This is a genomic window from Microbacterium sp. (genome assembly GCF_044340635.1).
Classification (GTDB): Bacteria; Actinomycetota; Actinomycetes; order Actinomycetales; family Microbacteriaceae; genus Microbacterium.
In genome coordinates, this window is record NZ_JBIITF010000008.1 from 57057 (window position 1) to 114587 (window position 57531).

A 57531-nucleotide genomic window follows, 5' to 3' on the forward strand; every position below is an offset into this window, starting at 1 on the left:
CATCGCGGCGCGGACCGGGCTGGCCCTGAGCGTGCGGGACTCCCCCACCGGGGACGCATCAGAACCCCGCCCACAGGCGATCCGACTGCGTCTCGACGCGGAAGCGGGGTACAGGTCAGAGGCGTACCGGCTGCGGACGGATGGCTCGGGTGCCGAGATCGTCGCCGCAACGAACGCGGGCCTCTTCTACGGGACGCAGACGCTCGCCCAGGCGCTCGAGACCACCACCGATGGCACGGGCGCCACCTGGCATCTTCCTCACCTGTCGATCGAGGATGCCCCGCGCTTCACCTATCGCGGCATGATGCTCGATGTCGCGCGGCACTTCTTCTCGGTCGAGGACGTGTGCGCCGTCATCGACCGGGCAGCGAGCCTGAAGCTCAACCACCTGCACCTGCACCTCAGCGACGACCAGGGATGGCGGCTGCAGATCGACGCCTGGCCCCGGCTGACCACGCCCGAACCCGACGCGTCCACGAGCTTCTACAGCAAGGCCGACTACCGGCGCATCGTCGAGCACGCCGCCACCCGACACATGACCGTCGTGCCCGAGATCGACATGCCCGGGCACACCCACGCGGTCGGCATCGCCTACCCCGAGCTGGTCGAGGCACCGGTGATCTCAGAGGAGCTGCGCGCGCAGGTCGCCGAACTGGGCCAGACGTTGCCCGAAGCGGGCGTGCCGTTCACGGGGTGGGCGGTGGGGTTCTCGTCCCTGCGGATCGGCGATCAGACGGTCGACCGGTTCGTGCGCGATGTGATCCGCGAGCTCGGCGAGCTGACCCCCGGGCCGTACCTGCACATCGGGGGCGATGAGGCACTCGGCACCGCGCCCGCCGACTTCGCCGCTTTCGTGAGCCTCGCGGCCCGGGTCGTCCGCGATGTCGGCAAGGTCCCGATCACGTGGCAGGAAGCCGGGGCCGTCGCCGGGCTGCCGGTGGGCACGATCGGGCAGTACTGGGGCTTCGTCGCCCCCCAGGAGGGCCACGACGACCTCGCGCGGGACTTCGTCCGAAACGGCGGCAGAGTCATCCTGTCCCCCGCGGACGCGACGTACCTCGACATGAAGCCCGACGCCGATAGCACCCTGGGGCTCACCTGGGCGAACGGGCCGACGAGCCTACGCCGCGCATACGAGTGGGAGCCGCTCGCGGTCGTCGAAGGGCTCACCGAGCACGACATCCTGGGTGTCGAAGCGGCGCTGTGGACCGAGACCGTCGAGACCCTTGCCGACATCGACGCGCTCGTCTTTCCGCGGATCGCGGCTGCCGCGGAAATCGCGTGGTCCAGCCCGCCCGCGATGTCCGCGGCGCGCACGTGGGAGTCTTTTCGCGAGCGGGTCGATGCTCTCGCGCCCCTCTGGCGGGCCGCCGGGATCGGTGGGGCGCGATGAGCTTCATCGTGCACTCGGCCCGGCTGGTGGCGCCCACCGCCGGGGCCGCCGCATCCGGCGGCGCGCCCACCCGCGGCGCATCGTCCGTCGTCCGAGATGAATCGGATGCCTGGCTGCGCGTCGACGGCGGGCTCATCGCCGCACAGGGAACAGGTGACACCTGGCGCGCTGCCGCGCAGGACGGCGACCGGATCGTGGATGCCGCGGCGACCGCGGGCGCGGGCGCGTTACTCACGCCGGGCCTCATCGACATCCACGTCCACGGCGGCGGAGGCGCGTCCTACGACGGCGTTCGCGCCAGCCCGCACAGAGCCTCCTACGGCGACGCTCGCAGCGGCGGTGGGGGCGAGGACGAACCGGATGCCGCGATCACCCACGCCCTCGCAACGCACGCCGCACACGGTACGACGCGCGCGGTGCTCTCGCTCGTCACCGCACCCGTGGCCGACCTCGAACGGCGCGTCCGCCGCATTGCGCGGCTCCGCGAGAGGCACCCCGGCATCCTCGGCTCGCACCTCGAGGGGCCCTTTCTCGACCACGACCGCCGCGGCGCGCACGACCCCTCCGATCTGCGGGCGCCGAACGCCACCGACCTCGAGCGACTGTTGGCCGCGGGCGAGGGGACGGTGCGCCAGGTGACGCTCGCGCCGGAGCATCCGGGCGCGATCGAGGCGATAAGGCGGATCGTCGCGGCCGGAGCGGCCGCCGCGATCGGACACACGGGCGCAGATCTGGCGACGGCCCGTGCCGCGTTCGACGCGGGCGCCACGATCCTGACCCACGCCTTCAACGCCATGCCGGGCCTGCACCATCGCGAACCGGGGCCCGTCGCCGCAGCCGCGCTCGACGAACGGGTCACCCTCGAGGCCATCGCCGACGGCGTTCACCTCGACCCCGACGTCGTGCGCCTGCTGTTCCGCATGGCGCCCGGACGCATCGCCCTCATCACCGATGCGATGGCGGCGGCGGGCGCCGACGACCGCGACGGGGACTGGGTGCTCGGGTCACGGTCGGTGGAGGTGCGGGATGGCACCGCACGACTGCAGGGCAGCGACACCATCGCCGGATCGACCCTGACGTCGGACCGCGCGCTGCGGGTCGCCATCCGATCCGGCGTGCCCGTGACGGAGGCGGTACGTGCGCTGACCGCGACGCCCGCGCGTGCCGTCGGACACCCCGAACTCGGGACATCGGATGACGGGGGCCCGGCGGATCTCGTCCTCTGGGATCGGGACTTCAGCGTGCGCGCCGTGTGGCGGGCGGGCGAACCCGTGCCGCGGGCCGGCGCTTCCTGACACCGTCTTCAGCATCCCCATGCCTCGGGTCGGGTTCGCGCCGGCTGCTTCCCCATGAGTCCCGCGGCGTCGAGATGAGGCGGAGCGTGGATCCGGATCGGCCTCCCCCCGGATGACCGTCCGAAAGCCACGCCCCGCGGCTGCGACGTCCAGCGCCGCAGCGACTTCACACCGTCCCCCGGAAGGAACGAAGCGCGTCTCTCACCCAAGAGATGCCGATCGGGGGAGTTCATTACGCAAGTTCGGGAAACTTTTCCGAACCGCTTATGAGGACACCCGCCCCTCGAGCCTCAGGACGGGGAGAATGGGGAGAACTGCGTCATGAAACGGTGGTCCCCGCGTCTCTCTCATTGAGGGGGGATACGGATGCCCGTCCCCTCGGACGGGAACGACTGATCCGACGGGGACTCCCCATCCGGGGGCGGGGCGTTCGAAACGGCCGACACGACGAGTACGGGGATTCTGCATGGAGAGCGACGAGGTCGACACGACGCCGACAGGCGACGGCGACGCCGACCTCGTTCTGCGCGCCCGCTCGGGCGACCGCGAGGCCTACGCCGAACTCTGGAGACGTCACTACCGGTCGGGCATCACGGTCGCGCGCTCGATCACGAGTTCGCTCGACGCCGATGACCTGGTGCAAGAGGCGTATGCGCGGATCTACCAGTCCATCCGCAAGGGCGGCGGGCCCACGGGATCGTTCCGCGCTTATCTCTTCACCAGCATCCGCAACACGGCGGCGGGGTGGGGTCGTGCCCGCCAAGAGACCGCGATCGACGAGCTCGAGGCGATCGAAGACCCCGCGTCAACGCCCCAGGCGACGGCGGACGCGCTCGATCGCGGATTGACCCATCGCGCCTTCCGCAGCCTTCCCACACGCTGGCAGGAGGTGCTCTGGTACTCCGAGATCGAGGGCATGAAGCCCGCCGAGATCGCGCCCCTGCTGGGGCTCAAACCGACGGCCGTCGCGCAGCTCGCGTTCCGCGCCCGCGAAGGGCTGCGAGAGGCCTGGATCCAAGCGCATCTGCAGAGCGTCGAGGACGGCTCGGACTGCCAGTGGACCATCGAACGACTGGGCGCCTACGCGCGTGGCAACCTGGGGCCGCGCGATACGCGTCGCGTCGAGGAGCACCTGCACGACTGCGCGCGGTGCGCCATCGTCGCGGCGGAGGCGAAGGATGTCTCGAACCGCCTCGCGCTCGTGCTGCTCCCGCTCACGATCGGCATCGCCGGCGCGTCGAGCTACCTCGCAACGTTGCAGGGCGGAGGCGCCCCGATCGTGGCCCTCGCGGCCATGCCCTCGACCCTGATGCCCGGGGCGGTCACCGTCGCGGGCGGGAGCGGTGCGGCCGCGAGCGGTGCGGGCTCTTTCGCGGGTGGGTTTGCGGGCGGTGCGGCGGGCGGCGCTGCTGCTTCGGGCGCCGGGGGCGCGGCGGCAGGAGCCGCTGCCGCGGGCACGGCGACGGCGGGTGCGGCAGGGATGTTCTCGGGCGCAGGGCTCGCGGCGGCGATCGCCGTCGGCGCTGTCGTGACCGGCGGAACCGTCCTCGGGGTCACTGTGGGACCGTCCATCTTCGCGCCCACGCCAGCCGAACCAGGTTCGACCGCGGGCGTGGCATCTCCCTCTCCGTCGTCCGCTCCCTCCCCGTCATCCGCTCCCTCACCGTCGGCTCTGCCGTCCGCGGAGACCACGGATGTGCCGATCGACGGCTCACGCCGTCCCGCCACAGAACCGGCCGTTCCCGTCTCGCCCCCGAGCCGTCAGACCCGCCCGCCGGCACCGGGACCGGCGCCGCGCGCCGACCCGGTACCCCCGGCGACATCCGTTGATCCGGTCGACCCCGTCGATCCCGCAGACCCGGTAGATCCCGTCAACCCGGATGAGCCCGTCGACCCCGCAGACCCGGTTGAGCCCGTCGACCCGATTGAGCCCGTCGACCCCGTTGAGCCGGTAGACCCGGTAGATCCCGTCGAGCCGGTAGACCCGGTAGATCCCGTCGAGCCGGTAGACCCGGTTGATCCCGCCGATCCCGACCAGCCGACGATCCCGCCGGGCGGTCTCGCCGAGTTCTCCGTCACGAGCTCACTCACGCTCGCCGGATCCACCCTGAACATCTCGGTCGTCGGAGAAGAGGGCGCCACCCTTTCCGTGGACGTCGACGGCGCCACACGTTCGACCGTCATGCTCGGCCCGGGTGGCGTCGGCGAGCTGTCGGTGCCGTTCTCTCCCGTCGAGTACACGCTCGCCCCCGTCACCGTCCGTTACGTCCCGACGAGCGGTGACCCCATCGAGGTCGCGGGTTCGTCCGCACTGGTCTGGGATCTGAGGTACTGACCCCCGCTCGTAGACTGGGACGATGACCGATTCGTCCGCGCTCGACGGCGCACCTCAGCCCGCAGCGACCCCCGCGGCTGGTGCGGGACGTACGCCCGGGATGGTCGAACGGCCCGGCGTGATCGATGTCGTACGGCTGCTGACCGAACTCGTCGCGTTCGGAACCCTCGCGCTCTGGGGCCTCCTCGCCTTCGCCTTCCCCTGGAACCTCGTCTTCGGCGTCGGCGCGCCCGTCTTCGCGATTCTTCTGTGGGCACTCTTCCTCTCGCCTCGGGCGGTCATCGCCGTGCATCCGTTCGTCGCCGCCTTCATCGAACTGTTGATCTTCGTCAGTGCGACGCTCGCCTGGTGGAGCATCGGCCAGCCCTGGATCGGCCTGGCGTTCGGCGTCGTCGCGGTCGCCACGGGCCTCGTGGTCGGCAGACGGCGTTTCGCGTGACATCCGATCTCGACGTCGTGGTCCATCCCGACACCGCACCCGAGGGCGACGTCGTCGCGCGTCTGTGCGCCGAGTTTTCGCACCGCGTCGACACCGTTGTCGACACAGTTGTCGACACAGTTGTCGACACCACGGATGCCTCGCTCGAGGCCGCCCGCGCCGACAAATCCGGACATCGCTCGTCGGGTCGACCCCTCGCCGTCGTCCATGCGGCGTCGGTCGAGGATGTCCAGCGGACGATGCGGATCGCGACCGCGACGCGGACCCCCGTCGTCACGCGCGGCGCCGGCACGGGTCTCGCGGGGGCCGCCATGGGCGGACCGGGCGAGATCGTCCTGTCGATGCGGGCGATGGATGCGATCCTCGAGGTGCGTCCCGATGACCTCCTCGCCGTGGTCCAGCCGGGCATCATCAACGCCGATCTGAACGCCGCCCTCGCCGAGCACGACCTGTGGTGGGCACCCGATCCCGCAAGCCGGGCGATCTCGACGGTCGGCGGCAACATCGCGACGGGCGCCGGCGGGCTGCTGTGCGCGAAGTACGGCGTCGTCCGCGACGCGGTGCTGGGCCTCGACGTGGTGCTGGCCGACGGGCGCCTGCTGCACCTCGGGCACCGCACCGTCAAGGGCGTGACCGGCTTGGATCTCACGTCGCTCATGATCGGCTCCGAGGGAACCCTCGGCGTCGTCGTGGGAGCGACCCTCAAGCTCCGCCGCCTCGTGCCCGGTGACGTGTGCACGATCGCCGCGACTTTTCTGGACGTGCGCTCCGCCGCGCAGGCGTCGGCGGCCGTGACCGCCTCGGGCGTGCAGCCCGCGATCATGGAGCTGATGGATGCGACGAGCCTCGCATCCGCACATTCCTATCTCGGCATACAGCCACCCACCCCCGGCGCCGCGCAACTGATCGTGCAGACAGACGGACCGGCTGCGGCGACCGAGGCGGAGGCCATTGGCGTCATCCTGTCCGCGAACGGCGGCAACGTCACGGTCACGCGTGATCGGGAAGAGGGCGAGCGGCTGCTCACGATCCGTCGATCGATGCATCCGGCTATGGAGGCACTCGGCAAGACGACCCTGATCGAGGATGTCTCGGTGCCCCGCAGCGCGCTCGCGACGATGTTCGACGAAATCGCGCGCATCGAGCGCGAGTACGACGTGACCATCCCGACGATCGCGCACGCGGGCGACGGCAACCTGCACCCGAACTTCGCGTTCGACGGCGAAGAGGTGCCCGACCACGTCTGGGCGGCGGCGGACGCGCTCTTCCGCGCCGCGCTCGCGCTCGGGGGCACACTGACCGGCGAGCACGGCATCGGCACGCTCAAGCGACGGTGGCTGGCCGACGAGCTCGGCGACGATCAGTGGGCCCTGCAGCGCGACATCGCGCGGGTGTTCGACCCGCTCGGCATCCTGAACCCGGGCAAGGTCTTCGCGCCCTGAGCGCCGGGTCGAGCGCCAAGCGGGGCGGGTTTCGTACAGTGGGGCAGGTTCCTACGTGCCCCACAGCACCGCGGGTGCCCCACATCGTGTCAGGCGGTGGCGTCAGGGGGCGGTGTCCGGGCTACAGCCCCTGCCAGGCCGGCTTGTGCGCCCACGCCTCGCGGTAGTACTCCGCGAAGCGCAGGGCGGATGCCGCGGCCTCGTCCACCACGACGGTCGCGTGCGGGTGCAGCTGAACCGCCGATCCGGGCAGCGACGCGGTCACCGGCCCCTCGACCGCACCCGCGACCGCCTCGGCCTTACCCGCGCCGAACGCGAGCAGCACCAGGTGCCGCGCGCGCAGGATCGTGCCGAGGCCCTGCGTGATGCAGTGCACCGGAACATCATCGACTGAGGCGAAGAACCGCGCGTTGTCGTGCCGGGTGCGCCGCGTCAGGGTCTTGACACGCGTACGCGACGCGAACGACGAGCCCGGCTCGTTGAACCCGATGTGCCCGTCCGTGCCGACGCCGAGCAGCTGCAGGTCGACCCCGCCGGATGCCTCGAGCTCGGCCTCGTACGCCTCCCCCGCCCCCTCGATGCCCGCGAGCGACCCGTCCGGCACGCGCACGCGCTCCGGATCGAGCCCGAGCGGTTTCACGACCTCTCGCTGGATCACGCTCCGGTAGCTCTGCGGGTCGTCGGGGTCGAGCCCGACGTACTCGTCGAGCGCGAACCCGCGCACGCGCGAGACATCCCTGCCCGCCAAGCGGTCCACCAGCGCCCGATAAACCGGTAGCGGGCTCGAGCCGGTCGCCAGTCCGAGCACGGCGTCGGGCGTGCGCGCGATGAGCCGCACGATCTCGTCGGCGACGAGCGCGCCCGCCGCCGCGGCGTCCGGAACGATGACGACCTCAGCCATGGATCAGAACCCCCTCCTCGGGCGCGCCCGCCAGGGCCGCGCCGAAAGCGGCCGCGGGCGAACCGGGCGCAAGCAGCTCGACACGCTCGGCGAGCGCGAGCGAACGCAGGAAGACGGATGCCTCGGCCACCGCCTCGAGTTCGCGCCGTACGTCGTCGTGCAATCTTGCGCCGAGCGCGGTCAGCCCGCCACCGAGAATGACCGTCTCGACATCCGTCGTGAGTACCAGTATTCGCACCGCCGCGGCAACACCGCGCGCGAGTTCGCCGCGGAGCGTCAGCGCAAGGGGATCGCCCGCCTCGGCCGCCTCGAAGATGTCCCCCACCGGGTGCGTGCCGGGTCGCCCCCACCGTTCGGCCAGCGCCGCTCCCCCGGCGAGGGCCTCGATGCACCCGCGCTGTCCGCACCGGCAGACCGGTCCCGCGGGATCGACGCTGATGTGACCGACCTCGCCGGCCGCCCCGCGAGCACCGCGCCAGACCGTACCGGGCTCCGCCTGGCGCCGGGCGCCATGGCCCGCTTCCGGCCCCGTCACGATCCCCGCCGCGATCCCGGTGCCGAGGTTCAGGTAGGCGATCGAGCCCGACCCCCCGCGCAGCACGGCCGCGCCGAGGGCCGCCGCGCGCACGTCGTTGTCGACGCGCACCTGCACCCCCAGCGCCGACGCGACGGTGTCGCCGAGGTCGAGCGACGCGGCGCCCGACGCATCGGCGCCCAGCTGAGCCCCGAGGTCGGCGACGACCCCCAGGATCGTCTCGACGACGGCATCCGGACCCCACCCCGTGTTGCGGCGCACCCGGGCGATTATCGAACCGTCCGACGCGACGGCGACGCCCTCGGTCTTGGAGCCACCCACGTCCAGCCCGACCCTCATCGCCTGACTCCCGAGCGGGCGCCAGCCTGCAGCAGGTGTTGCATCAGCCCTTGACCGCCCCCGACACGAGGCCGCTCGTCATCCGTCCCTGCACGATGAGGAAGAAGATCACGACCGGCACGGCGACCAGCGTCGACCCGGCCATCAGCTCGGCCCAGTTCGTGCCGCCGTTCGGATCGAGGAACGTCCGCAGCCACACGGGCAGCGTCATCGCCTCGGGGCGCGGGTTGAGCACGAGCGCGAACACGAACTCGTTCCAGGCCTGGATGAAGCCGAACACCCCTGTTGCGACCAGCCCGGGCGCGAGCAGCGGAAACGTGATGCGCCAGAACGCCTGCGAGCGGCTCAGCCCGTCGATCATCGCCGCCTCTTCCAGCTCGACGGGCACGCCGTTGACGAAGCCCCGCAGCGTCCAGATCGTGAAGGGCAGCACGGTCGCGATGTAGACCGCCGAGAGCCCGATGATCGTGTTGAGCAACTGCCACCCATCGATCAGTCGGAAGGTCGAGATGATCATCGCCTCGGCGGGGATCATCTGCACGATCAGGATCGTCGCGATGAACGAGCCCCGAGCCCGGAAGCGGAATCGCGTCACGGCGAGCGCCGCGAGGAACGCGAAGACGAGCGCGACGATCACGGTGATGAGCGCGATCTGCAGCGAATTCAGCAGGGCCGGCACGAACGGCGCGCGGCTCTGGCCGAGGATGATGCTCGCGTAATTCTCGAGCGTGCCGTTGTCGGGCCACAGGTGCAGTTCGCTCCCCCGCACCTGCCCGTTCGGCTGGAACGAGGTGTTGACCATCCAGTACACCGGGAAGACCGAGAAGAAGAACACCACGAGCGCCGCAGCACCGGCGAGCAGCGACCCCACGCGGCGGCGCGCGGAGATCCTGCGGCGGGGCGAACGAGCGGATGCCTCGGCATCCGTCCCCCGGATGTTGCGCCACGTCGACACGGCGCTCATGCGCTCTCCTCCCGCAGGCTCCGGCGGACGTAGAACAGCGAAACCGACACGAGCAGCAGCACGACGATGACCGAGATCGCGCCGCCCGCACCGAAGTCGCCCGAGCCGAGCGAGACGCGGTAGATGTACACCCCGAGCGTGTTGGTCTGGGACGCGAGGCCCCCGATCGACTGCAGCGCGTAGATCTGGGTGAACACGCGCAGGTCCCAGATCACCTGCAGGATCGTGACGATGATCAGGATCGAGCGGATGTACGGCACGACCACGAGCCGGAACCGCTGCACGGCTCCCGCCCCGTCGAGTTGCGCGGCCTCGAGCACCTCGTCGGGCACCTGCGTCAGCCCGGCGTAGACCGTGAAAGCAACGAACGGCACGGCACCCCAGACGATGATGATCGTCGCGACGAAGAAGAAGCTGAGCGGATCGATCAGCCACGAGTGCCCCTCGAACGGCAGACCGAGGGCGCTGAGGAACGCATTCAGCACCCCGTACTGCGTGTCGAAGATCCAGCCCCACACGATCGTCGCCGACAGCGGCGGCATGGCCCAGGCCAGCAGCAGGCCGACCGAGACGAGGGTGCGCAGGCCCGTGCCGAGCCGCCGCATGAGAAGCGCGACCAGGATGCCGAGCAGCATCGTCAGCACGACGCACACGGCCGCGAACAACACCGAACGCCCGAGCACCTGCCAGAACTCGGCGTCGGTGAGCACGGCGAGGTAGTTGGCGAAGCCGACGAACTCCGGCGGTGCGCCGAACACCTGCGCCCGCCCGAACTCCTGAAACGACATCACGAACAGCTGCACGAGCGGCCAGCCGGTGATGACGGCGAGGACGAGCAAACCGGGCACGAGGAGTGCGTAGGGCGTGAACCCGCCGGGCCGACGGGGCCGACGGCGACCGCCGGACGGTGATCCGGGCGCGGAAGGCTCGGGGGCGACGAGCCGCTCTCCCTCGACCGCGCTCACGGCCGGGGCGAGTCCGCTGGGCACGCTCGACATGGGATCTCCTGCTCGGGAAGCGAAGGGGAAGGCGGATGGGCGGGGCCGGAGGAGCACGCGGCTCCCCCGGCACGCCCGATCAGCCGTTGAGGATCGACTCGATCTGCGTGTCGACCTCGGTGGCGAGCGCCGCGACGTCGCCGCCGAGCGCGATCTGGACGAAGAAGTCCTCGAGGACGCGCGATGCCTCGACCTCGGCCCAGTTCGGCGATGCGGGCGTGAGCTTCGCGTTGCCGGCAGCCTCGGTGAAGGCCACCGCCTCGGGGGTGTCGCCGAGCGTCGACGCCAGGGACTTCTTCGCGGGGATGAGTCCGTTCTCGCCATAGATGGTCTGGAACTCATCGCTCAGGATGATCTCGAGTGCGCTCTTCGCCAGGTCGGGGTTGGCCGACTGGGCCGAGATGCCGATGTTCGAGCCGCCCGCGAAAACCTGTGCGGCCCCGCCGGCCATACCCGGGAGGGCGTACACGAACGGCGCTGCCGGCGGGGTCGCCGTCTCACACGCGCTCGCCAGGCCCAGCGCCCAGTTGGGCGCCGAGAACTGCACGGCCTGGTTCTCGCAGTACGGAGTCCACGGCTCGGCGTTGTCGCCGTCCTTCGGCGCGAGCGAGGCGTTCATCATGAGATCCTGCACCTGCAGCAGACCCGCGACCGAGGCATCCGACGACAACTGCGCGTCCCAGCTGTCGCCATCCGGAACGGCGATCTCGCCGCCGTTCTCCCAGATGAAGGGCAGCGCGTTGTACCAGTCCTGGCCGGCGAAGTAGATACCCGACTTGCCGGGGTTCGCTGCGGCGAGCGCCTTGGCCGTCGTGACGTACTCGTCCAGCGTGGCGGGGGCCGCGGTCACCAGTGCGGGGTCGGCGAAGACCACCCGGGCACCGGAGTAGAGCGGCGGTGCGTAGAACTTCCCGTCGTACGACCCCGCCTCGACGAACCCGGGCAGCAGGTCGTCGCCGCCGAGCGCCTCGTATTCGTCGGAGATGTCGAGCAGGGCGCCCACCGAGGTGAACGCGGGTGCCTGCGTGTTGCCGAATTCGACGATGTCGGGGCTGTCGGAGCTCGACAGGCTCGTCGTCAGCTTGTCGACGAGGCCGTCCCACGACTGCTCTTCGATGACGAGCGTCGAGCCGGGGTTGTCCGCTTCGAAAGTCTCGACCAGGTAGTCGCGGGCTTCCTGCGGCGTGTCCGTACCGACCAGCCAGACGCGGATCTCGGCGGATTCCGAGGATCCCGCGGTGCAGCCGGCCAGGACGAGGGCGGATGCCCCCAGCAGGGCTATCGCCCCGAGCGTCTTCTTCATGGTGTTCCTTCGTGTGTTGAGTGGTGTGTGCGTTGTGGGTCGTGCCGTGTCGATCAGGTGGGGCGGGTCACGAGACGCCGAGCTGCCCCGAGAGCACCATGACGGCGGCTCCCCGCAGGACGATGTCTTGGCCGTGCTGGGTCATCCGCACGCGCACGCCGTCGTGGAACTCGGCGAGCGTGCGGGCGCGCAGGGTGTCGGCGGTCTGCTGGAGCAGGGCCCCGTCGAGGAGTTCGGGCGGTCCCGACAGGACGATCTCGGACAGATCGAGCGCGCCGACGATGGGCGCGACCGCGATGCCGAGTCGCTCGCCCGCGTCTCGCAGGATGCCGTTCCGGTCGGTTTCTGCGGATGCCTCGGCCAGGCGGGCTTCCAATGCCGGCACCGACAGCCAGGCCTCGAGACACCCGACCTTGCCGCAGGCACAGCGCGGACCGCCATCCGTCCCGATCGTCACGTGTCCGATCTCGCCCGCGGCGAAGCGGCTGCCGCGGGTGGGCCGCCCCCCGGTGAGCAGGCCCGAACCGACGCCCGCGCCCACCTTGATGAGCATCATGTCGTCTTCCGCGCCGCCGAACGTGTACTCGGCGAGCGCGGCCGCATTGGCGTCGTTGGCGACCAGAACAGGGAGCTCGAGGGCTGAACGGAGGCGCGATTCGAGGTCGAAGGCCGTCCACCCGAGGTTCGGGGCGCTCAGGACGACACCACGGTCATCGACGATGCCGGGTGTGCCGACGCCCACGCCCAGCACGGGCGCGAAGGAGTCGGCGATCAGGTGACGGGCGAGCTCGATGACGGCCGCGGCGGCAGCCTCTCCCCCGCCGGGCCGCGGCACCTCGTGACGGGCGACGATCTCGCCATCGAGCGTGAGCACCGCGCCGAGAAAAGCGGTCGGTCCGGAGAGGTCGATGCCGACGATCCGGTGCGCAGCGCGATCGATATCGAGCAGGATCGCCGGCTTGCCGGGTCGCGAGCCCTCGCGCACGCCCTGTTCGATCACGAATCCGTCGGCGATCAGTTCGGCGACCAGGTCGCTGATCGTGACACGGGTGAGCCCGGTTTCGCGCGACAGGTCCGCGCGACTCAGGGGCCCGCGGTGGAAGAGAGTCTGCAATACCAGGGAACGGTTCTGCCCGCGGCCATGCTCCGGCAGGACCTTCTTGCCGGGACGCAGAGAGCGCCCGCCGCCGAACGCGCGAGGGGACGCCGTGGCCGGGGCCATGGCGAGCTGCGCGTGTTCGGACGCGGGCTCGGAAACCGTGCCGGGGGGCTGCTCGGGGGTCGACATGTTTGTTAGTAGACCTTACTAACACCCCAGTTCGCAACCCTCCGTTCGCAGTTCGTTCAGATCATTTACAAAACCGTCATCAGACGTCCTCGCGACTCCGCACGGAGAGCGCACATAGGCTGGGACCTTCACCGAGGGGAATTGTCATGAATCGACGACTGATCGCGCTCGCGCTCGCCGCGACAGCAACGTTCGGACTGACCGCGTGCACCGGTGCCGGGCCCGAGTCCCCCGAGGGCACCGAATCTTCGAACCCCGCAAGCGCACCCGAGTCGCAGACGGTCGACGAGGCGTGCGCGTCGGTCAACGACACGATCCAGAGCGTCTCGGACGACTTCGAGGGCGTCACCGCCGAACAGCCCGAAGACGCCGCCGCCGCCTTCCAGGCCGCGGCGGACGCCCTGGGCGACGCGACAGCAGAGGTCGGAAATGCCGAGGTCGCCGCACTGCTGCCCGACATTCAGGCCGTCTTCGAGGCTGCCGGAGAAGCGATGACCGCCCTCGCCGAGGGTGATGCCACCAAGGTTGCAGAGCTGCAGAACCTCGGCACCGATCTGCAGGAGAGCTTCACGGCCTTCCAGGAACTCTGCCTGGAGTAGGTTCGACCACTCCTCGCACCGCGTCGGCGCCACCTTCGCCATCCGCAAACTTGCACACGCGCGCCGGGCACGATAAAGAGTTGTTGCGCCTTCGTTACCAAGCCTCGCCTACAATCGAGGCACACCCCTCCGCGGGTGAGGGGGGCCCGTGACTGATCTCATCTCGACGCCATCGTCCACTGACGGCGATGCGCCGCTCACTGCTGCGCCGCGCGCGGAGTGGACTCCGGCGCCTCCGCGCAAGCGCCGGCGCTGGCCGCTCGCGCTGTGGATCGGTATTCCCGTCCTCGCTCTTGCGGGCATCGGCCTCTTCTTCGGCACCATCCTGATTGCACCGGGCGTGACCATCGCGGGAGTTCCCGTCGGCGGCCTCACCGTGGGCGCCGCAGCCGAGAAGGTCTCGCAGACCGTCTCGGGCACGGGTGTCGACGTGTCCGTGGCCGGCACCACCGCGACCATCACGGGCGCCGATCTCGGCGCGGCGATCGACGCGGATGCGCTGGCGCAGACCGCCCTCGAAACGCATCCGATGTGGCAGGTAGGCGGATGGTTCCCGAGCCCTGACCGCGTCGCGCCCGAAGTGGACGCCGCCGAATCCGAGGCCGCCCTCGCCAATGCCTTCTCCGCCGACTGGGTGGAACCGGTCGACGCGGTCGTCGCGTTCGATGCCGCCACCGGCTCCTACGTCGTCACGCCGGCCGTGCCGGGTCGTGGCGTCGACCACGCCGCGATCGAGCAGGCCTACCAGGCCCGACTGCTCGACCCCTCGCTCACCCCGGCATGGGACGGCGAGCTGGTCGCGCTCGAGGCCGACATCACGACGGATGCCGCGACATCCCGCGTCGAGCAGCTGAACGCCATGGTCGCGTCGGCGGGCTTCTACGTGGGCGAGGAGCGCACCGTCCCGATCGCCGCCGATGTGCTTGCTTCCTGGCTGACCCTGACGCCCGATCCCGAACAGGGCACGATCGACATCTCGGCCGACCGCTCCGCGATCCAGACGGTCGTGGACACGCTGCCCGCCGCGGTCGACCGCGCCCCCGTCGACGGCGTCCAGGTCGTCAACAAGGCCGGCACGGTGCTGCGCACCGAACAGGCCGGGGCCGACGGCCGCGTCCTGGCCGCAACGACCGGGATCGCCGCGGGTTTCGCGTCGCAGCTCGCGGCCGGTGAAGCCGCGTACGCGCTCGATGTCGAGGTGACGACCGCGCAGACGACGTCCGTGGTCCGCCTGCTCGAGGTCGACCTGTCCGAGCAGCGCCTGTACGTGAAAGAGAACGACGTCGTGGTCGACTCGTGGCTGATCTCCAGCGGAGGACCCGGCTGGGCCACCCGCCAGGGCAATTTCACCGTGAACGCCAAGGTGCGGATGCAGGACATGGGCAACAGCGAGGTCGGCTATCTGCAGCCCGACGTCGAGTGGGTCATGTACTTCAGCGGCGACCAGGCCTTCCACGCCGTGTACTGGCGCAACATCTGGGGCACACCCCTCAGCCACGGGTGCGTCGGAATGCCGACCGGACTGGCCAAGCAGATCTATCAGTGGGCCGACGTCGGCACCGACGTCTGGGTGCACGCGTAAGCGCGACTGCCGAAACAGAAGAAGAGCGGATGCCCGAGGCATCCGCTCTTCTTCTGTTTCACACGCCTACAGGGCGTCGATGATGCCGTTCAGCGTCTTCGAGGGACGCATGATGTCGTCGACCCGCTTCGCGTCGGGGTGGTAGTAGCCGCCGATCTCGACGGCCGTCCCCTGCGCTGCGGCGAGCTCTTCGACGATCTTCTGCTCGTTCGCGGCGAGTTCCGCAGCGATCGGCGCGAACCGCGCGGCCAGCTCGGGGTCGCTGGTCTGCTTCGCCAGCTCCTGCGCCCAGTAGAGCGCGAGGTAGAAGTGGCTGCCGCGGTTGTCGATCATGCCGACGGCGCGTCCCGGCGACCGGTCGTTCTCGAGGAACGTTCCGGTTGCCGCATCCAGCGTGTCGGCGAGGACCTTGGCGCTGGCATTTCCCGTGCGGTCGGCGAGGTGCTCGAACGAGGCCGCCAGGGCGAAGAACTCGCCCAGCGAGTCCCACCGCAGGAAGTTCTCACCCACGAGCTGCTGCACGTGCTTGGGCGCGGAACCACCGGCGCCGGTCTCGAACAGCCCGCCTCCGGCGAGCAGCGGAACGATCGAGAGCATCTTGGCGCTCGTGCCGACCTCGAGGATCGGGAACAGGTCGGTGAGGTAGTCACGCAGCACGTTGCCCGTCACCGAGATGGTGTCGAGGCCGTGACGCATGCGCGACAGCGTGTAACGCGTCGCCTCTTCGGGCGAGAGGATCGACAGCTGCAGGCCGTGCACGTCGAGGGTCGCGAGAGCCTGGTGCACCTTGGCGATCAGCTGCGCGTCGTGCGAACGGTTGACGTCGAGCCAGAACACGGCGGGCGAACCCGTGGCACGGGCCCGCGAAACGGCCAGACGCACCCAGTCGATGACGGCGATGTGCTTGGTCTGCGTGGCGCGCCAGATGTCGCCGGCCTCGACGGCGTGCTCGATCAGCACCTCGCCGGAGCTGCCCTGGACCTGGACGATGCCGTCGGCGGCGATCTCGAACGTCTTGTCGTGGCTGCCGTACTCTTCTGCCGCCTGGGCCATCAGGCCGACGTTCGGGACGGTGCCGATCTTCGCGGGGTCGAGCGGGCCGTTCGCGATGACGTCGTCGATCACAGCCTGGTAGACGCCCGCGTACGACGAGTCGGGGATCACGGCGATGGTGTCGTCTTCGCCGCCGTCCGCGCCCCACAGCTTGCCGCCGTTGCGGACGAGGGCGGGCATGGATGCATCGACGATGACGTCCGACGGGACGTGCAGGTTGGTGATGCCCTTGTCGGAGTTGACGTACGACACGCGAGCCCCGGCCGCGAGGGCCTCGTGGAACGCGGCGATGATCTCATCGCCCCCCTCGACGCTGCCGAGACCGGCGAGGAGCGCGCCCAGCCCGTTGTTCGGGTCCAGGCCCGCCGCCGCGATCTTGTCGCCGTAGCGCGCGAACACATCGGCGAAGTACGAGCGGACGACGTGACCGAAGATGATGGGGTCGCTGACCTTCATCATCGTGGCCTTGAGGTGCACCGAGTAGAGCACGTCGTCGGCCTTGGCGGCATCCTGCGCCTCGGCCAGGAAGGCGTCGAGCGCCTTACCCGACAGAAAGGTCGCGTCGATGATCTCGCGCGGTAGAACCTTGAGGTCGCTCTTCAGCACCGTCTCGGTGCCATCCGTCGCGGTGTGACGGATCGTCAGCACGTCGTCGTGGGCCGCGACCCACGACTTCTCGTTGCTCACGAAGTCGTCGTGGCCCATGGTCGCGACGCGTGTCTTCGACCCGCCGGGGAACGGCTTGTTGGTGTGCGGGTGCTTGCGGGCGTAGTTCTTCACCGACAGGGGCGCGCGGCGGTCGCTGTTGCCCTCGCGCAGCACCGGGTTGACGGCCGAACCCTTGATGCGGTCGTAGCGCGCACGCACATCCTTCTCATCGAGGCTCGTGGGCTCGTCGGGATAGTCCGGGAGGTCGTAGCCCTGCGCCTGCAGTTCGGCGATGGCCGCCTTCAGCTGCGGGATCGAGGCCGAGATGTTCGGCAGCTTGATGATGTTCGCCTCGGGGAGCGTCGCGAGCCCGCCGAGCTCGGCCAGGGCGTCGCCGACCTGCTGCTCGGGCGTCAGCTTCTGCGGGAATGCCGCGAGCACGCGCGCCGCGAGCGAGATGTCCCGCGTCTCGACGTCGACGCCGGCCTGACGGGCGACGGCGCGCACGATCGGCAGGAACGATGCCGTTGCGAGGGCCGGGGCCTCATCGGTGTGGGTGTAGATGATGGTCGATTCGGTCACCAGGAAGTCTCCATTCACGTCCTTTCCACCCTAGCCCACACGGTCGAAATGTATCTCGACGTCAAGATAGTTGTCCGTCGCAGATGCGCTGTCGGAGGCTCCCCTGGCCACGCGTCCCGTGCCGGATGTTCATCACGCAGACACATTCGACGACATGCAGTTGTGGGGCGCGGGGGGATCAGCCGTTAGCCTGTCGCTATGGCTGAGCTGCGATTGGTTGAACTGTCCGCTTCTACGATCGTCGCGGTCAACAACTTGTCTTTGAAGCCCGGGCAGGAACAGTTCCTCGCACCGGTCTCGTACGGTGTCGCGGCCACCGTCGCCGATCCGACCACGTCGTGGCAGCGGGTCGTCGCCGACGGGGACGAGGTCGTCGGCTTCGTCAGCGCGAACTTCGACGACGACGCCTCGATCGACTACTTCCGCTCGGTGCTCTGGCGCATCAACGTGGACGCCGACGATCAGGGTCGCGGTGTGGGACGCTTCGCCGTGCAGTCCCTCGTCGAAGAAGCCCGCTCGCGCGGACTCGACCACGTCAACGTCATCTACGAGGCGGGTGAGGACGGCCCCGAGGCGTTCTTCCGCCGCGTCGGCTTCACGCCCGTGGGCGAGACGGAGTACGGCGAGGTCATCGCCCAGATCCGCATCTAGCCCATCCCCACCGAGCGCACGACGTAGTGCCGAACGCACGACTTCCGCACGGTATTCACCCGGTGCACTCGGACGTAGGCCGTGCACTCGCGGTGAGGGCGCCGGTCAGGGGGCGGTCAGGAACTCCAGCGCCGCGTTCCGGAAGTCGCGCGAGCCCGGCGTGTTGAAGTGGTGCCGGCCCGGGATCTCCGCGAATCGACCGTTCGGTGCGGCTTCCGCGAGCACCCGCGAGCGCTCGAGGATCGCATCGTCGCTTCCCGTGGCGAAGAGGATCGGCTGGCTCGGCGGATGCGTGGGGTCGGGATCCGCATCGCCGAGCCGCATCCCCTCGGCGAGCGCGATGAGCGAGCGCAGGTCGTTGCCCGCCACCCGTTCCGACAGCGTGACGTAGTTGCGCGTGACCTTGTCGGTGATCTCCACGCCGTCTTCGACGAACGCCCGCGCCTGATCGAGCTTCAAGCGCCCGAGCGGTGTGCCATCCGGGATGCCGCCCAGCACCGCACGCGACACGCGGTGCGAGGCATCGACCGCGAACTGCCAGCCCACACGCGCGCCGAGCGAATATCCGACGTAGCGCACCTCCTCGACCAGGTAGGTGTCGAGGACGATCTCGAGGTCCGCGAGGAAATCGTCCATCGTGTAAGCCCGCGGCTCGTGGGGTTTGTCGCTCGCCCCGTGGCCGCGCTGATCGACCCCGATGACGCGGAAGCCAGCTCGGGTGAGGTCGCGGACCCAGCCGGTGTCGACCCAGTTGTCGCGGCAGCTCGACGAGAAGCCGTGGACGCAGAGCACGGGCTCCGCGTCTTCGTCCCCCCACGTGTATGTCGCGATGCGGTAGCCCTCCACCGACATCACGAACTGCGGATCGGGCATCTCGGTCAGCAGCGACGAGGGAGCGGTCATGGGACACAGCATCCCATGCCGCCAGCCGCCGCGGAGAACGCTAGACGAGGGTCTCCCGCCAGGCCTCGTGCAGCTTCGCGAACCGACCCGTTCCCGCGATCAGCGCCTCGGGGGTGTCGTCCTCCACGATCCGGCCGTGCTCCATCACCAGAACCCGGTCGGCGATTGCGACCGTCGACAGGCGGTGGGCGATGATGATCGCGGTGCGGTCGGCGAGCAGGCGCTGCAAGGCATCCTGAATCAACCGCTCACTCGGCATGTCGAGTGAAGCCGTCGCCTCGTCGAGGATCAGCACGGCCGGGTCGGCGAGGAACGCGCGCGCGAACGAGATCAGCTGACGCTGGCCCGCCGAGACGCGGCCACCGCGCTTGTTGACGTCGGTGTCGTATCCGTCCGGGAGCGCGCGGATGAACTCATCCGCCCCCACCGCACGCGCAGCAGCCTGGACCTCGTCGAACGTCGCCTCGGGCTTGCCGAACGCGATGTTGTCGGCGACCGAGCCGCTGAAGAGGTACGCCTCTTGCGTGACCATGACGATCGCTCGGCGCAGGTCCTTCGGATGCAGGTCGCGCAGATCGACACCGTCGAGCGTGACATGGCCCCGCGTGGGGTCGTAGAAGCGCGACACGAGCTTGGCCAGGGTGGACTTTCCCGCGCCCGTCGTGCCGACGAGCGCGACCGTCTGCCCCGCCGGGATGTCGAGCGTGAAGTCGGGCAGGATCGTGCGGTCGCCGCCGTAGCCGAACTCGACGCCGTCGAAGCGCACGTGACCGCGGGCCTTCCAGAGGTCGACCGGCTTGGTCGGGTCGGGCACCGTCGGCCGCTCTTCGAGCACGCCCGACACCTTTTCGAGCGCCGCGGTGGCCGACTGGTACGAGTTCAAGAAGAACGCCACCTCCTGCAGCGGCGAGAAGAAGTTGCGGACATACAGCACGGCGGCCAGCAGCACACCGACCTCTATGCCTCCCCCGGCGATACCGGCGACGCGGAGTCCACCCCAGAGCAGCACGAGCGCGACGGTGGTCGCGGCGACCGCCATCAGGCCGGGCTCGAACGTTCCGAACAGGCGGATCGAGCGCATGTTGACGTCGCGGTATTGGCTCGCGAGTTCGCCGAAGTCCTCGTCGTCGCGCTTCTCGCGGCGGAACGCCTTGACGGCGCGGATGCCCGTCATCGTTTCGACGAACTTCACGATGACCTGAGCGCTGACGACGCGCGACTCGCGGTAGACCAGCTGCGAGCGGCGGTAGAACCAGCGCATCAGCAGCCAGAGCGGCACACCCATCACGACGAGGATGATGCCGGACTGCCAGTCGAGCAGGATGAGCGCGACGAGCGTGAACCCGCCGTACAGCAGGCCCGAGACGAGCTCGTTCAGGCCGCCGTCCAGCAACTCGCGGATGGAGTCGAGGTCGCTCGTCTGTCGCGAGATGATGCGCCCCGACGTGTACGACTCGTGAAACTCCAGGCTGAGTAGTTGCGTGTGGCGGAAGATGCGCATCCGCAGGTCGAGCATGATCGTCTGCGTCAGACGAGCCGTCACGACGACGTACCAGCCGATCAGCACCGCCCCACCGATCGCCGAGAGGATGAACACCGCGACGACGCCGATCGTCGGCATCCAGTCCATGCGTTCGGTCACGGCCGGAAGTGCCGTGTCGATCCCGTACGCGATCAGGGCGGGACCCAGAACGCGCAGTGCCGTCGAGACGATCAGCACCGAGGCCGCGAGGATCAGGTTGGCGCGCACGGGCGAGAGCAGCGAACCCAGGAGACGCAGCGACCGGCGACGGATCTGCCGGCTCTCGGCCTGGGTGTAGTCGGAGCGGTCTTCGCCCTCGGTTCCGGCGACGGTACTCACGGGTTCACCCCTCCGAGGCCGGCGGCGCCGGGCCCCTCACGTTCGACGATCGATGCGGATGACAGGGGGCCGGGTTCGGCGATAGAACCATCCGGAATCGGGGCCGACGCATCCGTCTCGTCCGCGGCGGCGGTGTTGGATTCCGATTCCAGGCTCGAGATCACATGCCGGTAATGCTCGCTCGTGCGGAGCAGCTCGGAGTGCGTGCCGACGCCCGTGATCCGCCCGTCCTCGAGCAGCGCGACGCGGTCGGCGAGCGCGACGGTCGAGGGACGGTGCGCGACGATCAGCGCCGTCGTGGTCTCGAGCACGCGACGCAGCGCGGCCTCGACGAGTGCCTCGGTGTCGACGTCCAGCGCCGACAGCGGGTCATCGAGCACCAGAACGGCGGGTTTGGCGGCAACCGCCCGGGCGAGGGCCAGACGCTGACGCTGACCGCCCGACAGGCTCAGGCCCTCTTCGCCGATGATCGTGTCGACGCCATTCGGCAGGTCGTCGACGAACCCGGCCTGCGCGACGTCCAGCGCCTCGCGCAGCACGCGCTCGGCCTCGGCGCTACCGGGCTCGAGATCTTCGCGCCCCAGCAGGACGTTCTCGCGGACGGTCGCGGAGAACAGCGTCGCGTCTTCGAAAGCCATCCCGATGTGACCGCGCAGCTCGTGCAGCGTGAGCTCACGAACATCGACGCCATCCAGCTCCACGCGCCCCGCCGTCACATCGTAGAGGCGCGTCGGCAGCGTCGTCAGAGTCGTCTTGCCCGAGCCCGTCAGCCCCACGAGCGCCATCGTCTCGCCCGGCCGAAGAACCAGGTCGATGCCGTCGAGGATGTCGCGATCGGTTTCGGGCGCATCCTGATACCGGAAATGGGCGCCGCGGAACGCGAGCTCGCCGCGAACCTCTGCGGCACCGCGGGGCTTGGCGGGATCGACGATGGTGTTCTCTTCGTCGAAGACCTCGAACACGCGATCCGTCGCCGTGCGCGCGTCGAGGAGGAACGAGAACAGAAATCCGATCGACTCCATCGGCCAGCGCAACACGGTCGCCATGGCGAAGAACGCGAACAGCTCGGCAACGCTCAGCTGGCCGAGCTGCGCCAGCACGATTCCGGCCGCGAGGCAGAGCGCGAAGGCGATCTCGGGCAGCAGCACGAGCCAGAACCAGATCGTGCCGACCGCGCGAGCCTTGCTGAGCTCGGTCTCGCGCAGGCCCTCAGCCTGACTCGCGAACTTCTTCAGCGCGTGCCCGCCACGACCGAAGGCTTTGAGGACGCGGATGCCGTGCACGCTCTCTTCGACGGCGGTCGCCAGGTCGCCCGCCTGATCCTGACTCTGTCGGGTGAGGGATCCGTAGCGCTTCTCGAAGCGGAACCCGGCGATCCAGAGCGGGATCGAGCAGATCACGAAGATCGTGCCGAGCGCCCAGTGCCAGCGGAAGAGGATGACCGAACCGACCAGGATCGTCAGGACGTTGACGACGAGCAGCACGAGACCGAACGCGAGCCAGCGCCGAATCAGGCTGATGTCCTGCATCATGCGGCTGAGGAGCTGCCCCGACTGCCATCGATCGTGAAAAGCCACCGGCAGGCGCTGGAGTCGCTCGTAGAACTGGGTGCGCAGGTCGTACTCAACCTTCGTCGCGGGGCCGAGGACGAACCAGCGCCGAGCCCACACCATGACGGCTTCGAGAAGCCCGAGCCCGAGGACGATGACGGCGCCCCACACGATCTGCGCGGTGTCCCTGGACGCGATCGGGCCCGCCACGATGACCTCGAGCGCGAGCGGGATCGTCAGCGCCAACAGGCTGGCGATGAGCGCGCTGAGGCCACCCAGCAGGAGGCGCCCGGCGACCGGACGGGCGAAGGGAACCAGGCGCGCCAGAGCGCGCGGGGTCGACAGCCGAGAGGTCGACGGTTGGGGCGTGGGTGTCGAAGCTGTCGAAGTCATGATCCTTTTGGGCGTGCAGAATCGCCTAGTCGGCGCGACGGTGCGGAAGAGCTGCAGCGCACGGATCCTGGTCGCCAGACGCGGTGCGGGCAGCCTTCCAGAGTATGCGCCCGCGAGGAACGGGGCAAGCATCACACCGCTTCCCTCGGTCGACATCCGGTCGCCGGCGCGCCGAGCGCACCGGCGGCGACCGGTACGGGGCGACTGCGTCGAGGGCTACGCCGCTCGGCGTTCGTGGGCGAGCAGGCTCGCCTTGACGGGCAGGCCCCACGCGAAGCCCCCGAGTGACCCATCGCTGCGAAGAACCCGGTGGCACGGTACGAACAGTGCGGGGGCGTTTCGAGCACAGATGGATGCGGCAGCCCGAACGGCGGTCGGGGACCCGAAAGTCGCGGCAAACTCGGTATACGTGAGCGGCTCCCCCGGCGCGATGCGGCGGAGCGCACTCCAGCCCTTCAGCTGCAGCTCGGTGCCCTGCTGCCGGACGAGGACATCGTCGAGGGCGTCGAGGGCGCCGCCATAGTAGGCGCGCGCCGCGTCGGCAGCGTCGAGTCGGGCCTCACGCACGGTGCCGGGCCGGAGGACCGGATGGATGCGAGCGATGACGGCCGAGGCATCCGTCGTCCAGCCCGCAGCGAGCACGCGCTGCTGTGCATCCGCGAAGATCACCAGCGGGCCGTCGGGGGTATCGACCGTTTCGATGAGGGCGGTTGCGAGGTCGCTCATGCGGGGGTGCCTTTCGTGCGGCGTACATCAGGGAGGAGATATGGGGCGGGATGTGACTCGAGGGACGGGATTTCGGGGCTTGAGGGATGCGGCACCTCTGAGATGTTCGCCCGACGCGCACGTCCCGTCCCCGTTGGGCCCGGGACAGCGCCGGCGGGCGCGGGCAGGTCCGCGGTCGCGCGCCACAGATGCCCGGTCAGGTACGACCGCCACGGCGCGAACGGTGCGACCCGAGCGGTCAACTCGCGCGGATCGCCCGGCAGTCCGGCGCGAACGGCGCCCGTCCGCACGGCGACGTCGCCCGGAAGGAACACATCGGGGTCGCCGGTCACGCGCATCCGCACATAATCGGCGGTCCACGGCCCGACTCCGGGTAGCGCGAGCAGAGTCGCACGCTGCGCGGCGGGGTCATCCCCCGGTCCGAGATCGAGTTCACCGGATGACAGGGCCGCGGCGACGGCCGTGATGGCGTTGATCCGCGCACGTGGACCACGCAGCACGTCGGCGCCGTGCTCGGCGATCGTGGACATCGTCGGAAAGAGCCGCCCCGTTCCCTCCCAGGCCTCCGTGGGTTCGCCGAGTTCGTCTGTCAGCCGAGTGAGCGCCGTCCGGGCGGCGACGACGGTGATCTGCTGACCGACCATCGCCCGGATCAGCATCTCGTGCGGATCCGCGGCACCCGGCACCCGCAACCCCGGCACGGCGCGCACGCGCGCGGCGATCAGCGAGTCAGTCGAGAGGGCCCCGTCGATCGCCAGGGGGTCGGCGTCGAGGTCGAAGAGCCGCCGCACCCGGGCCACGAGAGACGCGAGATCCGCCGGGCGGGCGACGCGGGCTTCGAGCACGAGCCGACTCTGCGCGGGAGCATCGCGCACCCGGAACCACGCCGGCCCACCCGGCAGCCGCAGGGTGCGAGCGAACGAATCGGGTGACGCGACCTCCACGCCCGCGATCGCTCGCGCCGACATCCACGAGAACAGTCCCGCGGCATCGAAGGGCAGCCGGTAGGGCAGCGCAAGACGGATGGTGCCCCCGCCCTCGGGTGCCGCTCCGGCCCGCGTGCCGCGCGCGCGCAGCTCGGTCGGGGTCATCCCGAACACCTCGCGCACCGTGTCGTTGAACTGCCGAACGCTCGAGAAACCCGCCGAGAACGCGACATCCGCCGCCGTCAGGTCGGTGCCGACGAGGAGCATGCGAGCGGTGTGGGCACGCTGCGCTCGGGCGAGCGCCAGGGGCCCGGCACCGAGTTCGGCCGCGAGCATCCGGGTCAGATGCCGGGGCGAATACCCGAGGCGCGAAGCAAGCCCCGGCACGCCCTCGCGTTCGATCACCCCGTCCGCGATCAACCGCATGGCCCGGCCGGCCGCGTCGCCGCGCAGGTCCCATTCCGGCGAGCCCGGCGCCGCCTCGGGCAAGCAGCGTTTGCAGGCGCGGTAGCCCGCCTCGTGTGCGGCGGCAGACGTGGCGAAGAACGACACGTTCCCGGGCTTCGGCGTGCGGGCGGGGCAGCTCGGGCGGCAGTAGATCCCGGTCGTCCGAACCGCCGTGACGAACTGGCCGTCGAAGCGGGTGTCGCGCGACGAGATCGCGCGGTAGCGCTCGTCGAAGGTCATCGACGGATGCCTCGGCACGACGCTTGCGGACTGCTTCATACCTCCAGCCTGACACGCGCCGGGACCACCCGCTCGCGGAAATCGGACACCGCCGCGCGGTCCCTTCCCCGAGCACGCCGAGAGGCTCGGCACCTGCCCCGGCCCGCGGGAGGATGCGCTCTCCTCGCCGAGCCCGGCCGTTGTCGTCGAGCCGCCCGAATCCGCGCGGCATAAGCGGCGGACTCGGCGAGCTGTGCCGAGCCCGGCGGAACAGCCCGGATGCTGGTGCGCGGCACGGCCCGACGACTACCTTTTCGACATGGCCGATTGGGGCGACGTGCGAACGATTGCGTCAGGTCTGCCCGGGGTGGTCGAGGGCACGACCTTCGGGTCGGTGTCATGGAAGGTCGGCGGCAAGCTGCTCGTCTGGGATCGCCCGCTGCGAAAGCCCGACCTGGCGGAACTCGGCCTCGCGAGTCAGGGCGGATCGGTCCTGGGAGCATCCGTTGAGGACGAACCAACCAAGCTCGCGCTGATCGAGGAAGAACCCGGGGTGTTCTTCACCACGGCGCACTTTGCGGGCTACGCCGCGATTCTCGTCCGACTCGAGCGCATCGCCCTGCCCCGGCTCGAGGAGCTGATCGACGAGGCGTGGTTCGCCCGCGCCCCCGCACGCCTGCGCCGCGAGCGCGAGGGCTGACCCGCGAGTGCACGGCTTGCACCCGAGTGCACGACCTCTGCGCGCGACGCAAGCCGTGCACTCGGCGCGAAGCCGTGCACTCGGCGCGAAGGCTCGGGCTCAGTGGAAGAAGTGGCGCTCGCCCGTGAAGAACATCGTCACGCCGGCGTCACGCGCCGCCTGGATGACCTCGTCGTCGCGCACGGAACCGCCGGGCTGCACGATCGCCGCGACACCCGCGTCGAGCAGCACCTGCGGGCCATCCGCGAACGGGAAGAAGGCATCGGATGCCGCGACCGAACCCCGCACGCGATCCCCCGCACGATCGACCGCGAGGCGGCACGAGTCGACCCGGTTGACCTGCCCCATCCCGATTCCGACCGTCGCGGAGTTCTTCGCCAGCACGATCGCGTTCGACTTGACCGCGCGGCAGGCCTTCCACGCGAAGATGAGGTTCGTCATGTCTTCGCCCTCGGGTTGCGTGCCCGACACGAGTTCCCAGTTCTTCGCGACGGACTCGATGTCGTCCGGGAACCGGTCGGCGTCCTGCAGCAGCAATCCGCCGGAGACGAGGCGGACATCCATCCGCTCCTGCTTCCAGTCGGCGGGCAGCTGCAGCAGCCGCAGGTTCTTCTTCTCGGCGAAGACCTCGAGCGCCTGCGGCTCGAAGCCGGGGGCGACGATGACCTCGGTGAAGATGTCGCGCAGGTTCTCGGCCATCTTCAGCGTCACGGGACGATTCGCCGCGATCACGCCGCCGAACGCCGAGACGGGGTCGCACTCGTTCGCGCGCAGGTGGGCGCTGGCGATCGGGTCGAGCGCATTCGGGGCCCCGACCGCGATGCCGCAGGGGTTGGCGTGCTTGATGATCGCGACGGCGGGCTTGACCATGTCGAAGGCGGCGCGCAGCGCGGCATCCGCGTCGACGTAGTTGTTGTAGCTCATGCCCTTGCCCTGCAGCTGCGTCGCCTGCGCGATGCCATGACCACCGGTGCGGGTGTAGATCGCGGCCCGCTGGTGCGAGTTCTCGCCGTAGCGGAGGGTCTCGAGGCGCTCGGCACGGATCGTCAGGTGACCCGGCAGCTCTTCGCCCTCGGCGAGAGTGCCCTCGGCGAACCAGGTCGCGACGGCCGAGTCGTAGGCGGCGGTGTGCGCAAAGGCGCGCGCGGCGAGCTCACGGCGCTGGCCGAGCGTCGTGCCGCCCGAGGCGACGGCGTCGATCACGGCCGGGTACGACGAGGGCGAGACGACGATGGCGACGTTCGCGTGGTTCTTGGCCGAGGCGCGCACCATCGCGGGACCACCGATGTCGATCTGCTCGACGACGTCGTCGGCCTCGGCACCCGAGGCCACGGTCTCGACGAACGGATACAGGTTGACCACGACGAGTTCGAACGGCGCGATGTCGAGGTCCGCGAGCTGACGCTCGTGGTCTTCCAGCCGCAGGTCGGCGAGGAGCCCCGCGTGCACACCCGGGTGCAGCGTCTTGACGCGCCCGTCGAGCGACTCGGGGAAGCCCGTCACCGCCGCGACATCCGTCACCGCGTATCCCGCGTCGCGGATGGTCGCGGCGGTCGAGCCGGTCGAGACGATCTCAACGCCCGCCTCGGCGAGAGCTGCCGCAAGAACCAGCAGGTCGGACTTGTCGCTGACGGAGACGAGCGCGCGGCGAACGGGAATGACATCGCGGTCGCGGTAGAGGGACTTGTCGTGGCTCGGTCCGGCCATGGGGATGCTCCTTTGCGGGGACGTTGGTCCGTGTTTGGTCGAGAAATAGAACGTGCGAAGAATCAGGCGGAGGATGCAGCGGCGAGATCCAGCTCACCGGCTCCGATGCGGCGGACGACATCGATCAACAGACGGCGTTCGACGGGTTTGATGCGCTCGTGCAGGGCGGCCTCGTCGTCGGTCGGCAGCACGGGCACACGCTCTTGGGCAAGGATCGGTCCGGTGTCGACCCCGTCGTCGACGACGATGACACTCGCGCCCGTCTGCTCCGCACCCGCGGCGAGCGCGTCACGCACGCCGTGTGCGCCCGGAAACTCGGGCAGGAACGCAGGGTGCGTGTTGACGATGCGCGGGGCGTACGCCGCGACGACGGCCGGCGGCAGCAGGCGCATCAGACCGCTCAGCACGATCAGGTCGGGGTTCCACACATCGAGCTGACGCAGCAGCTCGTCACCCCAGGCTTCGCGTGAGTCGAAACTCGACCACGGCACCAGGAAGGTCGGGATGCCGAACTCGTCGGCATGCGCGAATCCCTCGGCGTCACGATCGGCCCCGACGACGATGATCCGAGCCGGAAATCCGGCGCCGTGCGCGGCCTCGAGCAGCGCGCGAAGGTTCGATCCCGTGCCCGAGATGAGGACCGCGACCGTGAGCACCGGGCAAGTCTACCGGGGCGGAGGCGACGACCCCGGGGCGATCACCCCTGAGTGAGAGGCGCGATGGGGGTGGTCGGCTGATCGTCCTCGATGACGAAGGCACGGTCAAGCGTTTCGCGTGTCGGCGCGACAGGCTGATCCCCGCGCTCCCCGGAGGGGGATTCGTCGTGCGAACGCGCGTGCGAGAGGGGTGACAGCAACAGGATGGCTGCCCCCACGAGCACCTCGACGCCGACCGCGAGGGCGAGGGGACCGACCTGCGGGCCGACGTCCGCGAGTCGCCCGGGACCGATCGCACCCGAGGCTGCGATCGCCATCCCGGCCGCCGCGAGGGCTGACACCACAGCCATGGCGAGGGTTGTCATGAGGCGCGGTGCGATGGCATCGCTGGGCCCCTCGGTGACGGCATGCAGCCGCGAGCGGGCGAACCATCCGCCGAGCGCACCCGCCGCGACGGGGATGAGCGCGACGAGCAGCAGCCAGGCGTTGGATGCGTCGGGAATGGCGCCCAACACGGGGATCGATGGCACCACGGCCAGGTCGGTGCCGACCGGTGAGACGGTGCTGCCCGTGCCGATCGCGAAACCGGGGCCGGCGATCCACGCAATGGTCCACACGATGAGCGTCGGGACGTAGGCGAGCTGGCCGAGGGTGACGACGATCGCGCCGAGGATGTCGACGTTGCCTGCCTGGTAGAGCGCGATGATCTCGCCCCCCGACATGGCCAGGGCGCCCGCGAGTACGACGGCTCCCACCCCGATGAGCGTGGTCACGGTCACGGCCACGCCGAGGGCTGTCGCACTGATGACCGCGTCGGCCGCGCCGCGCCGCTCGAGGGAATCACGGAACGCGTCGATAGCCCCGTCGTCCCCGTTCCGCCAGGCCGAGACGATGCCGCCGATCAGCACCGATGCCGCGTACAGGGCCGCCGGGATGGCGATGGCCTGCCACAGGACGGAGGAGACGACGTCGGTGTTGGAGGTGAAGGCGATCACCGTCGAAAGCGCCCCCGCCACGAGAAGCGCCGAGACGAACCCGGTGAACCACGCACCCGAACGTGCCGCGCGCGCACCCGAACGAACGCCGAAGATGACGGTGAAGGCGGCGAAAGCGAGGGGGGCGAGCGAGAAGGCGAAGGATGCGGCCTCCGAAGAGATCCCGGCGGCGATGAGTGTGTCCGGCAGCGTCACCTGCAGCGGCACGAGGTTGCCCGCGTGCCAGACAGCCGCCGTCGAGGGCCAGAGCGCCGCCCAGTCGGCGTTGCCCCCCAGCCCGAAGACCCACAGGGCCGTCAGCGGTGCGGCGATCACCGCCAGTCCCCCCGCGACCTGGATGAGGGCGTCGAGCGCACTGAGCAGGGCGACGATGAGGCGATGCATGGCGCCCTCGACCCTACCCGCGGCCCCGTTGTCTCCCTCCCAGGCACGCCCGGACATTGCTCCGGTGTGATTGCGATGTGGAAGCCGTTCGTGCGGCATCCGGCCGGGATCGGCCACATCTTCCGGAGTTGTGTCGGCGCTGCCCGTGTGGCCGGTCACGACGAAGGGCGGATGCTGCAGCCTGAGCCGCGGCATCCGCCCCTCTTGCGTGTGAGTGCTAGAGCGCCTCGATGACCTCGCGCATGAGCGCGGCGGTCTCGCTCGGCGTCTTGCCAACCTTGACCCCGGCGGCCTCGAGGGCCTCCTTCTTGGCCTGCGCGGTGCCCGCCGAGCCCGAGACGATCGCGCCGGCGTGGCCCATCGTCTTGCCCTCGGGAGCGGTGAAGCCCGCGACGTAGCCGACGACCGGCTTAGTGACGTGGGCCTTGATGTAGTCGGCCGCGCGCTCTTCGGCGTCGCCGCCGATCTCGCCGATCATGACGATCGCCTTCGTCTCGGGGTCGGCCTCGAACGCGGCGAGCGCGTCGATGTGCGTCGTGCCGATGATCGGGTCGCCGCCGATGCCGATGGCGGTCGAGAAGCCCAGGTCCCGCAGCTCGAACATCATCTGGTACGTCAGGGTGCCCGACTTCGACACGAGGCCGATCGGGCCCTTGCCGGTGATGTTGGCGGGCGTGATGCCGACGAGCGCCTCGCCGGGCGTGATGATTCCGGGGCAGTTCGGGCCGATGATGCGGGTCGCGTTGCCCTTGCTCTGGGCGTAGGCCCAGGCCTCGGCGCTGTCGCCGACGGGCACGCCCTCGGTGATCACGACGAGCACTGGGATCTCGGCATCGATGGCCTCGAGCATCGCGTCCTTCGTGAACGCGGCGGGGACGAAGGCGATCGAGACGTCCGCGCCGGTCGCGGCCATGGCCTCGCTGACCGAAGCGAAGACGGGCAGCTCGACGGCGTTGCCCGAGGCATCCGTGTGCGAAACCGTCGTGCCGGCCTTGCGGGCGTTGACGCCGCCAACGACCTGGGTGCCGGCCTTCAGCATGAGTGCCGTGTGCTTGGTGCCTTCGCCGCCGGTGATGCCCTGGACGATGACCTTGGAGTCCTTGTTGAGGAAGATCGACATTTCTCTACAGTCCTTTTATCCGGTCAGACGTTGGCGAGCTCGGCGGCCTTGTCGGCGCCCTCGTCCATGGTCTCGGCGAGCGTGACGAGCGGGTGGGCGTATTCGCGCAGGATCGCGCGGCCCTCTTCGACGCGGTTTCCGTCGAGGCGGACGACGAGCGGCTTGGAGGCCGTCGCGCCGAGCGTGTCGAGGGCACCGACGATTCCGTTGGCGACCGCGTCGCAGGCGGTGATGCCACCGAACACGTTGACGAACACGCTCTTGACCTGCGGGTCGCCGAGGATGACGTCGAGGCCGGCGGCCATGACGGCGGCGGATGCTCCACCACCGATGTCGAGGAAGTTCGCGGGGGTCACGCCACCGTGGGCTTCACCCGCGTAGGCGACCACGTCGAGCGTCGACATGACGAGGCCCGCGCCGTTGCCGATGATGCCGACCTGACCGTCGAGCTTGACGTAGTTGAGGTCGTTCTCCTTGGCCTTCGCCTCGAGCGGATCGGCGGCGTCCTTGTCTTCGAGAGCCTCGTGGTCGGGGTGGCGGAACGCGGCGTTCTCGTCGATCGAGACCTTGCCGTCGAGAGCGATGATGTCGCCCTCTGCCGTCAGCACGAGCGGGTTGACCTCGACGAGCGTCGCGTCCTCGCCCTTGTAGACGTCGTAGAGCTTGACGAAAACGTCGGCGACCTTCGGGGCGAGCTCGGCATCGAAGCCGGCTGCCTCCGCGATCTCGAGCGCCTTGGCGGAGTCGATACCGGTCAGCGGGTTGACCTCGATGCGGGCCAGAGCCTCGGGCTTCTCGACGGCGAGCTGCTCGATCTCCATGCCGCCCTCGACGCTCGCGAGGCTGAGGTACGAACGGTTGGCGCGGTCAAGCAGCACCGAGAAGTAGTACTCGGTGGCGATGCGGGCGCCCGCCGCGACCATGACGCGCTTGACGACGTGGCCCTTGATGTCGAGGCCGAGGATCTGCTGAGCAGCCTCATATGCCTCTTCGGGGGTCTTGGCTACCTTCACGCCGCCGGCCTTGCCGCGGCCTCCGACTTTCACCTGGGCCTTCACGACGACGACGCCACCGATCTTCTCGGCGGCCGCCTTCGCCTCCTCGGCGGTGTCGGCGATGATGCCCGCGAGAACCGGCACCTCGTACTTCTCGAATAGGTCTCTTGCCTGGTACTCGTAAAGATCCACGTTGCAGTCCTTCGCTGTCGCGCCGGGGAATTTCTTCGAAAAGAGTCTTGATGTCGAGAGATCGACCAGTCCCCGAGCCTACTACGGGGTGGTGCGAACGGCAGACGCCGGGCACCCACGCGGGGCCTCGTTCGCCGGCGCGTCCGACGGCCCATCGAGGGGTGTGAGGTCGTCGACCGCGGGGCCCTCGATGCGCGTCCCGTCGGGCGCAAAACGCGAGGCGTGGAGCGGACAATCCCAGGTTCGGTCGGCGTCATTCCACGACACGACTCCGCCCAGGTGCGGGCAGACGGCGCTCACCGCGCGCGTCTGTCCGTCGACACTCGACACGGCCACCGGATGCCCGGCGCGCTGGGCGATGACACCCTCCCCCTCGCCGGGGCGCAGCACGGGCACGCCCGCACTCTCCGCCCGCAGCCAGCCCTTCGCGGCTTCGGCGCCGACGAGGGCGTTCTCTCGCGCACCTCGGGCCAGGTCGGCCGGAACGGTCAGGCGCGTGCCGAGCGCGATCATCCAGGACGGCCGTTCGCGGAACGGCACGCGCATGATCTCGGACGTGAGCCGGATGGCGGCGGCCGGTCCGTTCGTCAGGCCCCACTTGGCGTATCCCGTCGCGAAACGCACGCGCCCGAGGGTACGGGGCATGACACCGACGAACGGCACGAGGTTGTGCGACTCGTAGTCCTGCGCCGACCAGCGTGCGACTTCGCGCGCTCCGGGGAAGTTCTTCTGTGCCCATGCGACGAGCTCGTCGATCTCTGCCGCATCCGAGTGCGAGCGACCGACCGGATGACCGTTTCCTCCGACGATCAGACGGGCTGCGCCCGCGGGCCCGTCATCCGCGGTGACCGAGCGCACCGAGCGAGCGGGTCCGTCGATGGAGAGGAACATGCCGTCGGGGATATCGCCGTCATAGTCGAACGCGACGCAGTGCGATCGCAAGCCGCGAGTCTTGGCGAACGTCAGACCGCGGTCCATGATCGCCGTGCCGGTCGCGAGCACGATGCGATCCGCACGGAGGGCTCCCGCATCCGTCCGCACGAGGGGTTCGGGAACGGCGTGCACGGAGCGCACGCGCGTGCCCGTGTGCAGGGTGCCGCCCGCGGCGACGAAGGCCCGAGCCAGGGCGTCCGCGAGAGCGACCGGGTCGATCGCGAGTTGACCGTCGAGCGCGGCTGCCGCCATCGCGGGGAAGGGCGTCGCGAGCTCCGCCTCGTCGGCACGTCGCATGTCGAGACCCGCCTCGCGTCCGGCTTCGATTTCTGCCTCGACGGCTTCCACACCGGACCGCGACGGCGTGTACGAGAACGCGGTGCGGGTGGTCGTGGGCACTCCCGCGCTCCCCGCGAACTCGGTAAGCCACTCGGCTCCCGCCCGGTTCGCGTCGACATACGCGCGCACCAGCGACGCGGGGTGATGCCTGCGCAGCGTCGAGAGCGTGCTGCCCTGCAGCAGCGACACCTTGCCCGTGTTCGAACCGGTCGCAAGTTCTGCGATCTCGCCCGCCTCGACGATCGCGACGTCCTGCCCGAGGGCCGCGAGCATGAGTCCGGTCGACAGCCCCGTGATGCCGGCCCCGACGATCACGACCTCGTGCCGCGCGGGAGCGAACGGTACGGACAGGGACGGCGTGGTGCGGTCGAGCTTCCAGAGCGGGGGCATGAAACCAGCACACCCCGCGGTCCCCGATGAAGCAACGGGGTTGACAGGGAGGCGGGGTTCGCGGAGCGCGCGGGGCCCGCGGGTCTAGGCTGCTGTCGACATGAGCGAGACACCGTCACCGTCCGCCGCGCGCACCGTCGTCGTCGCCGCGGCCCTGGAACTCTTCGCCCAGCAGGGGTTCGAAGCGACGTCGGTCGAGCAGATCGCGCGGGCCGCGGGCGTGTCACGCAGCACCTTCTTCCGGCAGTTCGGGGGAAAAGAGGATGTGGTTTTCGCAGATCACGAGATCCTGCTCGCGGACCTCCGCACCTGGCTCGAACGCGGTCATGAAAATCCGTGGGTCGCCGTCTGTGAGGCGACCGAGCGCGTCTTCCGGCACTTCGCGAGCGACCCGAAGGTCGCGCGTCGCCGCTATGAGATCGTGCGGCAGGTTCCGGCGCTTCGCGATCGCGAGATCGTGACCGTCTTCCGCTACGAGCGCCTGTTCGACGAATACCTGCGGTCGGCTCTGCCCGGCATCGACCCGCTCGACGCGGTCGGGTTCGCGGCTCTCGTGACGGCTCTCCACAATCACGTGCTGCGGCGCCTGCTGCGCGGAACCAAGCGCGTGCCGCTGTCGGAGTTGCAGGCCGCGCTCGATGGCGCCCTCCGCCGCTACGGGGTCCACCCCGACCCGGCGCCGGCGGCGGCGGACGACGTCGTGATCGCCGTGTTCCCGCGCGCGACGCCGGCGGCCGAGGTGGCGCGCCGCATCCGCTCGTCCCTCGACTGATCCCGCGCGAGAGTGCCCGTTTCTGGGCGCGAGGGTGGAACTGCGTCCCAAAAGTGGTGGAACCGGATGTCGCGAGAGTACCTTTGAGCGCATGAGCAGCACCGCACCCACCACGGCATCGGGCGACACCTCCGGCGACGACACCTTCCCCGGCGAGCGCGTCCCGCACTACGACGTCTCGCAGCGCCTCGACACCGACTACTACGCGGTGTTCGCCGATATCCCCGCCGAGGACCGCGCCGTCTGGGATCGGGCGAAGACGCTCGTCGACGAGGTCGCGCCGACGATGCGCGAGGCCTGGGACCGCGCCGAGTACCCCCTCGAGGTCGCGCGGCGCATCGGCGAGCTCGATCTGCTCGGCGACGGCATCGACCACCCGGACATCACGCACCTCTCGCCCCTCGCCGCCGGCCTGGTCAATATGGAGGTCTCGCGCGGCGACGGATCGCTCGGCACGATGCTCGCCGTTCAGGGTGGCCTCGCACTCCGCACGCTCGCGCTGTTCGGCAGTCCCGAACAGCAGGAGCGCTGGCTGCGCCCCCTCGCAACCTCTGAGGTGCTCGGCGCCTTCGCGCTGACCGAGCCCGACCACGGGTCCGACTCGGTGTCGCTCGAGACGACGGCCCGCCGCGACGCGGACTCCGACGAGTGGGTGCTTCGCGGCGCCAAGAAGTGGATCGGCAACGGCGCCTCGGGCGGCATCACGTTCGTCTGGGCACGCGTGGACGACCCGGATGCTGCAGAGCACGGCGCCGTCCGCTGCTTCCTCGTCGAGCAGGACCGCGCCGGGTACAGCGGCACCCCCATCCTTGGAAAGGTGTCGCTGCGCGGCATCCATCAGGCGCACATCACGCTCGATGACGTGCGCCTGCCAATTGACGCGGTGCTGCCGGGTGCGAAGAGCTTCAAGGATGCTTCGACCGTGCTCTACGCCACCCGCTCGGGTGTCGCGTGGTCGGCGCTCGGGCACGCAACCGCCTGCTACGAGGCCGCCCTGTCGTATTCCCTTCAGCGCATGCAGTTCGGCAAGCCGCTCGCGAAGTTTCAGATGGTGCAGGAACGCCTGACGCAGATGCTTGACGAACTCACCGCCATGCAGCTCTACTGCCGCTATCTCGCCGATCTGGAGGCATCCGGCGCCCTCCGTCCGACGCAGGCGTCGCTCGCGAAGTTCCACAACACGCGGGCCGCGCGGCGTATCGCCTCGACCGCGCGAGATTTGCTCGGGGGCAACGGGATCCTGCTCGAGAACGTCGTCATGCAGCACCTGGCCGATATCGAGGCGATCCACACCTACGAGGGCACGGAGTCGATCCAGGCCTTGCTGATCGGCCGCGACATCACCGGCATGAGCGCCTTCGTCTGAACCGGCGACCACGGGACGACCGGAAGCTCCGGAACCTTAACCGTCACGCGCCCCTCGGACGCAAGGGCGGGCAATTCCCCGACACCCGGGGTACCGTCGTGCCATGGGACTCTTCGGCAACAGCTCGTCCGCGCCGCAACGGCCGGAAACACCGAGCCCCCTCGATGACATAGCGACACCCGTGAGCCTGTGGTCTGACGGCTTCGGACGTCTCGCCATCCGCGCCGTTCAGATCATTGTCGTGCTGCTGGTCGTGATCGGCATTATCTGGGGGATCCAGCAACTGACGCTCGTGACGATTCCCGTCGTGCTCGCGCTGATCCTGGCTTCGGCCTTCAACCCGATCATGCGCGCCATGCGAAAGCGTGGGGTGCCCTCGATCATCGCGACTCTGATCACCCTGCTGACGATCGTCGTCGTTCTCGGCGGCATCGGCTGGCTCATCGTCTGGGCAGTCCGCGACCAGTGGGACACGCTCTACAGCCAGGCGCAGGACGGCCTCCAAGATGTTCTCGCGTGGGTGGGCACCCTGCCGTTCGAATTCGATCAGGCCCAGATCGACGAATGGATCGCGACCGCGACCGACTTCGTCACGAGCGCGCAGTTCGGATCGGGTGCTCTCGCCGGAGTCGGGGCCGTGGCGAACTTCATCACCGGATTCGTGCTGCTCGTCGTCGTGCTGTTCTTCTTCCTGAAAGACGGCCCCCAGCTCTGGGAGTTCTTGCTCCGCCCGTTCCGCGGACGCAACTACGCGCGCGCCCGCCGCGTCGGCGACAAGACGGTGACGACGCTCGGTTCGTACGTCCGAGGCACCGCGGCGGTCGCGTTCGTCGATGCCGTGGGCATCGGCATCGGTCTCTGGATCCTGCAGGTGCCCCTCGCGCTGCCCCTGGCCGTGCTCGTCTTCCTGCTTGCGTTCATTCCGATCGTCGGTGCCACACTGGCCGGGATCCTCGCCGCCCTGGTGGCGCTCGTCTCGAACGGGCCCGTCAACGCCCTGATCGTCGTCGCGATCGTCGTCGCCGTCAACCAGCTCGAGGGTAACTTCCTGCAGCCCGTGCTGATGGGACGTTCACTCAAGCTCCATGCCTTCGTCGTGCTGATCGCACTGACGATCGGAACCGTGGTCGGCGGCATCCTCGGGGCGGTCCTCGCGGTGCCGATCACCGCCGTCGTCTGGGGTGCGATCCAGGTGTGGGACGGCCCCCACAAGCCCGCCCGGTGGGCACGTCAAAAGCGAGCCGAAACGGTCTAGCCTCGGCGGGTCGAGCGCTCGACCCGCGCGGACGGTAGGAGGGAACCCATGTCACACGACATCCCCGCGCCGATGCTCGCGAAGGCGGTGCCCGCGATCCCCGATCGCGCGGGCCTGAGCTTCGAACCGAAATGGGACGGCTTCCGCGTCATCGCGTCATGGGACGGCGAGTCGGTCGAACTCGGCTCGCGCGGCGCCAAGCCCCTGACGCGGTACTTTCCCGAACTCGTCGAGGCGCTCGCGCGGCTGTTGCCCGAACCGTGCGTGCTCGATGGCGAGATCGTCGTCGCCGTGGGACCGGATGGCTCGCAGCGCCTCGATTGGGAAGCCCTGTCTCAGCGCATCCATCCCGCCGACTCGCGTGTGCAGAGGCTTGCCGCCGAGACTCCGGCGATGATCATCGCTTTCGATCTGCTGGCCGTCGGGGGTGAATCGCTCCTCGACACGCCCTTCGCCGAGCGTCGCGCGCGGCTCGAGACGTTGCTGGGCGGGGTGCCGCATCCGATCCACCTGACGCGGACGACGACGGATGCCTCGCTCGCGCGCCGCTGGCTCGACGAGTTCGAGGGCGCGGGTCTCGACGGCGTGGTCGCCAAGCCGCTCGACCAGCCGTACGCGCCGGGAAAACGCACGATGCTGAAGATCAAGCACGCGCGGACCGCGGATGTCGTGGCCCTCGGGTACCGCATCCACAAGAGCGGGCAGGGAGTCGGGTCGCTGCTGGTCGGGCTCTACGATTCGTCCGGTGTGCTGCGAGGCGTCGGCGGGGTCGCCGCGTGGAGCGACAAACGGCGGCTCGAGCTGGTCGATGAACTCGCCCCGCTGGTGGAGCGCGACGATGCCGGGGACGCGGTCACCGGAGAGACCGACCGGTCACGCTTCTCGGCGTCGAAGGATGTCTCGTTCGTGCGGCTGCGACCCGAGCGCGTGCTCGAGGTGCGGTACGACCAGCTCGAGGGCATGCGCTTTCGGCACACCGTTCAGTTCAAGCGCTGGCGTCCCGATCGGGATCCGGCATCCTGTCGCTTCGATCAGCTCGAGCAGGTCTCGGCCTACGACCTCGGGCGCGTGCTCGACTGACGCTCCGTGCGTTGAGCGAGAGCGGCAGCGACGAGACGAAACGCGGCGCTCAGGCGTCCGGCTTACGGGCGCGGCTCGGCTGCACGCGCGGTGGCTCGCCCGGCATCTTCGGAAACTCGGGCGGGAACGGCAGTTCGCCGAGTCCCGCATCCAGATCCCGCTGCCACCACTCGAGCAGCACGTCGATGCGGCCGCGACGATCGATCGGGCCCGCCCACGGGTCCCCGGTAACGGAGAGCCGTTCGGGAATCGAGCGGACGGTGAAGGATGCCGGGTCCACCTCATCCAGCTCATCCCAGGTCACCGGGGTAGATACCGTCGCCGTCGCCAACGCGCGGGGACTGTATGCGCCGGCCATCGTGCGATCGCGGTTGGCCTGATTGAAATCGACGAAGATCCGCTCGCCGCGCTCTTCCTTCCACCAGTTGGTCGTGACGAGGTGGGGCATCCGGCGCTCCAGCTCGCGCGCCGCCGCGATCACAGCGTGGCGCACGTCGAGGAACTCGTGGGTAGGTTCGATCGGGCAGAAGACGTGGAGCCCACGGTTGCCGCTCGTCTTGATCCACGGTTCGAGCCCGGCCTCGCGCAACACCTCGCGCAGGCCGTGGGCCGCGACGACCGCATCGGCGAAGTCGGTTCCGGGCTGCGGGTCGAGGTCGATGCGCAGTTCGACGGGGTTGTCGGTGTCGCCCGCGAGCGACGCCCACGGGTGAAACACGATCGTGTTCATCTGTACGGCCCACAGCACGGCGGCCGTCTCGGTGAGGACGAGCTGCGGATGCCTGCGGCCACTGTTGTACGTCACGGTGACGGACTCGACGTAGTCGGGCGCCCCCTTCGGCGGGTTCTTCGAGAAGAAGCTCTCGCCCGCGACAGAGTCGGGGTAGCGCTCGAGCGACACGGGACGGTCGCCGTTCGCCGCGAGGAACGGCACGGACACCGCGATCATGTACTCGGCGAGCTCGTGCTTCGTAATGCCGACCTCGGGCCACAGCACGCGGTTCGGGCTCGAGAGCCCGACCTCGCGGTCGCCCTCCGGTCCGGGAACGGTGATGGTGATGCGCTCGCTGGCCATGGTTTGACCCTAGGGCGGTGCCGCAGCATCCGTCACCCCCTTGCGTCGGATCGACGGATGCCGCACCCTCACACCCCATAGACGCGGGACCGGAAGGTGCGGGTCCGAGAGAGCGGCTACGCGGACGGCGCCTCGGGAGAATCGGCGGACTGCGCAGACGGGGCATCGGGCTTCGGGGGCGCCGGCAACGCGATCACCGGCGCGAGGGCGTCACGATCCAGGATGATCCAGGGCCCCGCCGCGTCCACGATCACGCCCGCGACGGACGGATGGTCACGCAGCGACGCACCGAGTTGTTCGGGCAGGAACGGCATGGGTCGATCGCCCCGGCCGCGCGCGATCACCTCGAGCGGGTGCGAATAGACCTCGATCAGGCGGCGGCCATCGGACGTCCGCGACTCGGCGATGCCGAAGCGGGGCGCCTCGCCCTCGGCCGTGGGGCCCGTCTCGTTCACGGCGACGAACAACGGCGCCTCGGTGAGCGCCGTCGCAACCGTCGCCGCGGTCTCGGGGGTACGGGGCGCCGCGAGCGCGGTCTTGATCCGCAAATCGGGGTCGGCCTGATTGACCGCGGCCTCGATGACGGCGCGGGGCAGCACAGCGCGCGCGGGGCCCGACGATCCGTCGACGATCAGACCCGCGTACGTGCCGGCGACAACGTGCTTGAGGATCGTGAGCGCCGGCTGACCGACCGCCGAGGTCCCCGAATCGCCGTCGGCCGACAGCGCAGCCTGCAACGCCGTCCCCGTGCTGTAGACGAGCACGTAGGCGTCGTCGCCGCGGCGGGCGACAGCGAGCGGAAGTTCGCGGCCCTCGGCGAGCATCGCTCGGGCATCACCCTTGATCCGCAGGAACAAGTGGTTCTGGAGCAGCTGACGCATCACGTCGAGCAATTGCTCGGGCTTGGCGGGCGAATCGAGCTTGCCGAGCGCCTGGGCGAGCAGCACGTTGTCGCGCAGACCCGGCACCGTCTCGGTCTGAGGCGGGGCCTCAGCGGGCCCGGCTGGACTACCCGCTCGTAGGTTCGGGACGGAGCCCGCGGCGGGAGCGGCGGGAGACCCTGCGGCAGCCGGCAGTGCGGAAGCATCCGGCAGCGTCGTCGGACGGCCGACCTCTCCCCCGCCGCCGCGATAGGTCGACACCGAGATGCCCACCTGAGGCACGGACTCGGACGCAACGTCCTCGGCGGGCGCTGCGTCCTCGGCGGATGACGCAGCTGGGGACTCTTCGCCGGGTTCCACGGCCGCCGACGAGGCGTTCGTGGTGTCGGCCGCGGCATCGCCGCGCTTCGGACGTCTCGAGAACACAGCCATCGGACCAGACTAACCCGGGCATCACTTCCCGCCGCGGGCGATCGCGACCCACCGAGTCGAGGCAGCCGAGGCACAGCGGGTCGCTTCGACAGGCTCAGCGACCGCGGGCTGTATCCGCTAGATCTTCTCGATCGGCGCGATCTTGATCAGGATCTTCTTCGCACCGACCGTGTCGAAGCGGATGTGCGCCACGCGCCGCGCCCCCTCGCCCGTGACGGCGTCTACGCGGCCTTCGCCGAAGTCGTCGTGCCGGATGCGGTCGCCACCGGCGAGTTCGAGGTCGCCGTTGTCGCGCACCCGTGCGGGCACGCGGTTCGGGAACCGGTCGAGCGCGGTAGACGTGGGCACCAGATCCGAGCCGTACCGGTTGCCGCCGGTCGTCCCACTCGAGCGACCACCACCCGTGAAGCCACCACCGCCATACCCGCCACCGAGCGCCCGGCCCGAGCCACGTCCGCGCGAATTCACGTCACCGGGCGACTGCCGCCAGTCGATCAGGTCGGCCGGGATCTCTTGCAGGAACCGGCTCGGCATCGCGACCGTGACCTCGCCGAACTGCGCGCGTGTCATCGCGAGCGACAGATACAGGCGCTTGCGCGCACGCGTGACGCCGACGTAGAAGAGGCGTCGCTCCTCGGCCGGGCCGCCGGGCTCGTTCGCGGACATCCGGTGCGGGAGCAGGTCTTCTTCAACACCCGTGACGAACACGGCGTCGTACTCCAGCCCCTTGGCCGTGTGCATGGTCATGAGCGAGACGGAACCCGAGGCATCCTCGAGGTCATCCGCATCAGACACCAGCGCGACCTCGGCGAGGAAGTCGATGATAGTGCCGTCGGGGTTGTTGCGCGCGAACTCTTTGGCGACCGAGACGAACTCGTCGAGGTTCTCCAGCCGGGCCTCGTCCTGCGGGTCACGGCTGGCGCGCAGCGCATCCATGAAACCGGACTTGTTGAGCAGCAGCGCAAGGCCGTCCGCGACAGCCGAGGCGGGCGCGAGTTCGCCGCTGGCGGGCAGCATGAGAGCGGATGCCTCGGCCAGCACCGCGTCGAGCTGCACGATCGCGGCCTGAATCTTGGGCCCGACGCCGAGCGCGGAGGCATTGGCGAGGGCGTCGCGGAACGAAATACCCTCGCTGCTCGCGTATCGCGCGATCGCCGACTCGGTGACGTCGCCGATGCCCCGGCGCGGCTTGTTCAGGATGCGCCGCACGGCCATGTCGTCGGCGGGGTTGGCCACGGCCACCAGGTACGCGAGGGCGTCCTTGATCTCGGCGCGCTCGTAGAACTTGGTGCCACCCATGATCTTGTAGGGAAGCGCCGAGCGGATGAAGATCTCTTCCAGCGCACGGCTCTGCGAGTTGGTGCGGTAGAACACGGCGACATCGCCGTAGGCGAGGCCTGCGCGGTGCAGGGTCTCGATCTCGTCGGCGACGAACTGGGCCTCGTCGTGCTGGGAGTAGCCGGTGAAGCCGACGATCTTCTCGCCCGCCCCGACATCCGTCCAGAGCTTCTTGTCCTTGCGGTCGAAGTTGTGCGAGATCACGGCGTTCGCGGCGTTCAGGATCGTCTGCGTCGACCGATAGTTCTGCTCGAGGAGCACGACCTTGGCGCCCGGGTAGTCGCGCTCGAACTCGCTGATGTTGCGGATGTCGGCGCCACGGAACGCGTAGATCGACTGGTCGGAGTCGCCGACCACGGTGAGCGACGCGGGCTCGAGACCCTCGGATGCTCGAGGCGCCGGCGCCTCGAAGATCATCATGCCGCCGGAGCCCTCGAACGGCTCGTGCTCGTCGGATGACAGGGGGCGCGTGAGCTCGTGAATCAGGGCGTACTGGGCGTGGTTGGTGTCCTGATACTCGTCGACGAGGATGTGCCGGAAGCGGCGGCGGTAGGTGTCGGCGATCTTCGGGAACGCGCGGAACAGGTACACCGTCTGGGCGATGAGGTCGTCGAAGTCGAACGCGTTCGAACGCTGCAGCGAGCGCTGGTAGTCGGCGAAGATCTCGACGAAGATGCGCTCGGCCGGGTCGCTCATGTTCGCTGTGCGAGCGTAGGACTCGGCATCCGCGAGTTCGTTCTTGAGCTTCGAGATGCGGCTCTTCACTCCCGCGGGCGTGAGCCCGAAGCTGTCGCCCTCGTGCTCTTTGATCAGGCGCTTGACGAGGGCCCTCGAGTCGCCGGAGTCGTAGATCGTGAACGACGACTTGAAGCCGAACGCCTCGGCCTCGCGCCGCAGGATCCGCACACACGCCGAATGGAAGGTCGAGATCCACATGCCGCGGGTCGCTTCGCCGACGAGGGTGTGGACACGCTCGCGCATCTCGGCCGCGGCCTTATTCGTGAACGTGATGGCGAGGATCTGGCTCGGCCAGGCCTCTTTTGTGCGCAGCAGGCCCGCGATGCGGTGCGCGAGCACGCGAGTCTTGCCCGAGCCCGCACCCGCCACGATCAGCAGCGCGGGGCCGCGGTACAGCACGGCCTCCAGCTGGGGCGGGTTGAGTCCGTCGAGCAGGTCGCCCAGGAGGGGGTCGGGGGACCCGATTGCGAGGGGCGAGGAGGCTTCGGTCATGTCCGCTCAAGTCTAGGCTGGCGCGCCGACACCGCCGCCGGCCCGGGCCTCAGCCGCCTTCCGCGGACATCCGGAAGGAATGTCGAGCGCCCGAGGCCGCGAAACCGCCTCACCAGCCCCATCTGGCCCCACGGTTCCTTCCATATGTTCGCGAGACCCGGGCCCGGGCTGGCCGGGCGGTCGCTTCGACAAGCTCAGCGACCAGTGCGCACCACGCGGTCCCTGAACCGGCAGCGCCCCGAACCGCGCCGAGCCACGTGTGGCGTTAGTCGCGGATCACGAAGTTCTCGAGGATAGGCGGCGCCGCCAGCACCTCGCCGAGGCGCGGAATCGCGCCCTCGGGCGTCGCGCGGAAGGCGCGATAGACGTCTTCGGACTCGCGGTCCGTCCAGATCTCGTACAGCGTCCACGTGTCGGGATCGGAGTCGTCGAGAAGGATGTCGAGCCGCTCCAGACCCTCGAAAGTGCGGGTCGCCCGCAGCATGTCGTCGACGAGATCCGGGATCTCGTCGCGCACCTCGGGCCGGAACGTGAAGCGGACGATGCTCGCGACAGCCACGTCAGTGGGTCTGGTCGTCGGGGTACTCGAGGCTGATCTTGTCGGCCGGGACATCGAGCGCCTTGGCGAGCATCCCGGTCAGCACGACCTTCGGCACGAGGCAGTCGCTGCAGATGCCCTCGCCGGCCGTGATGACGGCGTTCGTCCTGTCCTGGTCCGTCTCCACGGACAGCGTGTAGCCGTCCACCGAGAGCATCTTCTGCAGGTCATCGAGTGTGGTGGTCATGTTCGTTCCTGACTCCGAGAAAAGTGATCGAGGATCCGGCCTCGCGGCCCGACTCCTCTTCTATGAGGTCGTTCTCTATTAGGCTCCCCGGCGCCCGCACGCCGCCAAGAGCTTTCCGACTGGTGGAAGACTGCGTCCGAGACTCGAGGAGCGAGCTCACGCCGCGCTCGGCGGTCGTCCCATCGCGGAGGGCGCACCCAACCCGCGCGAGATCGCTCGGGCCGTCGCGGAGAGCGCGGGGAGCACGGCGTGCGGGGTGGGTGTGGACGAGGGAACCGTCACCGCGACGGCTCCGACGATGCGGTCACGCGGGCCGCGGATCGGAACGCCCACCGAGGTGCAGTCCGAGGTGATGGAGTCCTCGACGATGCCGACGCCCGAGCGACGCACATCCGCGAGAACGCGGCGCAGCTCATCCGGGTCCGTGATCGTCCGATCCGTGAAGCGCTGCAGCCGACTCGTCAGCACCTCTTCACGGAATTCGTGCGGCGCGAACGCCAGCAGCACCAGGCCTGTGCCCGTGGCGTGCAGCGGCCACCGACCGCCCAGTCGCGAGAGGACCGTCGCCCCGGCCCGGGCTCGCAGCGATTCGACGTAGACGACATCGTGACCGTCCCGCACCGCGAGGTGCACGTTCGCATTCGTCGCCGCCTGCAGATCTCCGAGGAAGGGCAGGGCGACGTCGCGCAGGCGCATCCCCTGCGGCTCGAGTGAACCCAGTTCGAGGATGCGCATGCCGATCGCGTAGCGGCCGTCGGCCGAGCGTTCGAGCGCACCCCAGTCGCGCAGCTCACCCACGAGCCGGTGCGTCGTGCTCAGACTGAGCGTGGATCTGCGGCTGAGCTCGCTCAGCGTGAGAAGCAGGTGGTCTTGGTCGAAACACTCGAGAATGGCGAGCGCGCGCTGCGCCGCTGTCATTCGTTCGGAGCGTGCGGACCTGAGTTGGCTGATGGTCACCGTCGACCCTCTCCCGGAGGCTATATGCGGGCCAAGCTACCTCGAACTCCCGCGGTGCGAAAGGTTTTGCACACCGTTTTCCGCGATCCGATGCCGGTTTTCTCGGCCGTCTTCCACCGGGTGAAAGTTGCCTTCCGTCGCGTGTTCGAACGCCTTCAGCGAACCGCGCACGCGCGGGTGTGCGCTACGGCAGTCGCGGCGCGGGCGCACGATTCTCGGCGGCGTACACCGGCGACGAGATGAGGAACGGGATGGCGGCGGCCCGGACCTCGTCCACGGGCTCATCGGGGAATGCGTTCTCGATGGCGCGATGGCGATCGATCACCCCGGCCGCGAATTCCGGATGCGTGAGGATGAACATGTCGCCCCGCCGGACGCCCAGCAGCACCCGCTCCCCCGCCTCGTCCGCGCTCATGTACGGCTGCGACTTGGAGAACTCGGCGAAGGCGGGGTCGCGCGGGGCGTACCCCGACTCGCCGTAGCGCTCGGGGCGCTGGGCGGCACCCTCCGAGATGTTGCTGTGCACCGGCCCCGGGCAGTATGCCGAGACACCGATCCCCTCGGGCATCAGTTCGATGTGCAGCGCCTCGGACAGCGCGATCACACCGGCCTTCGTCATCGAGTACAGCCCCGCGACGATGGGCAGCAGCCCGGCCATCGACGCCGTGTTGACGATGTGCCCACCGTCGCCATGCGCGCGGATCTTCGGCAGGAAGGCCTGGATGCCGTTGCCGACGCCGCGGATGTTGACGTCGATGATCCAGTTCCAGTCATCCGGGGTGGCATCCGCGACCGGACCCGTGAGTCCGATGCCGGCGTTGTTGACGAGCACGTCGATGCGTCCGAACTTCGCTTCGATCTCGTCCGCGGCCGCGCGCATCGCGGCGAGATCGGTGACGTCGACGCTCAGCGCGCGCACGTCGAGTCCTTCGGCGCGAAATGCCGCGGTCGTCTCGTCCAGGTGATCCGCACGGCGTCCCGTGACGACCACGCGCATCCCGGCGCGGGCGAACGCCAGGGCGATGCCGCGCCCGATACCGCTCGAGCCGCCCGTGATCACCGCGACCTTGCCTGCGACGTCTTCCATCACGAGAGTCCGAACAGTCGGGCGGCGTTGTCTTTGAGGATCATGGGGCGTACCTCGTCCTTGATGTTCAGTGCGTCGAAATCGCGCAACCAGCGCTCGGGTGTGATGACCGGGAAGTCGGAGCCGAACAGCATCTTGTGCTTCAGCAGAGTGTTCGCGTACTGCACGAGCTGCGGCGGGAAGTACTTCGGCGACCACCCCGACAGGTCGATGTACACCCGCGGTTTGTGGGTCGCGACCGAGAGCGCTTCGTCCTGCCAGGGGAACGACGGGTGCGCCAGGATGATGTCCATCCCCGGGAAGTCGACGGCGACGTCGTCGACGTGCAGCGGGTTCGCGTATTTCAGACGGATGCCTCCGCCACCGGTCTGGCCTGCGCCCACGCCGGTCTGCCCGGTGTGGAACAGCGCGACCAGGCCGTATTCTTCGATCACCTCGTACAGCGGGTAGGCGATCGGGTCGTCGGGGTAGAACCCCTGGGCGCTCGGATGGAACTTGAATCCGCGCACGCCGTGCTCGGTCACCAGGCGCTTCGCGTGTTCCACGCCGGCCCGACCGCGGCGGGGGTCGACACTCGCGAACGGGATGAGAACATCCGCGTTCTCGGCGGCGAGCCGCGCGATCTCTTCGTTGGCGGGCTCGGGCTCCTCACCCGTGCGGGTGTAGGAGTCGACGGTGAAGACGACGGCCATCATGCGGCGTTCGCGGTAGTACGCCGCGAGTTCGGGCACCGTGTAGGTCGGCATGGTGCCGATGCCGAAGTACTCCCCCATCGCTTCGCTTCCCTCTTTCGCATCGGCCTGGTGGTCGACGGCGCGGTGGACATGCGTGTGCACGTCGATCGCGACCAACTGGTCCAGGGGAAGGCGTTCTGCGGGCGAAGCATCCGTCATGCTGCGAGGTCCTCCGTGTAGGCAGCCGTCGTCCGGGCTCGGACATCGGCGGGGGTGATGCCGGGCGCGCACTCCGTGAGGACCAGCCGCCCGCGCACCACGTGGAAGGTGGCGAGATCGGTGTAGACCCGCGTCACGACGCGCGCCCCGGTGAGGGGGAACGAGCAGGAGGGCAGGATCTTCGGGTCACCCTTGCGATCCACATGCTCCATGCACACCCAGACCTCGCGCGTTCCGACGACGAGGTCCATGGCGCCGCCCACGGCGGGGTTGCGACCCGGCACGTACCAGTTCGCCAGGTCACCGTTCTCCGAGACCTGCAGCGCACCCAGGATCGTCACGTCGAGGTGCCCGCCCCGGACGATCGCGAACGACTGCGCCGAGTCGACGATCGCGGCGCCGCTGCGAAGACTGATGGGTTTCTTGCCCGCATCCGTCAGGTCCGGATCCTCATTGCCCGCCCCGGGGTGGGCGCCGAGCCCGAGCACCCCGTTCTCGGCGTGCAGGACGACCTCGACGTCGTCCGGGATGTATCGCGGCACGGCCAGGGGGATCCCGACGCCGAGGTTGACGGTGTATCCGTCGACCAGGTCGGCTGCGACGCGCTGGGCGATCTCCTCCCGCGTCCGGCCGATGAGGAGGGGTAACGACGTCTCCGTGGTGCTCACGGGGCTCCCTTCGTTGACGCACCGTCCGCGACGGTGGCGGGAATGGGCGGCGCCGTCATCACGACGTGCTGCACGAAAACGCCCGGCAGGTGGATGTCGTCCGGCGCGAGGGCGTCGACCTCGACCAGTTCCTCGACCTCGGCGAACGTCGTCCGCCCGCTCATCGCCGCCAGCGGATTGAAGTTTCGGGCCGTCATGCGGAATCGCAGGTTGCCCTTGCGGTCGCCGCGATACGCCTTCACGAGACCGAAGTCCGCTGTGATCCCGTGCTCGAGCACGTGCGGCCGCCCGTTGAACTCCCGCGTCTCCTTGGCGTCGACATACGATTCCGCCTCGCCGTCCCGGTAGCCGAGCGGAAACGTCCCGTCCGCGAGCATCGTGCCCGCGGCCGAGGGCGTGAAGAACGCGGCGATGCCGGCACCCCCGGCGCGCAGCCGCTCGGCGAGCGTGCCCTGGGGAATCAGTTCGAGCTCGATCCGCCCGTCGAAGTAGCGGTCGTAGAACTCCTGCAGGATCGGGAATGACCCCGTGAAGCGGCGCACGCGACCCTCCACCACGAGGCGTCCGATGCCGGTGAAGTCGTCCCCGACATTGTTGACGAACACGTGCAGGTCCCGGCGATCCAGGTCGCACAGGGCGTTCAGCAGAGCGTCGGGACGACCGGAACTGCCGAAGCCCCCGACGGCTATCGAGGCTCCGGATGGAATGACAGCGAGCGCCTCCATCAGGTCCTCGCGGTACTTGTCGATCACACTGGCCCTCTCTCGGTGCGGCACTGCACGGCACTACTACGTGGTCAGTCAATCGAGTGGGGATGCTCCTGCCACGCCCCTTTCCGTCGAGTAGAAGCCCGCGGTGGATCCGGTGATGGGGCACCGCCGAGCGCGCTCCGCCGTCGCGGCGGGAAAGTCTTCCACCGAGCGAAAGTCCCATGGTCCCGCGCGACGGCTCAGCCCAACGTGGGGGATGTGGCGGAGTGGCCACCCGCCGACGACGATGCATGTCGCCTCTGGGACCTCTCCGCGCCGCATCGGAGCACGTCACGAGAGGGGTCGCATGAGTATGACGACACGGGCGGCCGTCTGCCGCGAGGCCGGACAGCCGTGGGAGATCACCGAGCTGGAGCTCGACGACCCGAAGGCCAACGAAGTCCGCATCAAGTTCTACGCGGCGGGAATGTGCCACTCGGATGACCACATCCAGAAAGGCGACGCGGCGATGCGGATGCCGGTGGTCGGTGGACACGAGGGCGCCGGTGTCGTCGACGCGGTCGGCGAGGGCGTCACCCGCGTCAAGGTCGGCGACCACGTCGTGTGCTCCTTCATCCCCGCGTGCGGCAAGTGCCGCTACTGCTCGACGGGCCAGCAGAACCTGTGCGACGAGGGCAAGAACGCCTCGACGGGGCAGTTCCCCGATGGCACGTTCCGCTTCCACCAGGACGGTGTCGACTTCGGTGGGCTCTGCGTGCTCGGCACCTTCTCGCAGTACTCCGTCGTGTCGGAGTACTCCTGTATCAAGATCCCCGACGACATCCCGTTCGAGATCGCCTCTCTCGTGGGATGCGGCGTTCCGACGGGCTGGGGATCTGCGGTTCACGCCGCGGGGGTGCGCGCCGGCCAGACCGTCGTCATCTACGGCGCCGGCGGGGTCGGCAGTAACGCCGTACAGGGAGCGGCGTTCGCGGGCGCACAGCGCGTCGTCGTCGTCGACCCGGTGGAGTTCAAGCGCGACATGGCGAAGGTGTTCGGGGCGACCCACACGTTCGCGACGGCCGAAGAGGCGGCAGAGTTCGTCACCGCCGAGACGTGGGGCGAGCTCGCCGACCACGCGATCATCACGGTCGGGGTGCTGCACGACAAGGTCGTCCACGACGCGCTCGCGATCGTGGGCAAGTCGGGTCAGGTCACCGTCACAGCGGTCGGCAACGGATGGATCGACGAGCATCCGGGAATGTTCATCGGCTACCAGCGACGCATCCAGGGCGCGATCTTCGGCGCCTGCAACCCGCTGTACGACGTGCCCCGCCTGCTGAGCCTGTACAAGACCGGTCAGCTCAAGCTCGACGAACTCGTCACCAAGAAGTACAAGCTCGAGGACGTCAACCAGGGCTACCAGGACATGCTCGACGGCAAGAACATCCGCGGCGTCATCATGATCGAACACTGAAAACGGAGACCGATATGACCATCATTTCCGACACCTCCACGGCGCTCGACCAGGACCTGGTCGTCGACGGACTCCAGCTGATCGGCGGCGAATGGGTGCCGTCCGAGAGCGGCCAGACGATCGAGGTCGTCAACCCGGCGAACCTCGCCGTCCTCGCCCGCGTCCCGCGCAGCGGCGCGGCCGACGTCGACGCCGCGGTCCGGGCTGCCGAGCGCGCGTTCCCGGCCTGGCGTGACCTCAACGCGACCGAACGCGGACGGATGCTGTTCCGCTGGGCCGATCTCATCGAGAAGAACGCGGCCGCGATCGACGAACTCGAGCGACAGGAAGTAGGCCGGCCGAGCTGGGGTCCGCTCGGCACGCCCGGCCAGCTGCGCTTCATCGCGGGACAGGCCGACAAGGTGCAGGGCGTCTCACTTCCGACATACAACCCGGGCACCCTCGGTTTCACCCTCCGCGAACCGTACGGGGTCGTGGGCGGGATCATCCCGTGGAACGCACCCGGTCCGATGTTCGTGACCGAGGTCGGCGCGGCCATCGCCGCCGGCAACACGATCGTCATGAAGCCGGCTGAGGATGCACCCCTCACCCCGCTCGCCCTCGCGAAATTGGCGATCGAAGCGGGAATTCCCGCGGGCGTCATCAACGTCGTCACCGGCTACGGGCACGAGGCGGGCGCGGCCCTGCCCGCCCACCCCGGCATCCGTCGGATGGGCTTCACCGGTTCACCGCAGACGGGCTCGCTCGTCATGGAGGCGTGTGCCAAGAACCTGACGCCGCTGCATCTCGAACTCGGCGGCAAGTCACCCCAAGTCGTCTTCGCCGACGCCGATCTCGACGTCGCGGTGCCCGCCATGGTGACGGGCATCACCCTCAACACCGGCCAGATCTGCGCAGCGGGATCCCGGGTCGTCGTCGAGCGCAGCATCCATGCCGAACTCGTCGAGCGCCTCGCCTCCCAGATGCAGAAGGTCACGGTCGGTCCGTGGAACGAGCCGGTCAACATGGGCCCGCTCATCAACGCCAAGCAGCACGAGCGCGTGCTCAGCTACATCGACATCGGGCGGGCGGGGGGCGCCGAGGTCGTCACGGGCGGCGCTGTGCCCTCGGGCGAGCAGTTCGGCAACGGCTACTTCGTCTCGCCGACCCTGTTCGACAACGTCGATCCCGGAATGCGGATCGCGCAGGAAGAGATCTTCGGGCCCGTGTTGTCGGTCATCGCCGTCGACGATGAGCACCAGGCGATCGAGGTCGCGAACGGCACGGACTACGGCCTGGTGGCCTCGGTGTGGACGCGCGACATCGGACGCGCCGTGCGGCTGAGCCGCGCCCTGCAGGCCGGTCAGGTCGGCATCAACAACGCCCTCGGCGCCGGCGTCATCGGCGGCCCCTTCGGCGGCTACAAGAACAGCGGGTTCGGGCGCACCATGGGTGCGGATTCGGTACTCGATTGGACGCAGGTCAAGACCGTGTCGATGCGCGAAGCCGCATCGCCGGTGCGCTGAGGAGTCGACGAACACCCATGGCAACCATCACCACACACGCCGCCATCGCCCGCGCACCCCACCAGGGGTGGGAGCTGACAGATCTGCAGCTGGACGACCCGAAAGAGCACGAGGTCCGCATCACGTTCGCGGCCTCGGGTATGTGCCATTCCGACGACCACATCACGGCGGGCGACGCGCCCGTGCGATTCCCGGTCGTCGGGGGCCACGAGGGCGCGGGGATCGTCGAATCCGTCGGCCCGAACGTCCGCCGCGTGAAGGTCGGCGACCGCGTCGTGTGTTCGTACATCCCCGCGTGCGGGGCGTGCCGCCCCTGCTCGACAGGGCACCAGAACATGTGTGTCAAGGGACTCAACGCGGGCACCGGCATGTTCCTCGACGGAACCTTCCGCTTCCACAAGGACGGCGAGGACCTCGGCGGGTTCTGCTCGCTCGGAACCTTCTCGCAGTACGCGGTGGTGTCGGAGTGGGCGGTCGTGCCACTCGCGGACGACATCCCGTTCGAGATCGCTTCGCTCGTCGGATGCGGCGTGCCCACCGGCTGGGGCTCCGCGGTCTATGCGGCGGGGGTTCGAGCCGGTCAGACGGTCGTCATCTTCGGCGCCGGCGGCGTCGGCAGCAATGCCGTCCAGGGCGCGCGCTACGCGGGAGCGAAGAACGTGGTCGTGGTCGACCCGATCGACTTCAAGCGCGAGAAGGCCATGGAATTCGGTGCGACGCACACGTTCGCCGACCCGCAAGAGGCACACGACTTCGTCGTCGAAACGACGTGGGGCCAGCTCGCGGACCACGTCATCCTGACGCCGGGGGTCGTGACGGAAGACGACGTGCAGCGCGCGGTGGTCATGACCGGCAAGGGAGGCAAGGTCACGATCACGGCGGTCGGGCACCTCGCCGAGAAGGCGGTCCACGTGCACGCCGGGATGCTCATCGGCTACCAGCGCCAGATCCGCGGCGCCCTGTTCGGCGACTGCAATCCGCTGTTCGACATCCCCAACCTGCTCGGGCTGTATCGGTCGGGCGACCTCAAGCTCGACGAGCTCGTCACGCGCACCTACGCGCTCGACGAGGTCAACGACGCGTACCGGGATCTGAACGCCGGCAAGAACATCCGCGGCGTCATCGTCCACGACATCTGACGCCTGGCCGATTCATCCAGCCTGGAAGGACACCGCCCCATGAGCAATGCCATCCTCGATCCGACCGGACGAGCGTCGCGCACCACCGCCGCGACGCTCGCGGGGCTCGCACGACGGCCGGATGGCCTCACCGGGCTGCGCGTAGGTCTTCTCGATAACACCAAGCACAACGCGCTCCTCTTCCTCCGGGAGCTCGGAGAACTGCTCACGAGCGAGTACGGCGCGGCATCCGTCTCCATCGTCGAGACCAAGGCCAACTTCTCGGTTCCGGTCGACGCCGAGATCGTCGGGCGATACGCCGACGCCTGCGATGTCGTGATCACGGGAGTCGGCGACTGCGGTTCGTGCAGCGCCGCGGCCGTGGCGGACGGGATCGCCTTCGAGCGTGCGGGGCTGCCCGCCGCCGTCGTGCTGACGGATGCGTTCCTGACGACGGGGCACATGATGGCCGAGGTGCAGGGGGCACCCGACTATGAATGGATCACGACCGAGCACCCGATGGCGTCGCTGACACCCGACGAGGTTCGGGAGCGCGCTCGCACGCTGCTTCCCCAGGTCGTCGGGTCGCTCGTCGGGAGCAACGCGTGAGCGGGGCGACCCTCGACGCGGACGCCGCGCAGCTCGCGATCGAGCACACCTACGAGCAGGGATGGTCGGATGGCCTTCCGCTCGTTCCCGCGACACAACCGCTCGTCGACCGATTCCTCGCCGCGGGTGGGCGACCGGGCGACGAGGTCATCGGCCACATGCCTCAGCTCGACCGCACGGTCACCGTCGAGCTGGCCGCGATCAACGCCGCCATGGCGGGATGCCTGCCCGAGTACTTCCCCGTCGTGCTGGCCGCATGGGAGGCCCTCATGAACGAACGGGCCGCGAAGGGCGGCGGCTGGCAGTCGACGAGCGGTCCGGCGCCGCTCATCATCGTCAACGGTCCGATCCGCGAACGCCTGGGGTTCAACAGCACGGGCGGCGTCTTCGGCCCGGGCTTTCGGGCCAACGCCACCGTCTCGCGGGCGATCGGGCTGATTGTCCGCAACGTCTTCGGCGTCCATCCGCACGAACTCGAACAGGCCACACAGGGACTGCCGGGTCGGTGGGCGATCTGCATCGGCGAGAACGAAGAGGAGTCCCCGTGGGAACCCCTCGCCGCCAGCCGCGGTGTCGAGGGCGACGCGGTGACGGCGACCCTGCTGCGGACGTCCGAGTACATCGACAACCGCCACACGACCGACCCCGAGCAGTTACTGTCGGATTTCGCCGACACCATCGGCCGGTCGGGTTCGTGGATCTTCCGGCACGCCATGGCGGGCGTGGTGTTCTGCCCCGAACACGCACGGCTGCTCGCCGACAACGGCTTCACCCGGGCGGATGTCGCCGCTTGGCTCGCCGAGAAATCCGGCCGGACGACCCAGCAACTCGCGCGCGCCGGCAAGGATCACGCATCCGAGAAGGGGGTCCGCTCCCCCGGAGACGCGTCGGACGCTGTCGATCCGGATCGGTTCCAGCCGACCTTCGCGCCCGGAGCATCCGAGAAGATGCTGATCGCCGTCGCCGGTTCCCGGACGGCGGGCATCTCGATGGTGGTGCGCTACTTCGCCGACTGGTCGGGCCGATCCTTCCCGATCACTGTCCCAAGCACGGGGGACGTCGCGTGACCGGCACCGAACGCGTGAGCGACCTCGACCGCGACAATCCCCTCGATGACCCGCTCGCCGATGCCGGGGAGCAGTGGATGTCCGGACGCCGCGCCCTCGTGACCGGCGCGGGACAGAACGGGGACCTGCCGGGCGTCGGATACGCCATCGCGACGCTGCTCGCCGCGCACGGAGCATCCGTCGCCGTCCTGGATCGCTCGGCCGAGGCGGCGGAGCGCACCGTCGAGCGCATCCGCGCGCGGGGCGGGCACGCGATCGCCGTCGTCGCGGACGTGACCGACGACGTCGAGTGCGAGCGCGCCGTCGCGGAGGCGGCGGACGGACTCGGTGGCCTCGACACGCTCGTCAACAATGTCGCGAGCGGCGACCGCGCCGGGATCTTCGATGTCACACCCGAGCGGTTCGAGGAACTGCTGCAGATCAACCTCGTCTCGGCCTGGTACGTCACGCGGCACGCCGCGCCCGTGCTTCCCCGCGGCAGCGCCGTCGTCAACATCTCGTCGGTCGGCGTGCGGGCGCGCGGTCCGGGCATGCCCTACTGCGTGGCCAAGGCGGGCGTCGAGAACCTGACCGAGGGGTCTGCCACGACACTCGGGCCGCAGGGCATCCGCGTCAACTGCATCGAGGTCGGCGGGATCTGGGGGTCTTTCGCCGCCGCGAACATGGACGAGAAGATGCGCGAGCCCCGGCGGAACGCGACGACCCTCAAGACCGAGGGGTCGGCGTGGGACATCGCCCATGCCGCCTTGTTCCTGCTGAGCGACCGCGCCCGCTGGATCACCGGCCAGATCCTCGCCGTCGACGGCGGTCCCCCGAGCTACTTCCCACCCCCGCCCCCGGTGACCTCGGTCCCGCCCAGCGCCAGGAGCACACGAGAGAGACGAGACGACACATGACAGAATCCGTTCGCGCCGCCGTGCAGACCGGCCCCCGCCAGATCGAGATGCGCGAGTTCCCGCGCCCGCAGATCGGTCCCGACGACGGACTCATGCGCGTCGAAGCCAACGGCATCTGCGGCAGTGACGTCGAGATCTACCGCGGCCACATGGGCTCGAACCCGAACCCGTTCATCCCGGGTCACGAGCCGATGGGCATCATCGAAGAACTCGGCGAGCGCGCCGCTGAACGCTGGGGCGTGCAGGTCGGCGATCGCGTCGCACTCGAGGTCATCGTGCCGTGTCGTGCGTGCAACGACTGCCTGACGGGTCGGTACCAGGCGTGCCGCTTCCGCAAATACGGACACGGGGTGACGGGCATCGACGTCGAGCCGAGCCTGTGGGGCGGGTTCGCCGAGCACCTGTACATCTCGCCGAACTCGGTGCTGCACAAGATCGACAACACGCTGCCGGCGGAGATCGCGGCGATGTACAACCCGCTCGGCGCGGGGGTTCGGTGGGCCGTCGACCTGGGTGAGGTGGGGCTCGGCGACACGATCGTGATCCTGGGCGCGGGTCAGCGGGGGCTCGCGGCGGTCATCGCGGCGAAGTCGGTCGGCGCATCCACCGTCATCATCACGGGCCTGGAATCCGATCGGCACAAGCTCGCCGTCGCGCACGAGCTCGGCGCGGACCACGTCGTGATCGTCGACGGACCGAATGGTCGCGACATCGTCGAGGCGGTCACCGAGATCACCGACGGCCGGATGGCGGATGTCGCGCTGGATCTCACGCCCATGGCGGCGGGGCCGGTCACCGACGCCCTGAGCGTGGTGCGCCACGGCGGCCGGGTCGTGCTGGCGGGGCTCAAGGGCCGCACAGAGATCCCGATCGTGACCGACCTGATCATCAACCGCGGCCTCACGATCAAGGGCGCGTTCGGGGTCGACTCGGGCGCAAACGAGAAGGCGATCCAGCTTCTCGAGTCGGGCCGGTTCCCGCTGGAGAAACTGCACACCCACACCTTCGGGCTGGATGATGTGGGCCTCGCGATCGAGACGCTCGCCGGCGAGACCGACGACAAGACCGCGATCCACGTGTCCGTCCACCCGGGACTGGTGACCGCATGATCATCGACGCACACGCCCACCTGCTGCCGAAGGACTACCCGAGCGACGCCCCCGAGTGCTTCCCGCACATGGAGGCCGTCGAGGGCAGCACCGACCGCCTGCTCGAGTTCGGGGCCATGTCGTTCCGCGCGAAGGACGTCTTCTTCGAGGCGGAGCGCCGCATCGAGGCCCAGGATGCGTCCGGGGTCGATGCCGAGGTCGTCAGCCCGATGCCGCCGCTGTTGCGTTACGACCTGCCGGCAGCCGACGGGCTCTCGCTCGCGCGGCACGTGAACGAGTTCGCCGCCGAACTCGCGTCGCACAATCCGGGGCGCTTGATCGCTCTCGGCATGGTTCCGATGCAGGATCCGGATGCGGCGACCGCCGAGCTGGCGGCGATGAAGGATGCGGGGCTCGCCGGTGTCGAGATCGCGTCCAACATCCTCGGCAGCTCGATCGGGGATGAGAAGTTCTTGCCGTTCTTCCAGCAGGCGGAACGTCTGGGGCTCTCGGTTTTCGTGCACGCGATGCCCTCGCCGATGGACCGGTTGCCGAAGTCCGCGATGGGCACCTACGTGGTGGGCATCGAGGGGATGTTCGCCGCGGCATCCATGATCCTCGGCGGCACCGCGCTCGCGTGCCCGGATCTGCGGATCTCTTTCAGTCATGCCGCTGGCGGGCTCGCCATGATGCTGCCGCGCGCCAACTACTTCTGGGGCGGCTCCTGGAACGAAGAACCGAAAGATCTCGCCCGGGCCGTGATGCCGGACGACGGCCCGTCGCCCCTGGAGCTTGCGCGCCGGTTCTACTACGACTCGATGGTGTTCGACCGGCGAACCATCCGGTACCTGATCGACCTGCTCGGGGCGGACCGACTGCTCGTGGGATCGGACTTCCCGGCGATGCTGCGCGAAGAGCCCGCGGCGAAGACCCTGCGCTCGATGGAGCTGCCGGACGACGACTGGCAGGACATCGCGTGGCGGAACGCGCTGCGGTGGCTCGGCCGGCCCGAGCACGCCTGAGGGGCAGCCCCGAACCACGTACGCATCCCCGTCGGCCCTCGCGCCGGCGGGGATGTTCGCGTGCGCCGCGCTGGTCGATCCGGTGGGCGTTTCGTGGTTTCTGCCGCCCGATGGAAGGGGTGTGGATCGGGCCCGACCCACGGGCGAGAGTGAGGTCGGAGTTGGTTCCGGCTCAATGACGACCACGGATCACCGAGTGCCGTCACAGCCCTACACAAGGGAAGTGTTCACATGACAGCAAGACGCACAGGCGGGCGATCAGCACTGCGGCTGATCGGCTCGCTTGCGGCGGCCGCCGCGCTCGCCATCTCGGCGGTGGCCTGCACCGCCGACGGAAACGGTACCGACGGGGGCGGCTCGGCCGGCGAACCGACGCCCGGCGGAGACCTCACGGTGCTGCTCGACGCGGGCTTCGCGGGCGGGTGGGCCACGGGGCTCGACCCGGCCACGAGCAACAC

At 69.3% G+C, this 57531-nt stretch carries 50 protein-coding genes (2 of these 50 running past the window's edge); 22 read left to right on the forward strand and 28 right to left on the reverse strand.

What is annotated here, in order from left to right:
- The 5 genes from ACIQ0W_RS08865 to ACIQ0W_RS08885 all read left to right on the forward strand — a co-directional run.
- On the forward strand, positions 1 to 1393 hold the 3' portion of the coding sequence (locus ACIQ0W_RS08865) for a beta-N-acetylhexosaminidase (RefSeq protein ID WP_396642411.1). It extends 116 nt beyond the left edge of the window; the window shows 1393 of its 1509 coding nt (coding positions 117-1509); its start codon lies off the left edge, out of view; it ends in the stop codon at positions 1391 to 1393.
- Positions 1390 to 2688, forward strand: coding sequence for an N-acetylglucosamine-6-phosphate deacetylase (locus ACIQ0W_RS08870; RefSeq protein ID WP_396642413.1), 1299 nt, complete (start codon positions 1390 to 1392; stop codon positions 2686 to 2688). The genes ACIQ0W_RS08865 and ACIQ0W_RS08870 overlap by 4 nt, the downstream gene beginning before the upstream one ends.
- 466 nt (positions 2689 to 3154) lie before the next feature.
- Complete coding sequence (locus ACIQ0W_RS08875; RefSeq protein WP_396642414.1) at positions 3155 to 5023, forward strand: sigma-70 family RNA polymerase sigma factor; 1869 nt, start codon at positions 3155 to 3157, stop codon at positions 5021 to 5023.
- Between the two features lie 22 nt (positions 5024 to 5045).
- The gene (locus ACIQ0W_RS08880; protein ID WP_396642415.1) at positions 5046 to 5462 is read left to right on the forward strand and encodes a YrdB family protein; all 417 of its coding nucleotides are present in this window, start codon (positions 5046 to 5048) and stop codon (positions 5460 to 5462) included.
- 62 nt (positions 5463 to 5524) lie between these two features.
- The gene (locus ACIQ0W_RS08885) at positions 5525 to 6904 is read left to right on the forward strand and encodes an FAD-binding oxidoreductase (RefSeq protein ID WP_396642501.1); all 1380 of its coding nucleotides are present in this window, start codon (positions 5525 to 5527) and stop codon (positions 6902 to 6904) included.
- Between the two features lie 121 nt (positions 6905 to 7025).
- Here ACIQ0W_RS08885 and ACIQ0W_RS08890 read toward each other — a convergent pair whose 3' ends face one another.
- The 6 genes from ACIQ0W_RS08890 to ACIQ0W_RS08915 all read right to left on the reverse strand — a co-directional run bounded on the left by ACIQ0W_RS08890 (position 7026) and on the right by ACIQ0W_RS08915 (position 13166).
- Positions 7026 to 7805: a glucosamine-6-phosphate deaminase gene (locus ACIQ0W_RS08890; RefSeq protein WP_396642417.1), complete on the reverse strand. Its 780-nt coding sequence runs from the start codon at positions 7803 to 7805 to the stop codon at positions 7026 to 7028.
- Complete coding sequence (locus tag ACIQ0W_RS08895; protein WP_396642418.1) at positions 7798 to 8679, reverse strand: ROK family protein; 882 nt, start codon at positions 8677 to 8679, stop codon at positions 7798 to 7800. Before ACIQ0W_RS08895 ends, ACIQ0W_RS08890 begins: the two co-directional genes overlap by 8 nt.
- Before the next feature lie 43 nt (positions 8680 to 8722).
- Positions 8723 to 9643, reverse strand: coding sequence for a carbohydrate ABC transporter permease (locus ACIQ0W_RS08900; protein ID WP_396642419.1), 921 nt, complete (start codon positions 9641 to 9643; stop codon positions 8723 to 8725).
- Positions 9640 to 10641 (reverse strand): carbohydrate ABC transporter permease, encoded by a 1002-nt coding sequence (locus ACIQ0W_RS08905; protein WP_396642420.1) that lies wholly within the window; start codon positions 10639 to 10641, stop codon positions 9640 to 9642. The genes ACIQ0W_RS08900 and ACIQ0W_RS08905 overlap by 4 nt, the downstream gene beginning before the upstream one ends.
- 79 nt (positions 10642 to 10720) lie before the next feature.
- Entirely contained in the window at positions 10721 to 11944 is a 1224-nt protein-coding gene (locus tag ACIQ0W_RS08910) for an extracellular solute-binding protein (RefSeq protein ID WP_396642421.1), read from the reverse strand.
- Positions 11945 to 12011: 67 nt separating this feature from the next.
- Positions 12012 to 13166 (reverse strand): ROK family protein, encoded by a 1155-nt coding sequence (locus ACIQ0W_RS08915; protein ID WP_396642502.1) that lies wholly within the window; start codon positions 13164 to 13166, stop codon positions 12012 to 12014.
- Between the two features lie 212 nt (positions 13167 to 13378).
- Here ACIQ0W_RS08915 and ACIQ0W_RS08920 point away from each other — a divergent pair, with 212 nt between their 5' ends.
- Together ACIQ0W_RS08920 and ACIQ0W_RS08925 are read left to right on the forward strand one after the other, a co-directional pair.
- Positions 13379 to 13831: a hypothetical protein gene (locus ACIQ0W_RS08920; protein WP_396642423.1), complete on the forward strand. Its 453-nt coding sequence runs from the start codon at positions 13379 to 13381 to the stop codon at positions 13829 to 13831.
- A 148-nt stretch (positions 13832 to 13979) separates the two neighbouring features.
- Complete coding sequence (locus ACIQ0W_RS08925) at positions 13980 to 15413, forward strand: L,D-transpeptidase family protein (RefSeq protein ID WP_396642424.1); 1434 nt, start codon at positions 13980 to 13982, stop codon at positions 15411 to 15413.
- A 66-nt stretch (positions 15414 to 15479) separates the two neighbouring features.
- Here the strand turns inward: ACIQ0W_RS08925 and ACIQ0W_RS08930 are convergent, their stop codons facing one another.
- On the reverse strand, positions 15480 to 17696 hold the full coding sequence (locus ACIQ0W_RS08930; RefSeq protein ID WP_396642425.1) for an NADP-dependent isocitrate dehydrogenase: 2217 nt from the start codon (positions 17694 to 17696) through the stop codon (positions 15480 to 15482).
- Positions 17697 to 17894: 198 nt separating this feature from the next.
- On the opposite strand from ACIQ0W_RS08930, the gene ACIQ0W_RS08935 reads away from it, so the two are divergent.
- A complete protein-coding gene (locus tag ACIQ0W_RS08935; RefSeq protein WP_304686438.1) occupies positions 17895 to 18347 on the forward strand; it encodes a GNAT family N-acetyltransferase in 453 nt (150 codons plus the stop codon).
- A gap of 105 nt (positions 18348 to 18452) precedes the next feature.
- Here ACIQ0W_RS08935 and ACIQ0W_RS08940 read toward each other — a convergent pair whose 3' ends face one another.
- The 5 genes from ACIQ0W_RS08940 to ACIQ0W_RS08960 all read right to left on the reverse strand — a co-directional run bounded on the left by ACIQ0W_RS08940 (position 18453) and on the right by ACIQ0W_RS08960 (position 25432).
- Complete coding sequence (locus tag ACIQ0W_RS08940; RefSeq protein WP_304686439.1) at positions 18453 to 19250, reverse strand: alpha/beta fold hydrolase; 798 nt, start codon at positions 19248 to 19250, stop codon at positions 18453 to 18455.
- A gap of 40 nt (positions 19251 to 19290) precedes the next feature.
- Positions 19291 to 21111, reverse strand: a complete 1821-nt coding sequence (locus tag ACIQ0W_RS08945; protein WP_396642426.1) for an ABC transporter ATP-binding protein — start codon at positions 21109 to 21111, stop codon at positions 19291 to 19293.
- Positions 21108 to 23054, reverse strand: coding sequence for an ABC transporter ATP-binding protein (locus ACIQ0W_RS08950; RefSeq protein WP_396642427.1), 1947 nt, complete (start codon positions 23052 to 23054; stop codon positions 21108 to 21110). Before ACIQ0W_RS08950 ends, ACIQ0W_RS08945 begins: the two co-directional genes overlap by 4 nt.
- Positions 23055 to 23270: 216 nt before the next feature.
- Positions 23271 to 23780, reverse strand: a complete 510-nt coding sequence (locus tag ACIQ0W_RS08955; RefSeq protein ID WP_396642428.1) for a methylated-DNA--[protein]-cysteine S-methyltransferase — start codon at positions 23778 to 23780, stop codon at positions 23271 to 23273.
- Entirely contained in the window at positions 23777 to 25432 is a 1656-nt protein-coding gene (locus ACIQ0W_RS08960) for an AlkA N-terminal domain-containing protein (RefSeq protein ID WP_396642429.1), read from the reverse strand. The genes ACIQ0W_RS08955 and ACIQ0W_RS08960 overlap by 4 nt, the downstream gene beginning before the upstream one ends.
- Before the next feature lie 259 nt (positions 25433 to 25691).
- On the opposite strand from ACIQ0W_RS08960, the gene ACIQ0W_RS08965 reads away from it, so the two are divergent.
- Entirely contained in the window at positions 25692 to 26072 is a 381-nt protein-coding gene (locus ACIQ0W_RS08965) for an MmcQ/YjbR family DNA-binding protein (RefSeq protein WP_396642430.1), read from the forward strand.
- Positions 26073 to 26171: 99 nt separating this feature from the next.
- Here ACIQ0W_RS08965 and purH read toward each other — a convergent pair whose 3' ends face one another.
- The 6 genes from purH to ACIQ0W_RS08995 form a co-directional block, all read right to left on the reverse strand.
- Positions 26172 to 27779: a bifunctional phosphoribosylaminoimidazolecarboxamide formyltransferase/IMP cyclohydrolase gene (gene purH, locus ACIQ0W_RS08970; RefSeq protein WP_396642431.1), complete on the reverse strand. Its 1608-nt coding sequence runs from the start codon at positions 27777 to 27779 to the stop codon at positions 26172 to 26174.
- A gap of 62 nt (positions 27780 to 27841) precedes the next feature.
- Entirely contained in the window at positions 27842 to 28435 is a 594-nt protein-coding gene (purN, locus tag ACIQ0W_RS08975) for a phosphoribosylglycinamide formyltransferase (protein ID WP_396642432.1), read from the reverse strand.
- A 41-nt stretch (positions 28436 to 28476) separates the two neighbouring features.
- Positions 28477 to 30009, reverse strand: a complete 1533-nt coding sequence (locus ACIQ0W_RS08980) for a DUF6350 family protein (RefSeq protein ID WP_396642433.1) — start codon at positions 30007 to 30009, stop codon at positions 28477 to 28479.
- 22 nt (positions 30010 to 30031) lie between these two features.
- Positions 30032 to 30934, reverse strand: coding sequence for a succinate--CoA ligase subunit alpha (gene sucD / locus ACIQ0W_RS08985; protein WP_396642434.1), 903 nt, complete (start codon positions 30932 to 30934; stop codon positions 30032 to 30034).
- Between the two features lie 23 nt (positions 30935 to 30957).
- Positions 30958 to 32121, reverse strand: coding sequence for an ADP-forming succinate--CoA ligase subunit beta (gene sucC, locus ACIQ0W_RS08990; protein ID WP_396642436.1), 1164 nt, complete (start codon positions 32119 to 32121; stop codon positions 30958 to 30960).
- Positions 32122 to 32202: 81 nt separating this feature from the next.
- Complete coding sequence (locus ACIQ0W_RS08995; protein ID WP_396642437.1) at positions 32203 to 33783, reverse strand: FAD-dependent oxidoreductase; 1581 nt, start codon at positions 33781 to 33783, stop codon at positions 32203 to 32205.
- A gap of 100 nt (positions 33784 to 33883) precedes the next feature.
- Between ACIQ0W_RS08995 and ACIQ0W_RS09000 the strand changes: the two genes are divergently transcribed.
- From ACIQ0W_RS09000 to ACIQ0W_RS09015, 4 genes are all read left to right on the forward strand, one after another.
- Positions 33884 to 34555 carry a TetR/AcrR family transcriptional regulator gene (locus ACIQ0W_RS09000; protein WP_036300418.1) on the forward strand — a complete coding sequence of 224 codons (672 nt, stop codon included), beginning with the start codon at positions 33884 to 33886 and terminating at the stop codon, positions 34553 to 34555.
- 91 nt (positions 34556 to 34646) lie between these two features.
- Positions 34647 to 35921, forward strand: coding sequence for an acyl-CoA dehydrogenase family protein (locus tag ACIQ0W_RS09005; RefSeq protein WP_051513839.1), 1275 nt, complete (start codon positions 34647 to 34649; stop codon positions 35919 to 35921).
- 103 nt (positions 35922 to 36024) lie between these two features.
- Entirely contained in the window at positions 36025 to 37176 is a 1152-nt protein-coding gene (locus ACIQ0W_RS09010) for an AI-2E family transporter (RefSeq protein WP_396642438.1), read from the forward strand.
- 48 nt (positions 37177 to 37224) lie between these two features.
- Complete coding sequence (locus ACIQ0W_RS09015) at positions 37225 to 38256, forward strand: ATP-dependent DNA ligase (RefSeq protein WP_396642439.1); 1032 nt, start codon at positions 37225 to 37227, stop codon at positions 38254 to 38256.
- Positions 38257 to 38305: 49 nt separating this feature from the next.
- Here ACIQ0W_RS09015 and ligD read toward each other — a convergent pair whose 3' ends face one another.
- The 10 genes from ligD to ACIQ0W_RS09065 all read right to left on the reverse strand — a co-directional run bounded on the left by ligD (position 38306) and on the right by ACIQ0W_RS09065 (position 48354).
- Positions 38306 to 39331, reverse strand: coding sequence for a non-homologous end-joining DNA ligase (ligD, locus tag ACIQ0W_RS09020; RefSeq protein ID WP_396642440.1), 1026 nt, complete (start codon positions 39329 to 39331; stop codon positions 38306 to 38308).
- Positions 39332 to 39447: 116 nt separating this feature from the next.
- Entirely contained in the window at positions 39448 to 40644 is a 1197-nt protein-coding gene (locus ACIQ0W_RS09025) for an SseB family protein (RefSeq protein ID WP_396642441.1), read from the reverse strand.
- Between the two features lie 117 nt (positions 40645 to 40761).
- A complete protein-coding gene (locus tag ACIQ0W_RS09030; protein ID WP_396642442.1) occupies positions 40762 to 43212 on the reverse strand; it encodes an ATP-dependent helicase in 2451 nt (816 codons plus the stop codon).
- A gap of 265 nt (positions 43213 to 43477) precedes the next feature.
- The gene (locus tag ACIQ0W_RS09035; protein ID WP_396642443.1) at positions 43478 to 43771 is read right to left on the reverse strand and encodes a putative quinol monooxygenase; all 294 of its coding nucleotides are present in this window, start codon (positions 43769 to 43771) and stop codon (positions 43478 to 43480) included.
- Position 43772: 1 nt separating this feature from the next.
- A complete protein-coding gene (locus tag ACIQ0W_RS09040) occupies positions 43773 to 43997 on the reverse strand; it encodes a hypothetical protein (RefSeq protein WP_036297589.1) in 225 nt (74 codons plus the stop codon).
- A gap of 156 nt (positions 43998 to 44153) precedes the next feature.
- On the reverse strand, positions 44154 to 44915 hold the full coding sequence (locus tag ACIQ0W_RS09045; protein ID WP_396642445.1) for an IclR family transcriptional regulator: 762 nt from the start codon (positions 44913 to 44915) through the stop codon (positions 44154 to 44156).
- Between the two features lie 223 nt (positions 44916 to 45138).
- Entirely contained in the window at positions 45139 to 46041 is a 903-nt protein-coding gene (locus ACIQ0W_RS09050; protein WP_396642446.1) for an SDR family NAD(P)-dependent oxidoreductase, read from the reverse strand.
- Positions 46041 to 46934, reverse strand: a complete 894-nt coding sequence (locus ACIQ0W_RS09055; RefSeq protein WP_396642447.1) for an amidohydrolase family protein — start codon at positions 46932 to 46934, stop codon at positions 46041 to 46043. The genes ACIQ0W_RS09050 and ACIQ0W_RS09055 overlap by 1 nt, the downstream gene beginning before the upstream one ends.
- Positions 46931 to 47602 (reverse strand): 3-oxoacid CoA-transferase subunit B, encoded by a 672-nt coding sequence (locus ACIQ0W_RS09060; protein ID WP_396642448.1) that lies wholly within the window; start codon positions 47600 to 47602, stop codon positions 46931 to 46933. The genes ACIQ0W_RS09055 and ACIQ0W_RS09060 overlap by 4 nt, the downstream gene beginning before the upstream one ends.
- A complete protein-coding gene (locus tag ACIQ0W_RS09065; RefSeq protein WP_396642449.1) occupies positions 47599 to 48354 on the reverse strand; it encodes a CoA transferase subunit A in 756 nt (251 codons plus the stop codon). The genes ACIQ0W_RS09060 and ACIQ0W_RS09065 overlap by 4 nt, the downstream gene beginning before the upstream one ends.
- A 304-nt stretch (positions 48355 to 48658) precedes the next feature.
- Here ACIQ0W_RS09065 and ACIQ0W_RS09070 point away from each other — a divergent pair, with 304 nt between their 5' ends.
- From ACIQ0W_RS09070 to ACIQ0W_RS09110, 9 genes are all read left to right on the forward strand, one after another.
- Positions 48659 to 49768, forward strand: coding sequence for an NDMA-dependent alcohol dehydrogenase (locus tag ACIQ0W_RS09070; protein ID WP_396642450.1), 1110 nt, complete (start codon positions 48659 to 48661; stop codon positions 49766 to 49768).
- Positions 49769 to 49782: 14 nt separating this feature from the next.
- On the forward strand, positions 49783 to 51273 hold the full coding sequence (locus tag ACIQ0W_RS09075) for an aldehyde dehydrogenase family protein (protein ID WP_396642451.1): 1491 nt from the start codon (positions 49783 to 49785) through the stop codon (positions 51271 to 51273).
- 17 nt (positions 51274 to 51290) lie between these two features.
- On the forward strand, positions 51291 to 52412 hold the full coding sequence (locus ACIQ0W_RS09080; protein ID WP_396642452.1) for an NDMA-dependent alcohol dehydrogenase: 1122 nt from the start codon (positions 51291 to 51293) through the stop codon (positions 52410 to 52412).
- A 39-nt stretch (positions 52413 to 52451) separates the two neighbouring features.
- The gene (locus ACIQ0W_RS09085; protein WP_396642453.1) at positions 52452 to 53000 is read left to right on the forward strand and encodes a UGSC family (seleno)protein; all 549 of its coding nucleotides are present in this window, start codon (positions 52452 to 52454) and stop codon (positions 52998 to 53000) included.
- Positions 52997 to 54067, forward strand: coding sequence for a hypothetical protein (locus ACIQ0W_RS09090; protein ID WP_396642454.1), 1071 nt, complete (start codon positions 52997 to 52999; stop codon positions 54065 to 54067). Before ACIQ0W_RS09085 ends, ACIQ0W_RS09090 begins: the two co-directional genes overlap by 4 nt.
- Positions 54064 to 54963, forward strand: coding sequence for an SDR family NAD(P)-dependent oxidoreductase (locus ACIQ0W_RS09095; protein ID WP_396642455.1), 900 nt, complete (start codon positions 54064 to 54066; stop codon positions 54961 to 54963). The genes ACIQ0W_RS09090 and ACIQ0W_RS09095 overlap by 4 nt, the downstream gene beginning before the upstream one ends.
- Positions 54960 to 56072, forward strand: coding sequence for a zinc-binding dehydrogenase (locus tag ACIQ0W_RS09100; protein WP_396642456.1), 1113 nt, complete (start codon positions 54960 to 54962; stop codon positions 56070 to 56072). Before ACIQ0W_RS09095 ends, ACIQ0W_RS09100 begins: the two co-directional genes overlap by 4 nt.
- Positions 56069 to 57073: an amidohydrolase family protein gene (locus ACIQ0W_RS09105; RefSeq protein WP_396642457.1), complete on the forward strand. Its 1005-nt coding sequence runs from the start codon at positions 56069 to 56071 to the stop codon at positions 57071 to 57073. Before ACIQ0W_RS09100 ends, ACIQ0W_RS09105 begins: the two co-directional genes overlap by 4 nt.
- A gap of 231 nt (positions 57074 to 57304) precedes the next feature.
- Positions 57305 to 57531, forward strand: the start of a protein-coding gene (locus ACIQ0W_RS09110) for an ABC transporter substrate-binding protein (RefSeq protein WP_396642458.1). The gene runs 1549 nt beyond the window's last position; the window shows 227 of its 1776 coding nt (coding positions 1-227); it begins with the start codon at positions 57305 to 57307; the stop codon falls past the right edge of the window.

Excerpts from the sequence above, each read along its gene's own strand:
- ACIQ0W_RS09055 (WP_396642447.1), bottom strand. The coding sequence starts at position 46,934 with ATGACGGATGCTTCGCCCGCAGAACGCCTTCCCCTGGACCAGTTGGTC.
- ACIQ0W_RS09010 (WP_396642438.1), top strand. The coding sequence starts at position 36,025 with ATGGGACTCTTCGGCAACAGCTCGTCCGCGCCGCAACGGCCGGAAACA.
- ACIQ0W_RS08940 (WP_304686439.1), bottom strand. The coding sequence starts at position 19,250 with ATGACCGCTCCCTCGTCGCTGCTGACCGAGATGCCCGATCCGCAGTTC.
- ACIQ0W_RS09085 (WP_396642453.1), top strand. The coding sequence starts at position 52,452 with ATGAGCAATGCCATCCTCGATCCGACCGGACGAGCGTCGCGCACCACC.
- purH (WP_396642431.1), bottom strand. The coding sequence starts at position 27,779 with ATGGCCGGACCGAGCCACGACAAGTCCCTCTACCGCGACCGCGATGTC.
- ACIQ0W_RS09030 (WP_396642442.1), bottom strand. The coding sequence starts at position 43,212 with ATGACCGAAGCCTCCTCGCCCCTCGCAATCGGGTCCCCCGACCCCCTC.
- ACIQ0W_RS09080 (WP_396642452.1), top strand. The coding sequence starts at position 51,291 with ATGGCAACCATCACCACACACGCCGCCATCGCCCGCGCACCCCACCAG.
- sucD (WP_396642434.1), bottom strand. The coding sequence starts at position 30,934 with ATGTCGATCTTCCTCAACAAGGACTCCAAGGTCATCGTCCAGGGCATC.
- ACIQ0W_RS08895 (WP_396642418.1), bottom strand. The coding sequence starts at position 8,679 with ATGAGGGTCGGGCTGGACGTGGGTGGCTCCAAGACCGAGGGCGTCGCC.
- ACIQ0W_RS08905 (WP_396642420.1), bottom strand. The coding sequence starts at position 10,641 with ATGTCGAGCGTGCCCAGCGGACTCGCCCCGGCCGTGAGCGCGGTCGAG.
- ACIQ0W_RS08900 (WP_396642419.1), bottom strand. The coding sequence starts at position 9,643 with ATGAGCGCCGTGTCGACGTGGCGCAACATCCGGGGGACGGATGCCGAG.
- ACIQ0W_RS08950 (WP_396642427.1), bottom strand. The coding sequence starts at position 23,054 with ATGACTTCGACAGCTTCGACACCCACGCCCCAACCGTCGACCTCTCGG.
- ACIQ0W_RS09025 (WP_396642441.1), bottom strand. The coding sequence starts at position 40,644 with ATGGCTGTGTTCTCGAGACGTCCGAAGCGCGGCGATGCCGCGGCCGAC.
- ACIQ0W_RS09040 (WP_036297589.1), bottom strand. The coding sequence starts at position 43,997 with ATGACCACCACACTCGATGACCTGCAGAAGATGCTCTCGGTGGACGGC.
- ACIQ0W_RS08955 (WP_396642428.1), bottom strand. The coding sequence starts at position 23,780 with ATGAGCGACCTCGCAACCGCCCTCATCGAAACGGTCGATACCCCCGAC.
- ACIQ0W_RS08915 (WP_396642502.1), bottom strand. The coding sequence starts at position 13,166 with ATGGCCCCGGCCACGGCGTCCCCTCGCGCGTTCGGCGGCGGGCGCTCT.
- ACIQ0W_RS08870 (WP_396642413.1), top strand. The coding sequence starts at position 1,390 with ATGAGCTTCATCGTGCACTCGGCCCGGCTGGTGGCGCCCACCGCCGGG.
- ACIQ0W_RS09045 (WP_396642445.1), bottom strand. The coding sequence starts at position 44,915 with ATGACAGCGGCGCAGCGCGCGCTCGCCATTCTCGAGTGTTTCGACCAA.
- ACIQ0W_RS08995 (WP_396642437.1), bottom strand. The coding sequence starts at position 33,783 with ATGCCCCCGCTCTGGAAGCTCGACCGCACCACGCCGTCCCTGTCCGTA.
- ACIQ0W_RS08980 (WP_396642433.1), bottom strand. The coding sequence starts at position 30,009 with ATGCCGCGGCTCAGGCTGCAGCATCCGCCCTTCGTCGTGACCGGCCAC.
- ACIQ0W_RS09100 (WP_396642456.1), top strand. The coding sequence starts at position 54,960 with ATGACAGAATCCGTTCGCGCCGCCGTGCAGACCGGCCCCCGCCAGATC.
- ACIQ0W_RS08920 (WP_396642423.1), top strand. The coding sequence starts at position 13,379 with ATGAATCGACGACTGATCGCGCTCGCGCTCGCCGCGACAGCAACGTTC.
- ACIQ0W_RS08935 (WP_304686438.1), top strand. The coding sequence starts at position 17,895 with ATGGCTGAGCTGCGATTGGTTGAACTGTCCGCTTCTACGATCGTCGCG.
- ACIQ0W_RS08960 (WP_396642429.1), bottom strand. The coding sequence starts at position 25,432 with ATGAAGCAGTCCGCAAGCGTCGTGCCGAGGCATCCGTCGATGACCTTC.
- ACIQ0W_RS09005 (WP_051513839.1), top strand. The coding sequence starts at position 34,647 with ATGAGCAGCACCGCACCCACCACGGCATCGGGCGACACCTCCGGCGAC.
- ACIQ0W_RS09105 (WP_396642457.1), top strand. The coding sequence starts at position 56,069 with ATGATCATCGACGCACACGCCCACCTGCTGCCGAAGGACTACCCGAGC.
- ACIQ0W_RS09075 (WP_396642451.1), top strand. The coding sequence starts at position 49,783 with ATGACCATCATTTCCGACACCTCCACGGCGCTCGACCAGGACCTGGTC.
- ligD (WP_396642440.1), bottom strand. The coding sequence starts at position 39,331 with ATGGCCAGCGAGCGCATCACCATCACCGTTCCCGGACCGGAGGGCGAC.
- ACIQ0W_RS08965 (WP_396642430.1), top strand. The coding sequence starts at position 25,692 with ATGGCCGATTGGGGCGACGTGCGAACGATTGCGTCAGGTCTGCCCGGG.
- ACIQ0W_RS08890 (WP_396642417.1), bottom strand. The coding sequence starts at position 7,805 with ATGGCTGAGGTCGTCATCGTTCCGGACGCCGCGGCGGCGGGCGCGCTC.
- ACIQ0W_RS09070 (WP_396642450.1), top strand. The coding sequence starts at position 48,659 with ATGAGTATGACGACACGGGCGGCCGTCTGCCGCGAGGCCGGACAGCCG.
- ACIQ0W_RS08880 (WP_396642415.1), top strand. The coding sequence starts at position 5,046 with ATGACCGATTCGTCCGCGCTCGACGGCGCACCTCAGCCCGCAGCGACC.
- ACIQ0W_RS08875 (WP_396642414.1), top strand. The coding sequence starts at position 3,155 with ATGGAGAGCGACGAGGTCGACACGACGCCGACAGGCGACGGCGACGCC.
- ACIQ0W_RS08910 (WP_396642421.1), bottom strand. The coding sequence starts at position 11,944 with ATGAAGAAGACGCTCGGGGCGATAGCCCTGCTGGGGGCATCCGCCCTC.
- ACIQ0W_RS09000 (WP_036300418.1), top strand. The coding sequence starts at position 33,884 with ATGAGCGAGACACCGTCACCGTCCGCCGCGCGCACCGTCGTCGTCGCC.
- ACIQ0W_RS09050 (WP_396642446.1), bottom strand. The coding sequence starts at position 46,041 with ATGGAAGACGTCGCAGGCAAGGTCGCGGTGATCACGGGCGGCTCGAGC.
- ACIQ0W_RS09015 (WP_396642439.1), top strand. The coding sequence starts at position 37,225 with ATGTCACACGACATCCCCGCGCCGATGCTCGCGAAGGCGGTGCCCGCG.